This window comes from Streptomyces sp. cmx-18-6 (assembly GCF_046548915.1).
Taxonomy (GTDB): Bacteria; Actinomycetota; Actinomycetes; order Streptomycetales; family Streptomycetaceae; genus Streptomyces.
In genome coordinates this window covers 1,020,072-1,076,627 of record NZ_JAEBEP010000001.1, presented here as the reverse complement: position 1 = coordinate 1,076,627, position 56,556 = coordinate 1,020,072, and the positions used below count along the sequence as shown (strand labels likewise).

Annotated in this window: 51 protein-coding genes, 1 tRNA gene, 1 other RNA gene and 2 pseudogenes (2 of these 55 running past the window's edge); 40 read left to right on the top strand and 15 right to left on the bottom strand. The window is 72.3% G+C overall.

Going from position 1 to position 56,556, the window contains the following annotated elements:
- The 3 genes from ACLJPL_RS04840 to ssrA form a co-directional block, all read left to right on the top strand.
- A protein-coding gene (locus tag ACLJPL_RS04840) for a S41 family peptidase (RefSeq protein WP_411079374.1) crosses the window boundary here: on the top strand, positions 1-851 show its 3' portion. 331 nt of this gene lie to the left of the window's left edge; only the last 851 of its 1,182 coding nucleotides appear in the window; its start codon lies beyond the left edge, outside the window; its stop codon occupies positions 849-851.
- Positions 852-869: 18 nt separating this feature from the next.
- Positions 870-1,358 carry an SsrA-binding protein SmpB gene (smpB, locus tag ACLJPL_RS04835; protein ID WP_411079373.1) on the top strand — a complete coding sequence of 163 codons (489 nt, stop codon included), beginning with the start codon at positions 870-872 and terminating at the stop codon, positions 1,356-1,358.
- Between the two features lie 120 nt (positions 1,359-1,478).
- Positions 1,479-1,866: a transfer-messenger RNA gene (ssrA, locus tag ACLJPL_RS04830) on the top strand.
- Between the two features lie 105 nt (positions 1,867-1,971).
- Here ssrA and ACLJPL_RS04825 read toward each other — a convergent pair.
- On the bottom strand, positions 1,972-2,808 hold the full coding sequence (locus tag ACLJPL_RS04825) for an alpha/beta fold hydrolase (protein ID WP_411079372.1): 837 nt from the start codon (positions 2,806-2,808) through the stop codon (positions 1,972-1,974).
- Between the two features lie 59 nt (positions 2,809-2,867).
- On the opposite strand from ACLJPL_RS04825, the gene ACLJPL_RS04820 reads away from it, so the two are divergent.
- The 5 genes and pseudogenes from ACLJPL_RS04820 to ACLJPL_RS04800 all read left to right on the top strand — a co-directional run bounded on the left by ACLJPL_RS04820 (position 2,868) and on the right by ACLJPL_RS04800 (position 5,298).
- A complete protein-coding gene (locus ACLJPL_RS04820; RefSeq protein ID WP_411079371.1) occupies positions 2,868-3,272 on the top strand; it encodes a MerR family transcriptional regulator in 405 nt (134 codons plus the stop codon).
- An 18-nt stretch (positions 3,273-3,290) separates the two neighbouring features.
- Positions 3,291-3,629, top strand: coding sequence for a dihydrofolate reductase family protein (locus ACLJPL_RS04815; RefSeq protein WP_411079469.1), 339 nt, complete (start codon positions 3,291-3,293; stop codon positions 3,627-3,629).
- Between the two features lie 101 nt (positions 3,630-3,730).
- Positions 3,731-3,961, top strand: a pseudogene (locus ACLJPL_RS04810) (ATP-binding protein); the annotation flags it as partial.
- 130 nt (positions 3,962-4,091) lie between these two features.
- Positions 4,092-4,250 (top strand): hypothetical protein, encoded by a 159-nt coding sequence (locus ACLJPL_RS04805; protein WP_411079370.1) that lies wholly within the window; start codon positions 4,092-4,094, stop codon positions 4,248-4,250.
- Between the two features lie 286 nt (positions 4,251-4,536).
- Positions 4,537-5,298, top strand: a complete 762-nt coding sequence (locus ACLJPL_RS04800) for a DinB family protein (protein WP_411079369.1) — start codon at positions 4,537-4,539, stop codon at positions 5,296-5,298.
- 39 nt (positions 5,299-5,337) lie between these two features.
- On the opposite strand, the gene ACLJPL_RS04795 is transcribed toward ACLJPL_RS04800, so the two are convergent.
- Positions 5,338-5,478, bottom strand: coding sequence for a hypothetical protein (locus tag ACLJPL_RS04795; protein ID WP_411079368.1), 141 nt, complete (start codon positions 5,476-5,478; stop codon positions 5,338-5,340).
- 9 nt (positions 5,479-5,487) lie between these two features.
- Positions 5,488-6,849 carry an MFS transporter gene (locus tag ACLJPL_RS04790; protein WP_411079367.1) on the bottom strand — a complete coding sequence of 454 codons (1,362 nt, stop codon included), beginning with the start codon at positions 6,847-6,849 and terminating at the stop codon, positions 5,488-5,490.
- Positions 6,850-6,973: 124 nt separating this feature from the next.
- Here ACLJPL_RS04790 and ACLJPL_RS04785 point away from each other — a divergent pair, with 124 nt between their 5' ends.
- From ACLJPL_RS04785 to ACLJPL_RS04725, 13 genes are all read left to right on the top strand, one after another.
- Complete coding sequence (locus ACLJPL_RS04785) at positions 6,974-7,945, top strand: LysR family transcriptional regulator (protein WP_411079366.1); 972 nt, start codon at positions 6,974-6,976, stop codon at positions 7,943-7,945.
- A 160-nt stretch (positions 7,946-8,105) separates the two neighbouring features.
- A complete protein-coding gene (locus ACLJPL_RS04780) occupies positions 8,106-8,816 on the top strand; it encodes a hypothetical protein (RefSeq protein ID WP_411079365.1) in 711 nt (236 codons plus the stop codon).
- Between the two features lie 141 nt (positions 8,817-8,957).
- Positions 8,958-11,087, top strand: a complete 2,130-nt coding sequence (locus ACLJPL_RS04775) for a bifunctional polysaccharide deacetylase/glycosyltransferase family 2 protein (protein ID WP_411079468.1) — start codon at positions 8,958-8,960, stop codon at positions 11,085-11,087.
- The gene (locus tag ACLJPL_RS04770) at positions 11,084-12,289 is read left to right on the top strand and encodes an acyltransferase family protein (protein WP_411079364.1); all 1,206 of its coding nucleotides are present in this window, start codon (positions 11,084-11,086) and stop codon (positions 12,287-12,289) included. Before ACLJPL_RS04775 ends, ACLJPL_RS04770 begins: the two co-directional genes overlap by 4 nt.
- 154 nt (positions 12,290-12,443) lie before the next feature.
- Positions 12,444-13,775 carry a nitrate/nitrite transporter gene (locus tag ACLJPL_RS04765; RefSeq protein WP_411079363.1) on the top strand — a complete coding sequence of 444 codons (1,332 nt, stop codon included), beginning with the start codon at positions 12,444-12,446 and terminating at the stop codon, positions 13,773-13,775.
- A gap of 169 nt (positions 13,776-13,944) precedes the next feature.
- Complete coding sequence (locus ACLJPL_RS04760) at positions 13,945-15,087, top strand: uroporphyrinogen-III synthase (RefSeq protein WP_411079362.1); 1,143 nt, start codon at positions 13,945-13,947, stop codon at positions 15,085-15,087.
- A gap of 96 nt (positions 15,088-15,183) precedes the next feature.
- Positions 15,184-15,933 carry a CGNR zinc finger domain-containing protein gene (locus tag ACLJPL_RS04755; RefSeq protein WP_411079361.1) on the top strand — a complete coding sequence of 250 codons (750 nt, stop codon included), beginning with the start codon at positions 15,184-15,186 and terminating at the stop codon, positions 15,931-15,933.
- 66 nt (positions 15,934-15,999) lie between these two features.
- Positions 16,000-16,587, top strand: a complete 588-nt coding sequence (locus tag ACLJPL_RS04750) for a sigma-70 family RNA polymerase sigma factor (protein WP_411079360.1) — start codon at positions 16,000-16,002, stop codon at positions 16,585-16,587.
- Positions 16,584-17,573 carry a zf-HC2 domain-containing protein gene (locus tag ACLJPL_RS04745; protein ID WP_411079359.1) on the top strand — a complete coding sequence of 330 codons (990 nt, stop codon included), beginning with the start codon at positions 16,584-16,586 and terminating at the stop codon, positions 17,571-17,573. The genes ACLJPL_RS04750 and ACLJPL_RS04745 overlap by 4 nt, the downstream gene beginning before the upstream one ends.
- 143 nt (positions 17,574-17,716) lie before the next feature.
- Entirely contained in the window at positions 17,717-20,083 is a 2,367-nt protein-coding gene (locus tag ACLJPL_RS04740) for a HelD family protein (RefSeq protein WP_411079358.1), read from the top strand.
- Between the two features lie 450 nt (positions 20,084-20,533).
- Complete coding sequence (locus tag ACLJPL_RS04735; protein ID WP_411079357.1) at positions 20,534-21,970, top strand: NAD-dependent malic enzyme; 1,437 nt, start codon at positions 20,534-20,536, stop codon at positions 21,968-21,970.
- Positions 21,971-22,358: 388 nt separating this feature from the next.
- The gene (locus ACLJPL_RS04730; protein WP_003968811.1) at positions 22,359-22,640 is read left to right on the top strand and encodes an HU family DNA-binding protein; all 282 of its coding nucleotides are present in this window, start codon (positions 22,359-22,361) and stop codon (positions 22,638-22,640) included.
- Between the two features lie 182 nt (positions 22,641-22,822).
- Positions 22,823-23,383 carry a hypothetical protein gene (locus tag ACLJPL_RS04725; protein ID WP_411079356.1) on the top strand — a complete coding sequence of 187 codons (561 nt, stop codon included), beginning with the start codon at positions 22,823-22,825 and terminating at the stop codon, positions 23,381-23,383.
- A 34-nt stretch (positions 23,384-23,417) separates the two neighbouring features.
- Here the strand turns inward: ACLJPL_RS04725 and ACLJPL_RS04720 are convergent.
- Together ACLJPL_RS04720 and murA are read right to left on the bottom strand one after the other, a co-directional pair.
- Positions 23,418-23,532 (bottom strand): annotated as a pseudogene (locus ACLJPL_RS04720) (DUF2000 domain-containing protein); the annotation flags it as partial.
- Positions 23,533-23,621: 89 nt separating this feature from the next.
- Positions 23,622-24,962 carry a UDP-N-acetylglucosamine 1-carboxyvinyltransferase gene (gene murA, locus ACLJPL_RS04715; RefSeq protein WP_411079355.1) on the bottom strand — a complete coding sequence of 447 codons (1,341 nt, stop codon included), beginning with the start codon at positions 24,960-24,962 and terminating at the stop codon, positions 23,622-23,624.
- Between the two features lie 286 nt (positions 24,963-25,248).
- On the opposite strand from murA, the gene ACLJPL_RS04710 reads away from it, so the two are divergent.
- The 10 genes from ACLJPL_RS04710 (at position 25,249) to ACLJPL_RS04665 (ending at position 37,654) form a co-directional block, all read left to right on the top strand.
- Positions 25,249-25,809, top strand: a complete 561-nt coding sequence (locus tag ACLJPL_RS04710; RefSeq protein WP_411079354.1) for a YqgE/AlgH family protein — start codon at positions 25,249-25,251, stop codon at positions 25,807-25,809.
- Between the two features lie 42 nt (positions 25,810-25,851).
- Positions 25,852-26,154 (top strand): DUF3039 domain-containing protein, encoded by a 303-nt coding sequence (locus ACLJPL_RS04705; protein WP_015608862.1) that lies wholly within the window; start codon positions 25,852-25,854, stop codon positions 26,152-26,154.
- A gap of 343 nt (positions 26,155-26,497) precedes the next feature.
- The gene (locus ACLJPL_RS04700; protein ID WP_411079353.1) at positions 26,498-27,802 is read left to right on the top strand and encodes an extracellular solute-binding protein; all 1,305 of its coding nucleotides are present in this window, start codon (positions 26,498-26,500) and stop codon (positions 27,800-27,802) included.
- Between the two features lie 2 nt (positions 27,803-27,804).
- Complete coding sequence (locus ACLJPL_RS04695; RefSeq protein WP_411079352.1) at positions 27,805-28,791, top strand: carbohydrate ABC transporter permease; 987 nt, start codon at positions 27,805-27,807, stop codon at positions 28,789-28,791.
- Between the two features lie 2 nt (positions 28,792-28,793).
- On the top strand, positions 28,794-29,636 hold the full coding sequence (locus ACLJPL_RS04690) for a carbohydrate ABC transporter permease (protein ID WP_411079467.1): 843 nt from the start codon (positions 28,794-28,796) through the stop codon (positions 29,634-29,636).
- A 5-nt stretch (positions 29,637-29,641) separates the two neighbouring features.
- Positions 29,642-31,315, top strand: a complete 1,674-nt coding sequence (locus ACLJPL_RS04685) for a beta-N-acetylhexosaminidase (protein WP_411079351.1) — start codon at positions 29,642-29,644, stop codon at positions 31,313-31,315.
- Between the two features lie 319 nt (positions 31,316-31,634).
- A complete protein-coding gene (locus ACLJPL_RS04680) occupies positions 31,635-32,531 on the top strand; it encodes an FAD binding domain-containing protein (RefSeq protein WP_411079350.1) in 897 nt (298 codons plus the stop codon).
- Entirely contained in the window at positions 32,528-34,345 is a 1,818-nt protein-coding gene (locus tag ACLJPL_RS04675) for a 2Fe-2S iron-sulfur cluster-binding protein (RefSeq protein ID WP_411079349.1), read from the top strand. Before ACLJPL_RS04680 ends, ACLJPL_RS04675 begins: the two co-directional genes overlap by 4 nt.
- Before the next feature lie 94 nt (positions 34,346-34,439).
- Positions 34,440-36,791, top strand: coding sequence for a xanthine dehydrogenase family protein molybdopterin-binding subunit (locus ACLJPL_RS04670; RefSeq protein WP_411079348.1), 2,352 nt, complete (start codon positions 34,440-34,442; stop codon positions 36,789-36,791).
- A 101-nt stretch (positions 36,792-36,892) separates the two neighbouring features.
- Positions 36,893-37,654: a hypothetical protein gene (locus ACLJPL_RS04665; RefSeq protein ID WP_411079347.1), complete on the top strand. Its 762-nt coding sequence runs from the start codon at positions 36,893-36,895 to the stop codon at positions 37,652-37,654.
- A gap of 85 nt (positions 37,655-37,739) precedes the next feature.
- On the opposite strand, the gene ACLJPL_RS04660 is transcribed toward ACLJPL_RS04665, so the two are convergent.
- Positions 37,740-37,814: transfer RNA gene (locus ACLJPL_RS04660), tRNA-Cys, on the bottom strand.
- A gap of 186 nt (positions 37,815-38,000) precedes the next feature.
- Here ACLJPL_RS04660 and ACLJPL_RS04655 point away from each other — a divergent pair.
- The 6 genes from ACLJPL_RS04655 to ACLJPL_RS04630 all read left to right on the top strand — a co-directional run bounded on the left by ACLJPL_RS04655 (position 38,001) and on the right by ACLJPL_RS04630 (position 44,207).
- A complete protein-coding gene (locus ACLJPL_RS04655) occupies positions 38,001-39,680 on the top strand; it encodes an MFS transporter (protein WP_411079346.1) in 1,680 nt (559 codons plus the stop codon).
- A 39-nt stretch (positions 39,681-39,719) separates the two neighbouring features.
- Positions 39,720-39,920, top strand: a complete 201-nt coding sequence (locus tag ACLJPL_RS04650; protein WP_026290595.1) for a ribbon-helix-helix protein, CopG family — start codon at positions 39,720-39,722, stop codon at positions 39,918-39,920.
- Complete coding sequence (locus ACLJPL_RS04645; protein WP_411079345.1) at positions 39,917-40,306, top strand: type II toxin-antitoxin system death-on-curing family toxin; 390 nt, start codon at positions 39,917-39,919, stop codon at positions 40,304-40,306. The genes ACLJPL_RS04650 and ACLJPL_RS04645 overlap by 4 nt, the downstream gene beginning before the upstream one ends.
- Before the next feature lie 155 nt (positions 40,307-40,461).
- A complete protein-coding gene (locus tag ACLJPL_RS04640) occupies positions 40,462-42,246 on the top strand; it encodes a DEAD/DEAH box helicase (RefSeq protein WP_411079344.1) in 1,785 nt (594 codons plus the stop codon).
- 440 nt (positions 42,247-42,686) lie between these two features.
- Positions 42,687-43,331: an IclR family transcriptional regulator gene (locus tag ACLJPL_RS04635; RefSeq protein WP_411079343.1), complete on the top strand. Its 645-nt coding sequence runs from the start codon at positions 42,687-42,689 to the stop codon at positions 43,329-43,331.
- A gap of 87 nt (positions 43,332-43,418) precedes the next feature.
- Positions 43,419-44,207: a S16 family serine protease gene (locus ACLJPL_RS04630; RefSeq protein ID WP_411079342.1), complete on the top strand. Its 789-nt coding sequence runs from the start codon at positions 43,419-43,421 to the stop codon at positions 44,205-44,207.
- On the opposite strand, the gene ACLJPL_RS04625 is transcribed toward ACLJPL_RS04630, so the two are convergent.
- The 7 genes from ACLJPL_RS04625 to ACLJPL_RS04595 all read right to left on the bottom strand — a co-directional run bounded on the left by ACLJPL_RS04625 (position 44,167) and on the right by ACLJPL_RS04595 (position 50,632).
- Complete coding sequence (locus tag ACLJPL_RS04625) at positions 44,167-45,558, bottom strand: MFS transporter (protein ID WP_411079341.1); 1,392 nt, start codon at positions 45,556-45,558, stop codon at positions 44,167-44,169. The two genes, ACLJPL_RS04630 and ACLJPL_RS04625, sit on opposite strands and share 41 nt — an antisense overlap.
- Positions 45,559-45,568: 10 nt before the next feature.
- Complete coding sequence (locus ACLJPL_RS04620) at positions 45,569-46,183, bottom strand: ArsR/SmtB family transcription factor (RefSeq protein WP_411079340.1); 615 nt, start codon at positions 46,181-46,183, stop codon at positions 45,569-45,571.
- 151 nt (positions 46,184-46,334) lie between these two features.
- Positions 46,335-47,333 (bottom strand): glycine betaine ABC transporter substrate-binding protein, encoded by a 999-nt coding sequence (locus tag ACLJPL_RS04615; protein ID WP_411079339.1) that lies wholly within the window; start codon positions 47,331-47,333, stop codon positions 46,335-46,337.
- Complete coding sequence (locus ACLJPL_RS04610; protein WP_411079338.1) at positions 47,333-48,202, bottom strand: ABC transporter permease; 870 nt, start codon at positions 48,200-48,202, stop codon at positions 47,333-47,335. Before ACLJPL_RS04610 ends, ACLJPL_RS04615 begins: the two co-directional genes overlap by 1 nt.
- Entirely contained in the window at positions 48,199-49,470 is a 1,272-nt protein-coding gene (locus tag ACLJPL_RS04605; protein ID WP_411079337.1) for a betaine/proline/choline family ABC transporter ATP-binding protein, read from the bottom strand. The genes ACLJPL_RS04610 and ACLJPL_RS04605 overlap by 4 nt, the downstream gene beginning before the upstream one ends.
- Positions 49,463-50,110, bottom strand: a complete 648-nt coding sequence (locus tag ACLJPL_RS04600; protein ID WP_411079336.1) for an ABC transporter permease — start codon at positions 50,108-50,110, stop codon at positions 49,463-49,465. Before ACLJPL_RS04600 ends, ACLJPL_RS04605 begins: the two co-directional genes overlap by 8 nt.
- A gap of 48 nt (positions 50,111-50,158) precedes the next feature.
- Positions 50,159-50,632 (bottom strand): Lrp/AsnC family transcriptional regulator, encoded by a 474-nt coding sequence (locus ACLJPL_RS04595; RefSeq protein ID WP_073872916.1) that lies wholly within the window; start codon positions 50,630-50,632, stop codon positions 50,159-50,161.
- Between the two features lie 122 nt (positions 50,633-50,754).
- On the opposite strand from ACLJPL_RS04595, the gene hppD reads away from it, so the two are divergent.
- Entirely contained in the window at positions 50,755-51,900 is a 1,146-nt protein-coding gene (gene hppD / locus ACLJPL_RS04590) for a 4-hydroxyphenylpyruvate dioxygenase (RefSeq protein WP_411079335.1), read from the top strand.
- A 113-nt stretch (positions 51,901-52,013) separates the two neighbouring features.
- Here the strand turns inward: hppD and ACLJPL_RS04585 are convergent, their stop codons facing one another.
- On the bottom strand, positions 52,014-53,753 hold the full coding sequence (locus tag ACLJPL_RS04585; protein WP_411079334.1) for a tetratricopeptide repeat protein: 1,740 nt from the start codon (positions 53,751-53,753) through the stop codon (positions 52,014-52,016).
- Positions 53,754-53,850: 97 nt separating this feature from the next.
- Between ACLJPL_RS04585 and ACLJPL_RS04580 the strand changes: the two genes are divergently transcribed.
- Positions 53,851-55,218, top strand: coding sequence for an FAD-binding oxidoreductase (locus ACLJPL_RS04580; protein ID WP_411079333.1), 1,368 nt, complete (start codon positions 53,851-53,853; stop codon positions 55,216-55,218).
- Positions 55,219-55,240: 22 nt separating this feature from the next.
- Here the strand turns inward: ACLJPL_RS04580 and ACLJPL_RS04575 are convergent, their stop codons facing one another.
- Positions 55,241-55,723, bottom strand: coding sequence for an SsgA family sporulation/cell division regulator (locus ACLJPL_RS04575; RefSeq protein ID WP_411079466.1), 483 nt, complete (start codon positions 55,721-55,723; stop codon positions 55,241-55,243).
- Between the two features lie 249 nt (positions 55,724-55,972).
- On the opposite strand from ACLJPL_RS04575, the gene ACLJPL_RS04570 reads away from it, so the two are divergent.
- On the top strand, positions 55,973-56,556 hold the start of the coding sequence (locus ACLJPL_RS04570) for an RDD family protein (protein WP_411079332.1). 1,045 nt of this gene lie beyond the right edge of the window; only the first 584 of its 1,629 coding nucleotides appear in the window; it begins with the start codon at positions 55,973-55,975; its stop codon lies beyond the right edge, outside the window.

The window sequence follows — 56,556 nt, the reverse complement described above, 5'->3', positions numbered from 1 at the left end:
TGGGCGTCGGCCTGACCGCCCGCCGCACCGCGCGCGGCGGCGTCGCCGTCTCCCGGGTCCAGCCCGGCGGCCCCGCCGACCGGGCCGGCGTCCGCGAGGGCGACCTCCTCCGCACCATCGACGGCCGCCGGGTCGAGACGCGCCCCGTCCCCGAGGTGGTCGCCCTGCTGCGCGGCGACGGTACGGGAGCGGGGGAGGGCTCGCGCGTCGCCCTCGGTCTCGTACGGAAGGGCCGGGCCGCGACGAAGACGCTGGAGCGCGTCCGTCTGACCACCGACCCCGTCACCGTGAGCCGGCTGGGCTCCGGCCCCTCCTCCGCGGTCCTCGTCAAGGTCGCCGCCTTCACCAAGGGGGCGGGCGAGGAGGTACGGGACGCGGTCCGCGCCGCCCCGCCGCACGCCGGGATACTGCTCGACCTGCGCGCCAACTCCGGCGGCCTGGTCGCCGAGGCCGTCACCGCCGCCTCCGCCTTCCTGGACGGCGGCCTGGTCGCCACGTACGACGTACGGGGGGAGCAGCTCGCCCTGCACGCCGACCCGGGCGGCGACACGGAGCGGCCCGTGGTGGTCCTGGTCGACGGCGGCACGATGAGCGCGGCCGAACTGCTGACCGGGGCCCTCCAGGACCGGGGCCGCGCGGTCACGGTCGGCTCGCGCACCTTCGGCAAGGGCTCGGTGCAGATGCCCAGCGAGCTCCCGGGCGGCTCGGTGGCCGAGCTGACCGTGGGCCACTACCGCACCCCGGCCGGCCGCACCATCGACGGCCGGGGCATCACACCCGACCTGGTGGCGCGGGAGAGGGCCCAGCAGCGGGCCGAGACGGTATTGAGTGGCCTCGGGGGTGGGTCGTAGTGCGAAAATGACCGCACTATGGCAAAGGAAAAAGACACCGGGCGCAAGATGATCGCGCAGAACAAGAAGGCGCGGCACGACTACACGATCCTCGACACCTACGAGTGCGGCCTCGTGCTCATGGGCACGGAGGTCAAGTCCCTGCGCATGGGCCGGGCCTCCCTGGTCGACGGGTTCATCCAGATCGACGACCACGAGGCGTGGCTGCACAACATCCACGTACCGGAGTACGTCCAGGGCACCTGGACCAACCACGCGGCCAAGCGCAAGCGCAAGCTGCTCCTGCACCGGGCCGAGATCGACAAGCTGGCCTCGAAGTCCCAGGAGAGCGGCCACACGATCGTGCCGCTCGCCCTGTACTTCAAGGACGGCCGGGTGAAGGTGGAGATCGCGCTCGCGAAGGGCAAGAAGGAGTACGACAAGCGCCAGACGCTCCGCGAGAAGCAGGACACGCGGGAGACGAACCGCGCCATCTCGGCGGCCCGCCGGCGTCAGCGCAGCGCCTGAGAAGCCCCGTCCGGGCCGGCCCGGGCCCGCCCGGGAGGAATACGCTGGCATCGTCCCGCGTTGGTCACGTACGATGGGCCGTGCACCTCACCGAAGGCGCACGTTTTGAAAAATCAACATGGGGATGATCGGTTTCGACAGCGGATGTCGAAGCAGGGGAAGCGAGTCGAGGAAGCGGCAATGATCTCGTAAACCATATGTCGCAAACAATAATCGCCAATTCCAAGCGCGATTCCTCCGCCTTCGCCCTCGCTGCCTAATTAGCAGCTAAGCGAAGACTCTGCGGAGTGTCAGCCCGGGGGTGATCCCGACCCGGATCCTGGCATCAACTAGGGATCTAAACTTCTCGGCCCGGCCACGGGGCCGAGAAGGAAATCAAACAGTGGCTGGGCCTGTCGGAGGCTTGTTCGCGTGACCTCCGGGGCCGAGAAAAGCGCAGCGAACTGCACTCGGAGAAGCCCTGGTTCCGCACCGTTGGACGCGGGTTCGATTCCCGCCATCTCCACCACCCCATGTAAACCTCTGCCCCGCGAGTTCGCTCGCGGGGCAGAGGTTTTTTCGCGCCCGTGCGGCTCGTCGAGCTGTTCACGGCTCGCTCCCCGGCAGGCCGAACCTATCGGGCGCGACTTTCGCGGAGGAAGCGGGTGATGAGGATGGCCCATTGCTCGGGCCGCTCGACGAAGGGAAGGTGCCCGGTGGCGATCTCGGCGTACTCCGCCCCGGGGATCGCCTCGGCGAGTTGCCGGTGGTGGTACGGAGTGACGAGCTGATCGAGCGTGGTGGAGGCGACGAGGGTCGGCACGGTGATCGTGGCGAGGTCTCCCCGGACGTCGACACCGTCGATCAGCAGGTCGAGGTGGTCCGGTGTGCCGGGCGGGACGGTGGCCGAGGTGGTCTTGACGGCGGTGTCGAGGTCGTCCTGGGCGATGGCGTCCAGGACCGGGGCGCTGAGTCCGATCAGGGACACGAAGGCGGCCAGCCGTTCGAGGTCGCCCGCACGGAGCAGGTCGCGCCAGAGCCGGGCCGCCAGCAGGAGCCGCGGATTGGGGTGGGCGAAGCCCGCGGTGAGGACCAGGGCGGTCACCCGCTCGGGGTGGCGGGCGGCGGCCCGGACGGCGACCGCGCTGCCCAGCGAGTACCCGGCGACGGCGAAGGCATCCAGGCCCTCCTCGACGGCGGCGGCGACCAGTTCGTCGGCCAGGCCGTCCAACGTGAGTGGCGCATCGGCGCGCCGGGTGCGGCCGGTGCCGGGGTAGTCGGGGCCGACGACCGTGTGCTGCGCGGCCAACGTATCCATGATGGGGCCGTAGTTGGCGTCGATGCCGCCGCCGGCGCCATGGGCGAGCAGCAGGCCGGGGCCGCTGCCGCGCACGGTGCGGCCGAGGCTTGGGGCGGGCAGAGCAGGGGACATGGTTCTCGGTCGGTGCGTGGGCACTGGGCTGGTGGTCATGACCGGGACGCTAAAGTCTCACATCAATGTGAGAGTCAATGGGGTGAGGTGGAGGTCACATGCGCATCGGGGAGATGGTCCGCCGCACCGGAGTGAGCGAGCGACTGCTGCGCTACTACGAGGAACAGTCCCTGCTGGCTCCGGCGAGGCTGCCGAGCGGCTACCGGGTCTACAGCGACGCGGACGTGGACACGGTCCGGCGCATCCGCGCCCTGCTCTCAGCCGGCCTGCCGACCGCCACCATCGCCCAGGTCCTGCCGTGCGTCCGCTACGACGGTCCGACCCTCGCACCGGTGTGCTCCGACCTGGTGGCGGAACTGCGCCGGGAGCGGGGCCGCATCACCGAAGCGATCAAGGATCTGCAGGCGTCGCAGGAGATGCTCGACACGGTCATCGCCGCAGGCCCGACCGACGCCGACGCCGACGCCGACGCAGCGAGCCGGGGGCCGTTGCCGGGGCGATGAGCCCCTGCGGTGGCCGCGATGAACGCGATGCCCAAGTACGTGGCCTCCCGCACACTCAGGGACCCCGGCTGGGCGAACACAACCGTGCTCAACGCGGATCTCACGGCGGAGATCAGACGCATCAAGGCCGCGTCCGAAGAGGAGACGGTGGTGCTGGGCAGCGGAGGGTTGCTCGGAACCCTGATGGAGGCCGGTCTCGTCGACGAGTACCGGCTGCTGGTCTTCCCTCTGATCCTGGGGAGGGGGAAGCGGCTCTTCACCGACGGCATGGGGCCGCGCGACCTGACGCTCACCGCCACGGAGCCGACACCGTCCGGCGTTTTGATCAACACCTACCGGTGCCGTGCCGAAGGCTGAGGTCTCCGGTCACCTCGCTGACCAGATGAAGATGGCGGCGAGGTGGAGTCCGGCCAGGTAAATAGTGGCCGTCTTGTTTTGACGGGCGCCCGGAAGCCGCCGAGCTTCTGGTGAGCGAACTCGTCACCAACGCCATCCTGCACGCCACGGGCAGCCGCACCTGTCGTGTGTCCTGCGCGCCGTCCGCAAGCGCCGTCACCGTGACGGTCGTTGATCACGGAAGCGGCCTGCCGGTCGTCCGGCACGGTGACTTGGGCGCCACGTCCGGCAGAGGGCTGCTCCTGGTGGAGAGCCCGGCCGACGACTGGGGTGTACGGGCTCTGCCCCAGGGCAAGGCCATCTATGTCGTCCTCGCCGTCCCGCAGCCGCAGGCCGGTGACACCTCGGCCGGCCCTCGCGCTCTGGAGGAGCCCCGTATCGGACACGCCCGAACCGCCTACGGGGACCACCCCGGGGCTCCGCGTGCCGCTGGTCCGGGCGGAGGCGACCGCGTACGTCCTGCTCTTCGGCCCGCACGGAGAGCGTCGCGAGGCGCTCGCCACCGCTCAGCTCATGTCGCTCGTCGTGGACATCGCCGGGGAGCTGGGGTTCGTGCTGTCCGTACCTCCGCGCGACTCGTGACATGCGCCATCCCCGTGCCGCCCCAACCCCCCGTTCCCGTAATCCGCTTACCGTCGAAAGGCTGACCCGCCATGAACCGACCGATGCACGCCGAAGCGCTCGTCCACCTCGGCGGCGCATCCGCCCACGTCGTGCGGGAGTTGGCCGCCTGGATCCGCGAACGCGCCTGAAGAACCGCCGCCGTACGAAGCGCGAGCCGGTAAATCGGTCGCTTCCGGTGGCGTGCGGTGGCTAGGTTCCCCCGGGCGTCCGGGCTTGCCGGGCACCAGCGGTGAGGGAGTCAGGCGTGGAGAACCAGGGTGTGCGGACCGACCGGCTCGGGATGCTGTTGCAGCAGTTCGACCAGGCCCGGGAGATGGCCCAGGTCCGGCTGACCGGGCTCACCGACGAGGAGTACCTCTGGGAGCCCGTGGACGGATGCTGGTCGATCCGGCGTCGGGTGGAGGCCGTGACGGCCCGCGCGTACGGGCCGGGGGAGTGGGTGATCGACAAGGGGGCCCCGGAGATCCCGGCGAGCGAGTACGCGGAGGTCGCCCGGCAGGCCGCCGGCGGCATGTCCGTGGCGAAGATCGCCGAGGACTGGAGCGTGAGCGTCGAGCGGGTCGAGGAGGTCCTCGCCCACACCGGCGAACCGGAGCCCGACGTCGTACCGGTCACCACTATCGCGTGGCGGCTGGGACACCTGCACTCCGGCTTCGCGGGCCAGTGGGAGTGGAGCTTCGGCGAGCGGCGGCAGGAGCCGAGGCTCATGGTCGACTTCACCCCCTCCGCCGATCGGGCGCTGGAGCGGTTCTGGGCGGCGGTCGACCGCTGGCGCGAGAGCGTCGGGGCCGTCACCGAGGAACAGCTCGACACGGTCGGCTTCTCGCAGTACCCCTACGGCTCCGACGCCGACGACCCGTTCATCAGCGTGCTCTTCGGGGCGAACCTCGAACTCATCCACCACATGGCCGAGATCGCGATCCTCCGCGACCTGTGGCGGGCCCGTTTCACTCCCTCGTCCGTCGAGGGCTCCCGCCGCCAGGGCGTGTCCGGTGAGACGCGCTGAGCGCGCTCCCTCTCCGGCTCCGCGGCTGACGCACGGTCGTCAGAGCCGCGGCAGCCGGTCCGCGCGTGTGGGAGTGCGTCGCTCCTCGAGCTTGAGCCACTTCCGATCCGACCACTGTCCCGAGAACGCCTCGCGCGCCGCGTCGTCGAGCACAGGCGTCGGATCGAAGGAGAGGTCCACGGCGCAAGGTTAGCCATGTGCCGGACGCTTGACCGGACACCCCCTGATCGCCTGGCCCGGACCCCCCGCGACGAGCAGCGCGAGGGCGGCGGCGGTCGTCGGGGCCGCGTAGCCCCAGACCGTGCCCGCGTGCTCCACCAGCCAGCCGCCCGTCGCCGCGCCGGCCGCGACCCCGCCCAGCAGCGCGGTGACCGAGAGCGTCATGCCCTCGTTCAACTGGCCCGGCGGTGTGGCGCGTTGGATCAGCGTCATGCCCGTGACCATGGTGGGCGCGGTCGCCGCGCCCGCCAGCAGCAGGCAGAGCGCCAGGACCGGCAGCGAGGCCGTCGAGCTCGCGGCGAGGAGCGGCAGGGCCATCAGGGCCGTCATCCCCGTCAGGCAGAGCAGCAGCCTGCGGTGGACGTTCCGGGCCGGGCGCAGGGAGCCGTAGACCAGGCCCGCCGCGCAGGAGCCCGCCGCCTGGAGCGCCAGGATCGCGCCCCCGGCGTGGGCGATGGAGACGACCTCCAGCGCCCCGAACACCGCCCCGGTGGCGAGGAACACCGCCAGCAGCGCGGGCATGCCGGGCGTGCGGAGCGGGGAGACGGCTGTGCGTGTACGGGGAGTGGGCGGCGGTTCCGTCGCGCGCTGGGCGGCGAAGATCAGGACCCCGGTCAGCAGCAGGGTCGCGCCCACCAGTGTGCCCGCCTCCGGGAACAGCGCCCCGCACAGCGTCGCGGCGAGGACCGGGCCCAGCATGAAGCAGAGCTCGTCGGCGGCCTGCTCGAAGGAGTTCGCGGTGTGCAGGGCCGCAGCGTCGCCCCGGTGCAGGTGCGCCCAGCGGGCCCGGGACATCCCGCCGGTGTTCGGGGTCGTCGCGGTGGCCGCGTACGCGACGAAGAGCGTCCAGGCCGGGGCGTCGTGGTGCACGCAGAGCACCAGCGCGAGGGAGCCGAGCACGGCGAGCACCGTCGCGGGCACCGCGATCCGGGCCTGCCCGAAGCGGTCCACCAGCCGGGCGGTGAAGGGCGCGACCACGGCCGTCGCGACGAGCCCGGTCGCGGTGACGGCTCCGGCGAGGGCGTACGAGCCCCGGGACCCGGCGATCATGATGACCGCGCTGACGCTGAGCATCCCCATCGGGAGCCGGGCGATCAGGTTGCCCGCGGTGAAGGCGCGCGCCCCGGGGGTGGCGAGCAGCCGTAGGTAGGGGTTGGCGGGGGCCCGGCGTCGTACGTCCTCGGGCGCCGCCCGCTCCCGTGCCCGCTCCGGTGCGGCGCGCGGGGCCGCCACCAGGTGGCCCCCGGCGACCGTGAGCAGCGGGGTGGAGGGGGGCGCGGAGGGAGCGGGGCGGGCGGGGCGGATCGGGCGGGCGGCAGGGGGGGTCGGCATGTGACCAGGCTCGCCGCGCTCCTCCTCCCCGGTCCAACACCTTCTCCCCGCCCATTCACGCACCGCTGTTGTCAATGGCCCCGCCCGGTGTGGACCCGTCGTCGGCCCGTTGTAGATTCGCCGCGTGCCCGCCCCCGACACCGACCCCCGGCTCCTGCGCGCCTTCCTCGCCGTCGCCGAGGACCTGCACTTCACCCGGGCCGCCGCCAGGCTCTACGTCGCCCAGCAGGCGCTGAGCCGGGACATCCGCCGGCTGGAGCGCGAGCTGGGGGCGGAGCTGTTCGTCCGCACCACCCGTCAGGTCTCCCTCACTCCGGAGGGCGAGCGCCTCCTCCCGTACGCCCGCCGGGTCCTCGACGCCCACGCCGAACTCGCCGCGGCCTTCGGCGAAGACCCCGCCCGGCCGTTGCTCGTCGACCTGAACAGCGACGGGATGACCGCCTCCCGGGTGCTGGAGCGGGCCCGGGAGCTCGTCCCGGAGTGCGAGCTGATGGCGCGGTTCGAGTCCGGGCTGACCTGGGCCGCCGCCGAGATCCTGGCCGGGCGGCTGGACGTCTCCTTCGGGCGGGCCGCGGGGCTGGCCCCGGAGGTGCGCGCCCGGCTCTCCGTACAGCCGGTGCGGTACGAGCCGATGGCCCTGATGCTGCCCGCCTCTCATCCCCTCGCCGGACGCGGGGCCATCACCCTGTCCGAGCTGTCCGGGACGACCGTCTACGCGGGGGCCGGCAACGAGCGGACGCGTGAGTGGACGGCGCTCGCCGCCCTGCTGTTCGCCGAGTGGGGCATCGAACTGGCCCCGCCCGTCCCGCTCGCCGTGGGCGTGGCCGAATTTCAGCGGGTTACGGCGAAGGGCATGCATCCCATGCTGGCCGTGGTGGACTTCCCGCCGATGCCCGGAACCGTGCTCCGGCCGCTCGTCGATCCGATTCCGCTTTCGCCGCTGGCCCTGGTCTGGCGCAAAGGGATGAATCACCCGGGACTGGACGCACTGCGCACCGCGGCGGCCGAGTTGGCGGCTGCGGAGGGGTGGATGACACCCCCGTGCGACGCCTGGCTCCCGGAGAGTGATCTGTCACTGATGCGCAACCGTTCCTGATCAACTCCGTTCAGGGACACTTGGGCGTCAATCCAGTGCGCTACATTCGTCATCCGGGTGCATGAATGCCGGTTCGCGTTGACGGGGTGGGGCCCGTCCAACAGTAAAGAACCAGTCAAATTCCAGCGCCTGTCCGTTGAGTGGGGGATGGGCTACACCTGTGGAAAATTGGCGCGAAGGCACACGAACCGGGCACACGCATGAGCCCAACGACGCGACGATCCAGCTCGACGGGCTGGGCCGTCAACTCGCCGAACTGCCCGGCGAACCCTCCCCGCCGGACCACTCGGACGGCCCGGTCTTCGTCGACGAGAGCGGCCGCCGCAGCAAGACCTACCGCCGGCTCGGCTGGGTGGTGGCCTCGCTCTGTGCCGCGTACGCCGTGACCCTGGTCTTCGCCGTGCTCGGCGGCAACTCCACCGCCCCCTGGCTGCCCCTCTCCGGGCCCCGGGAGGAGGCGAAGGCGGAGGAGGCCGAAGTCCGGCCCGCCCCCAGCGACGTACTCGAACCGGTCGCCGCCCCCGGTGAGAGCGCCGACCCCTCGGGCTCCGCCCTCCCGGACCCGGAGGCATCCGCCGGAGCCACCCCCTCCGCCGGTGCCGTACTCGTCCCCGCCGGGGCCACCGGCCGCCCCACGGCGTCCGCCTCGCTCGCGCCCTCCGCGAGCACCGGCACCGGCACCGGCACCGGCGCCGGCGGCATCGGGGGCGGCGGCGATGGCGCCACCGAGCCCACCCCGTCGACCTCGGCCGTCAAGCCGCCGCCCAAGCCCAAGCCCACGCAGCCGACCGTCGCGCCCGAGCCGTCCACCGAGCCCGAGCCTCCCGTCGAATCCCCCGAACCGCCGGTGCAAGAAGAAGGCACTTCGTAAATGACACACCCCGCCCCGCGGGGCAGGCACGACCGGTCGAAGCGGACCGCAGGCAGGCACACCGGACCTCAGGCGCCCATCAGGCCCCGCACCGCACGGAAGCAGAACGTGCGCAGGCGGAACCGCCGGCGCAAGCTCCCCATGCGCTATCTCCTGCCCTCCACGCTGCTGGTCGCCCTGCTCGCCATGCTGATGCTGCGCGGTTACGTGCACAGCGAGATCCTCGCCGACCACCGGGTCCAGCCGCCCGCGTCCACCAGCAGGGTGCCGGAGAAGGTCCTCGACGGCGGGCCCGTCATCGACGCCCGCTCCGCCGACGTGAAGACCCTGAGCATCCCCGACCGCCGGCTCGTGCTCACCTTCGACGACGGGCCCGACCCCATCTGGACCCCGAAGGTGCTGGACAAGCTGAAGGAGTACGACGCCCACGGCGTCTTCTTCGTCACCGGCACCATGGCCGCCCGCCACCCGGACCTGGTCCGGCGGATGGTGGAGGAGGGCCACGAGATCGGCCTGCACACCTTCAACCACCCGGACCTCTCCTACCAGTCCCACGACCGCATCGACTGGGAGCTCTCCCAGAACCAGCTGGCGCTGGCGGGCGCGGCCGGGGTGCGCACCTCGCTGTTCCGGCCGCCGTACTCCTCCTTCTCGGCCGCCATGGACGACAAGTCGTGGCCGGTCACCCGGTACATAGGCAGCCGCGGCTACCTCACCGTCGTCAACAACACCGACAGCGAGGACTGGAAGCGCCCCGGCGTCGCCGCCATCGTCGAACGCGCCACCCCCGAGGGCCACAAGGGCGCCATCGTCCTGATGCACGACTCCGGCGGCGACCGCTCGCAGACCGTGGCCGCGCTGGACACCCTGCTGCCGGACCTCCAGGGCAAGGGCTACACCTTCACCCGGCTCACCACCGCGCTCGACGCCCCCAGCGCCCACACCCCGGTCACCGGCTTCGCGCTCTGGAAGGGCAAGGCGTTCGTCTCCGCCGTCAGCGTCTCCGAGCGGGTCACCAGCGTCCTGGTGGTCGGCCTCGCCGCCATCGGCGTCCTGGTCCTGGCCCGGTTCGGCCTGATGCTGCTGCTCTCCTTCCTGCACGCCCGCAAGGTCCGGCGCAGGGACTTCAGCTGGGGCGAAACCCTCACCCGCCCGGTCTCCGTCCTCGTGCCCGCGTACAACGAACGCGAGTGCATCGAGGCGACCGTCCGCTCGCTGGCCGTCAGCGAGCACCCCATCGAGATCATCGTCATCGACGACGGCTCGACGGACGGCACCGCCGACCTCGTGGAGGCGATGCGGCTGCCGGGCGTACGCGTGGTGCGCCAGCGGAACGCGGGCAAGCCGGCCGCCCTCAACAACGGCATCCGGCACGCCCGTTACGACATCGTCGTGATGATGGACGGCGACACCGTGTTCGAACCGGCCACCGTCCGCGAACTGGTGCAGCCCTTCGCCGACCCCCGGGTCGGGGCCGTCGCGGGCAACGCCAAGGTCGGCAACCGCGACTCGCTCATCGGCGCCTGGCAGCACATCGAGTACGTGATGGGCTTCAACCTGGACCGCCGGATGTACGACGTCCTCGGCTGCATGCCCACCATCCCCGGCGCGGTCGGGGCGTTCCGCCGCGAGGCCCTGGAGCGGGTCGGCGGCATGAGCGAGGACACCCTCGCCGAGGACACCGACGTCACGATGGCCCTGCACCGGGACGGCTGGCGCGTGGTCTACGCGGAGAACGCCCGCGCCTGGACCGAGGCCCCGGAGTCCGTGCAGCAGCTCTGGTCGCAGCGCTACCGGTGGTCGTACGGCACCATGCAGGCCATCTGGAAGCACCGCCGCTCGGTCATCGAGCGCGGGCCCTCGGGCCGCTTCGGGCGGGTCGGGCTGCCGTTCGTCTCCCTCTTCATGGTCGTCGCCCCGCTGCTGGCCCCCCTGATCGACGTGTTCCTGCTGTACGGGCTGGTCTTCGGCCCGACCGGCAAGACCGTCGCCGCGTGGTTCGGGGTGCTGGTGGTGCAGGCGGTCTGCGCCGCGTACGCCTTCCGGCTGGACAAGGAGCGGATGGTCCACCTGATCTCGCTGCCGCTCCAGCAGATCCTGTACCGGCAGCTCATGTACGTCGTGCTGCTCCAGTCCTGGATCACCGCCCTCACCGGCGGCCGGCTGCGCTGGCAGAAGCTGCGCCGCACCGGCGTCGTGGAGGCCCCCGGCGGCGTGTCCGCGCCGCGCCGGGCCGCCGATGCCGCACCCGAGAGGAGGCCCGTCGGATGAGCGCCGCCACCGTGCCCGCCGGAACGCCGTCCGGAACGCCCGCGACCGGCCCCTTCGGGGCCCCTGCCGCGGCGGGGAAGCCCGGCCGGGACCGCTATCTCGACCTGCTCCGGGCCGTCGCCCTGGTCCGCGTGGTGATCTACCACATCTTCGGCTGGGCCTGGCTGACCATCCTCTTCCCCTCCATGGGCGTGATGTTCGCCCTGGCCGGTTCGCTGATGGCCCGCTCGCTGACCCGCCCCGCCTGGGGCGTCATCCGCGGCCGCATCCGCCGTCTGCTGCCGCCCATGTGGGCGTTCGCGCTGGCCATCGTGCCGGTGATGTTCGCGCTGGGCTGGCAGCCGGTGAAGGAGGAGGGCCTGTGGTGGTTCGTCAAGCTGGCCTGGTACGTCTTCCCGGTCGGCGCGCCCCCCTACCCCTGGTCCAGCGGTGACCAGGCAGGTCTGCTGGAGGACACCTGGGCCGTGCAGGCGGCGGGCCCGCTCTGGTACATCCGCGCCTACCTCTGGTTCGTCCTCGCCTCGCCCCTGCTGCTGCGGGCCTTCCGCAAGCTGCCCTGGGCGACGCTGCTCGCCCCGCTCGGCCTGACCGCCGTGATCGGCAGCGGCCTGGTGACGATCCCCGGGGAGACCGGCAACGCGCTGAGCGACTTCGCGGTGTTCGGCTCCTGCTGGGTCCTCGGCTTCGCCCACCACGACGGCCTGTTCAAGGAGGTCCCGCGCTACCTCACCGTCTCGCTGGCCTCCATCGTCATGGGCTTCGGGCTCTGGTGGGCCTCGGGCCACCTCACCGCGGACGGCTGGGACCTCAACGACATCCCGCCGGCCCAGGCGGCCTGGTCCCTCGGCTTCTGCGTGATCCTGCTCCAGTACGCCCCGTCCTGGCAGGAACTGCCCGGCAGGCTGGCCCGGTTCGACCGCCTGGTCACGCTGGCCAACAACCGGGCCGTGACGATCTACCTCTGGCACAACCTGGTGATCCTCGGGACGATCCCCGTCATCGACCTGCTCTGGAAGATCCCGTTCGTGGACGCGCACCTGGGATCGGCCCTGGAGGCCACGTACACCCTGCTCATGACCCTGGTCGTCTGGCCGCTGATCGGGCTGGTCATCGTGTGCGTGGGCTGGGTGGAGGACGTCGCCGCCAAACGCCGGCCGAGGCTGTGGCCGAACGGCGCGCCCCAGGGCCGCCGCCCGCGCTGAGCCGCATCTCACCGGGCCGGGAGGGGCCCGGTGAGAGCAAGGTTCCCCAGCGGTCACCTCACGGCACCGCACCGAAACGCGCGCTCCCTAGCGTCGGCGGACAGGACCCCGGCCATGGCGTCGGGCACCCACCCGGACCCTGTGGAGGCGCGTCGTGGCAGGCCGTTGGATCGAAACGTGGGACCCCGAGGACGAGACCTTCTGGCGGGAGCGGGGCGAGCGCGTCGCCCGCCGCAACCTGTGGTTCTCCGTGCTCTGTGAGCACATCGGGTTCTCGATCTGGACCCTGTGGTCGGTGATGGTCCTGTTCATGGGACCGGAGTACGGCGTCGACCCGGCCGGGAAGTTCTTCCTGATCTCCACCGCCACCCTGGTCGGCGCGCTGGTGCGGGTGCCGTACACGTTCGCCGTCGCCCGGTTCGGCGGACGCAACTGGACGATCTTCAGCGCGGTGAGCCTGCTGGCCCCGACGCTGGCCGCGTTCTGGGTGATGCAGCCGGGGACCTCGTACGGCACGTTCGTGGCGGTCGCCGCGCTCACCGGGATCGGCGGCGGCAACTTCGCCTCCTCGATGACCAACATCAACGCCTTCTTCCCGCTCCGCGAGAAAGGGTGGGCGCTCGGCCTCAACGCGGGCGGCGGCAACATCGGCGTCCCCGTCGTCCAACTCGTCGGCCTCCTGGTCATCGGCACGCTGGGCGCGGCCCACCCCCGGCTCGTGCTCGGCGTCTACATCCCGCTGATCGTGGTGGCCGCCGTCTGCGCCGCCCTGTACATGGACAACCTGCGGCCCGTGCGCAACGACACCGGGGCCGCGCTGGAGGCCGCCCGCGACCGGCACACCTGGATCATGGCGGTGCTCTACATCGGCACCTTCGGCTCGTTCATCGGCTACAGCTTCGCCTTCGGCCTGGTGCTCCAGACCCAGTTCGGCCGCACCCCGCTCCAGGCCGCCTCGCTCACCTTCGTCGGCCCGCTGCTGGGCTCCCTGATCCGCCCGCTCGGAGGCCGGCTCGCCGACCGGCACGGCGGCGCGCGGATCACGCTGGCCGCCTTCGCCGCGATGGCCGCCGCCACCGGGGTCGTCATCCACGCCTCCGCCACCGCGTCCCTGCCCGTCTTCCTCGCCGGCTTCACGGCCCTGTTCGTCCTGACCGGGCTCGGCAACGGATCGACGTACAAGATGATCCCCGGCATCTTCCACGCCCAGGCGCTGGAGAAGGGCCTCGACGGCGAAGCGGCGGCCGCCCACGGCCGGCGGCTCTCCGGGGCCGCCATGGGGTTCATCGGGGCGGTCGGCGCGCTCGGCGGCCTCGCGATCAACCTCGCCTTCCGCCAGTCCTTCCAGACCTCCGGCACCGGGACCGCCGCCTTCTGGTCCTTCCTCGCCTTCTACGGGGTGTGCTCCGCGCTCACCTGGGCGGTATACCTTCGCCGCCCCGCGGCCGTGCCCGCGAAGGCGCAGATCGGTTACGCAGAGGTGTGAGGGAGAGGCCCCCCGGGCCACGGGCGACGTAACGGCCGGGAAATACGGGGGAACCGAGCCTGTCACGCGCCGTTGGCAGTCTCGGGCCTCCGCACATCGCGCACCGGGGGACCGCGCACCATCGCGTACCAGCGGGACCATCGGGACCACGGGAGCCGGGGAACACGCCATGCAGGACGACGACACGACGCACGGCCCCCTCGCGGGCTTCACGGTCGGGGTGACCGCCGCCCGCCGCGCCGACGAACTCGCCACCCTCCTCAAGCGGCGCGGCGCGGCCGTCCAGCACGCCCCCGCCCTGCGGATCGTGCCGCTCGCCGACGACAGCGAACTCCTCGCCGCGACCAAGGAGTTGATCGACCACGCCCCCGACGTGGCGGTCGCCACCACCGCGATCGGCTTCCGGGGCTGGGTGGAGGCGGCGGACGGCTGGGGCATCGGCGACGCGCTCCTGGAGCGGCTGCGCGGCGTCGAACTCCTCGCCCGGGGGCCCAAGGTGAAGGGCGCGGTCCGGGCCGCCGGGCTCACCGAGACCTGGTCGCCCGGGTCCGAATCGATGGCCGAGGTCCTCGAACGGCTCCTGGGCGAAGGCGTCGAGGGCCGCCGCATCGCCCTCCAGCTCCACGGCGAACCGCTCCCCGGCTTCATCGAGTCCCTCCAGGCGGCGGGCGCCGAGGTCGTCGGGGTGCCCGTCTACCGCTGGATGCCCCCGCAGGACATCGCCCCGCTCGACCGGATGCTCGACGCCACCGCCGCCCGGGCCCTGGACGCCGTCACCTTCACCAGCGCCCCCGCCGCCGCCTCGTTCCTGGGCCGCGCCGAGACCCGCGGGCTCCTCCCGGAGATCCTGGGCGCACTGCGCGACGACGTCCTGGCCGCCTGCGTCGGACCGGTCACCGCCCTCCCGCTCCAGGCCCGGTCCATCCCCACCGTCCAGCCCGAACGCTTCCGCCTCGGCCCCCTCGTCCAGCTCGTCTGCGCCCAACTCCCCACCACCGCGCGGGTGCTGCCCATCGCCGGTCACCGCGTCGAGATCCGGGGCCACGCCGTGCTCGTGGACGCCGAGCTGCGCGCGGTGCCGCCCGCGGGCATGGCCCTCCTGCACACCCTGGCCCGCCGCCCCGGCTGGGTGGTGGCCCGCGCCGACCTGCTGCGGGCCCTGCCCGGCAGCGGCAGCGACGAGCACGCGGTGGAGACGGCGATGGCCCGGCTGCGCGCCGCGCTGGGCGCGCCCCGGCTGATCCAGACCGTCGTCAAGCGCGGCTACCGGCTGTCGCTGGACCCGGCGGGGGACACTCCGTACGGGCGGTGAGCCGTTCGGCGAGCGGCAGGGGTTACGGGCGGGCCCGGGCGCGGGCACTCTGGGGGTGGCGAATCCGGTCGGCGACCCCGAGGCGGTGGCAGGCGCATGGCGGCGGGCAGGCACGCGTACGTGTGGCGGTTCGACTCCGGCCGGATCTGCCTGGACCTGGTGGCCACCGGGCCCGCGGGCGGGACGCCCCGCGCCCGGGAACAGCTCGACGGCCCCCGGCGGCTCGCCGACTGGCTGACCGCCGCCCGGCTCGTCCCGCCGGGCACGGTGCTGAGCGCGCTGGACGCCGGCTGGCTGACCCGGTTCCGGGAACTGCGGGCGGACGTCGACCGGCTGATGTCGGCTCAACTCGCCTTGTGCGCGAAAGTGGTTGAGGTGACATGCCCCCAACTCGGGCTCCCCGATGACGGAAGTGCCCTGGACCGGGTCAACTCCCTTGCCGCGGCGGCCCCGCCCGGCCCCCGCGCGGTGCGGGGCGAGGGCGGTGCGCTGGTACGGACCCTGAGCGCCGAACCCGACTGCGCGGGGCTCCTCGCCGTCGTGGCGCGGGACGCGGTGGACCTGCTCACCGACCCGGCGGCGCGGGCCGCGCTGCGCCGCTGCGAGGGCGGGGCGTGCCACCGGCTGTACCTGGACACCTCGCGCGGCGGGCGGCGGCGGTGGTGCTCCGGCGAGGTCTGCGGCAACCGCGAACGGGTCGCCCGGCACCGGCGGCGGGCGGCCGGAGCGGGGCCGGGAGCGGCGGCCGGGACGGGGCCCGTGGCCGGGCGCGCGGCGGCCGTCGCCGGACCTGGAGCGGCGGCCGGAGGAGCCCCGACGGAAGAAATTCCGCCCGGCGTTGAATGATCGGGGGCCCGCCCCCGTACCCATGGTCCAAGAGCTCCATTCAGAGGTCTCGACCAGGAGGTTCGGGTGCGCAAGGATGCGGCCGTGGCCGATGACCGTCCGCACAGGGCTCGACATCGCAGTGAGCCGCCCACGCCCCCGGCCGGGATACCCGACGAGGAGCTGATGCGGGCGCTCTACCGCGAACACGCCGGGCCGCTGCTCGCGTACGTGCTCCGGCTCGTGGCGGGCGACCGCCAGCGGGCCGAGGACGTGGTGCAGGAGACGCTCATCCGTGCCTGGAAGAACGCCGGCCGGCTCAACCGGGCCACCGGCTCCGTCCGCCCCTGGCTGGTGACGGTCGCCCGGCGCATCGTCATCGACGGCCACCGCAGCCGGCAGGCCCGGCCGCGCGAGGTCGATCCGTCGCCGCTGGAGGTCATTCCCGCGGAGGACGAGATCGACAAGGCGCTGTGGCTGATGACGCTCTCGGACGCGCTCGACGATTTGACCCCCGCGCACCGGGAAGCATTGGTCGAGACCTACTTCAAAGGACGTACGGTCAATGAGGCGGCCGAAGCGCTCGGCATCCCCAGCGGGACCGTGCGGTCCCGGGTCTTCTACGCACTCCGTTCGATGAAGCTCGCACTGGAAGAGAGGGGGATCACGGCATGAGCGACCAGCAGTGGCAGCCGTTCGGGCCCCGGCCGCCCGGACCCCGTATGCCCACCGGTCCCTCAGACCCCTCGTACCCGAGCGGTCCCGCCCACCCCTCGGGCCCGGGCCGACCCCCGTACGCCTCGGGCCCCTTGCACCCCTCGTACCCCGTGCCTCCCTCGTACCTCGCATCCCCCTCCGGCCCCACCGGGCCCGAGCCGGTGTTCGGCGGGGAGCCCGAAGGGTCCGAGCACGACGCGGCCGCCGCCTACGTGCTGGGCGTCCTGGATGACGCGCAGGCGAGCGCCTTCGAGGCCCATCTCGCGGGCTGCGCCCGGTGCGCCGCGCATCTCGACGAGTTCGCCGGGATGGAGCCCATGCTCGCGATGCTGGCCGAGGCGCCGGCCGACGCGCCCGCGGCCCGTCCCGTACCGCACGTTCCCGAGCGGCCCGCGCCCCGGGTGCTCGGCGGGCTGATGGACGAGGTCGCGCACCGGCGGCACCGGCGCAGCAGGCGCAGCCGGTATCTGATCGCCGCGGCCGCCGCCCTGATCGTCGGCGGCCCGGTCGCCGCCGTCGCGGTCACGGCGGGCGACGGCGGCGGCCGGTCCGTCGCGGTCGGCGACCCGCATCCCACCAGCCCCGCCGAGGACGCCTTCTTCCAGCACATGACGGAGAAGGTGACGGCGACCGACCCGACCACCCGGGTCGGCGCGACGGTCGGCATGGAGGAGAAAGCCTGGGGCACCCACACGGTCCTGGAGCTGAAGAACGTCAAGGGACCGCAGAAGTGCACCCTGATCGCGGTGTCCAAGACCGGCGATGAGGAGGTCGTCACCTCCTGGTCGGTCCCGAAGTGGGGGTACGGCGTCGAGGACTCGACGCACGCCTCCGCGAAGAACCCGCTGTACGTGCACGGGGGCGCGGCGATGGCCCGCGAGGACATCGACCGCTTCGAGGTGCGGACCTTCGACGGGGAGCGGCTGGTGGAGATCGGCGCCTGAGCGGACCCGGCCGCTCGGGCCCGTGGCCCCCGTACGCGTTCCGACGCGCAATCGCAACACTCGCGACGCGGACGGCAGGTGCGCGCGGGCCCCCCTTCGCATAGGGTTGACGGCTGCCCGATGCACGTCAGAAGGGGGCCTCGGTGGCCGCGCAGGATGCCGCTGTCGATTCGCTGCGGGACCGGGAAATCGGTGTCGAACAGGATCATCTGGACCGCGTTTACCACCGTCTCGAAGAGAAGATCGACGAGGCGGAATTTCTCATGCACGACGCCGTCAAACGCGGGCAGGTCGGCACGCCCGGCGCCCTCGCCGAACGGGACGCCCAGGTCTTCCGGGCGGGCGTCCACCTCAACCGGCTGAACAGCGAGTTCGAGGACTTCCTCTTCGGGCGGATCGATCTGCTGCTCGGCAAGGACGGGGAGCGCGGCCCGGACGGCGCGTTCACCTCCGTCGAGCCGGCCGACGACGCCGTACGGGAGGACGCCACCGCCGACATCGCGGAGACGCTGCACATCGGCCGGATCGGGGTCCTGGACTCCGACTACGCGCCGCTGGTGATCGACTGGCGGGCCCCGGCCGCCGCCCCGTTCTACCGCTCGACCCCCAAGGAGCCGGGCCGCGTCGTGCGCCGCCGGGTCATCCGCTCCAAGGGCCGCAAGGTCCTCGGGGTGGAGGACGACCTCATGCGCCCGGAGCTGACGGCGCGTCTGGACGGCGAGAAGCTGCCGGTGATCGGCGACGGGGCCCTGATGGCGGCGCTCGGCCAGGCCCGCAGCCACACCATGCGGGACATCGTGGCTTCCATCCAGGCCGAACAGGACCTGGTGATCCGGGCCCCCGCCGCCTCCGTCACCGAGGTCACCGGCGGCCCCGGCACCGGAAAGACGGCGGTGGCCCTGCACCGGGCCGCGTACCTCCTCTACCAGGACCGGCGGCGGTACGCGGGCGGCATCCTCGTCGTCTCCCCGACCCCGCTCCTGGTCGCGTACACCGAAGGGGTGCTGCCCTCGCTCGGCGAGGAGGGCCAGGTCGCGATCCGCGCGGTCGGCTCGCTGTCCGAGGAGGCGGCGGGCGTCGCGGGGGCCACTGCCTACGACGAACCGGCCGTGGCCCGGATCAAGGGCTCCTCCCGGATGCTCCACGTGCTGCGCAAGGCGGCCCGGGGAGCCCTGGAGACGCCGAGGAGCGGGGAGGGCCAGCTCTCCTTCGGCGAGGAGCCGGCGGACGGCACGACGGCCACGACCCCGACCCGGCTGCGGGTCGTCGCCTTCGGAGCCCGCGTCGAGCTGGAGGCCGACGAGCTCCAGCGCATCCGGAACAACGTCCTCAGCGGCACCGCCCCTGTCAACCTGCTGCGCCCGCGCGCCCGCAAGCTGCTGCTGGACGCCCTGTGGAGCAAGTCCTCGGGGCGCGGCCGGTACACCGACCCGCAGCTGGCGGCGGAGCTGCGCTCGTCCTTCGACGAGGACGTCTCCACCGAGACGCCGTTCCTGGAGTTCCTGAACGCCTGGTGGCCCGAGCTCACCCCGCGCCGGGTGCTGGCCGCGATGGCCGACGACAGACGGCTGGCCCGCTGGTCCCGGCGCATCCTCAACCAGGGCGAGGCGCGCCGCCTGGCCCGTTCCCTGAAGCGGCTGGACGCGGACGGCGGCGGTCCGCTCTCCGTCCACGACGTGGCGCTCCTGGACGAGCTCCAGGCGCTGCTGGGCACGGTGGTGCGGCCGAAGCGCAAGCGCGAGATGGACCCGCTGGACCAGCTCTCCGGCCTGGAGGAGCTGATGCCGCAGCGCGAGGAGACCCAGTGGGAGCGGGCCGAGCGGCTCGCGGCCGAGCGCACGGAGTACGCGCACGTCATCGTCGACGAGGCGCAGGACCTGACGCCCATGCAGTGGCGGATGGTGGGCCGCCGGGGCCGCCACGCGACCTGGACGATCGTGGGCGACCCGGCGCAGTCCTCCTGGTCCGACCCGGACGAGGCGGCGGCCGCGCGGGACGAGGCGCTCGGCTCCCGGCCGCGCCGCCGCTTCACCCTCACCGTGAACTACCGCAACCCGGCCGAGATCGCGGAGCTGGCCGCCAAGGTGCTGGCGCTCGCCATGCCCGGCATGGAGTCCCCGTCCGCGGTGCGCTCGACCGGGGTGGTGCCGCGCTTCGTGCCGGTGGCGGGCACCGACCTGGCCGGCACGGTCCGCGAGGAGGCGCGGCGGCTGCTGGCGGAGGTGGACGGCACGGTCGGCGTGGTCGTGGCGATGAACCGGCGCGCCCAGGCCCGCGAGTGGCTCGCGGAGCTGGGGGAGCGGGTGGTGGCGCTGGGCAGCCTGGAGGCGAAGGGCCTGGAGTACGACGCCACGGTGGTCGTCTCGCCCGCGGAGATCGCGGACGAGTCCCCGGCGGGGCTGCGGGTGCTGTACGTGGCGCTGACCCGGGCCACGCAGCAGCTCACGGTGGTGTCGGGGGAGCGGGACGTGCCGGACGCGGACGGGGTGCCGGACCTGCTGAGGGACTGACCGCGGGCCCCGGAACAGGTGCCGATCGGGTGGTCGGAACAGGTTTTCCGAGTCAACCCGTCGCACGGGAATCACTTCTCCGGGGTCTTTGTTACCGTGGTACTGGCACCGGCTCGATCCAAGCCCCCGGGCCCAACCTTCGTCGCTTCGAGCGACCACTTGCCGCGAGGCGAGCATGGCGGGTCGGTGCCATCCAAGTGAAGAAGACAGACCCGTGTCACCTGATGGTGGCGCGGGTCTGTTTTCGTTCGCGGGGGGCCGTCTTTCGTTCGTGGGGCCCGTTGGGGGTTCCGCCGAACGGGTGACTTCTCGTATGGTGGAAACTACTTTCCGAAAGACGGCACTCATTACCGGCTACCAGCCGGTAGGTGCGACGATCGGAAAGCGTGTCCGGTACGAAGGTTTCCGGCCGCGCGGCAATGAAGCTTAAGGAAAGCGAAGGACTCGGCCATGGCAACGGCGCCCAGCGTCTCGTACTCGATGACGGTCAGGCTGGAGGTGCCCGCGAGCGGCACCGCGGTCTCCCAGCTCACCACGGCCGTCGAGTCCTCCGGGGGTTCGGTCACCGGCCTCGACGTCACCGCGTCCGGCCACGAGAAGCTGCGGATCGACGTCACGATCGCGGCCTCCTCCACCTCGCACGCGGACGAGATCGTCGAGGGTCTGCGCGACATCGACGGCGTCGTGCTGGGCAAGGTCTCCGACCGTACGTTCCTGATGCACCTCGGCGGCAAGATCGAGATGGCGTCCAAGCACCCCATCCGCAACCGCGATGACCTCTCGATGATCTACACCCCCGGCGTCGCCCGGGTCTGCATGGCGATCGCCGAGAACCCCGAGGACGCGCGCCGCCTCACCATCAAGCGCAACTCCGTCGCAGTCGTGACGGACGGCTCCGCGGTGCTCGGCCTCGGCAACATCGGCCCGATGGCCGCGCTGCCCGTCATGGAGGGCAAGGCGGCCCTCTTCAAGCGCTTCGCGGGCATCGACGCCTGGCCGATCTGCCTGGACACCCAGGACACCGACGCCATCGTCGAGATCGTCAAGGCGATCGCCCCCGGCTTCGCGGGCATCAACCTGGAGGACATCTCCGCCCCCCGCTGCTTCGAGATCGAGGCCCGGCTCCGCGAGGCCCTCGACATCCCCGTCTTCCACGACGACCAGCACGGCACCGCCATCGTCGTCCTGGCCTCGCTGACCAACGCCCTGCGCGTGGTGGGCAAAAACATCGGCGACGTACGGGTCGTCATGTCCGGCGCCGGAGCCGCCGGCACGGCCATCCTGAAGCTCCTGATCGCCGCCGGCGTCAAGCACGCCGTCGTCGCCGACATCCACGGAGTGGTGCACAGCGGGCGCGAGGACCTGGTCGCCGCCGCCCCCGACTCCCCGCTCTGCTGGATCGCCGACAACACCAACCCCGAGAACATCACCGGCACCCTCAAGGAGGCCGTCGTCGGCGCGGACGTCTTCATCGGCGTCTCCGCCCCGAACGTGCTGAACGGCGACGACGTCGCGGCGATGGCGGACGGCGCGATCGTGTTCGCGCTCGCGAACCCGGACCCCGAGGTCGACCCGGCGATCGCCCGCGAGACCGCGGCGGTCGTGGCCACCGGCCGCTCCGACTTCCCCAACCAGATCAACAACGTGCTGGTCTTCCCGGGCGTCTTCCGCGGTCTGCTGGACGCCCAGTCCCGCACCGTCAACACGGAGATGATGCTCGCCGCCGCCGGGGCGCTGGCCGACGTGGTCGCCGAGGACGAGGTCAACGCGAACTACATCATCCCCTCGGTCTTCAACGACAAGGTCGCCGGAGCCGTCGCCGGAGCCGTCCGCGCCGCCGCCAAGGCCGCCGCGGGCACCGGGGCGGCCCCCTCCGCCACCGTCTGACCCCACGGGGCCCACGCCCCCGTTTCGCGCCGCCCTCAAGGGGTACGCGCGAAACACCCCGGGCCGCACCCGCCGTGCCGTACGGCGCGTCGCGGGTCGCGGCGCCCCAAACGCCCCTTTAGGGTGGGCGGGCAGTGGGCCCCACGGGCCCGGCATCCGCTGCGGACCGCTAAGGGAAGCCGACGGAACGTCACCACGAGCAGACAGTGGCGCTTTTCGTTGACCCTGAAGGGTTCCGGATTGGCTTTCCCGCCGCAGGTGGGGGCAGGATGCGTAATCGGGCGCGAGGGTCTGACATCAGACCCGGGTCCGGGGACTGTCAGAGGGCCCTGGCAGCATCGGCTTCGATCTCACGCCTCACAGGCAAGAAGAACACGGGAGTAACAACATGAACCGCAGTGAGCTGGTGGCCGCCCTGGCCGACCGCGCCGAGGTGACTCGCAAGGACGCCGACGCCGTGCTGGCCGCGCTCGCCGAGACCGTCGGTGAGATCGTCGCCAAGGGTGACGAGAAGGTCACCATCCCCGGCTTCCTGACCTTCGAGCGCACCCACCGTGCCGCTCGCACCGCTCGCAACCCGCAGACCGGCGACCCGATCAACATCCCCGCCGGCTACAGCGTGAAGGTCTCCGCGGGCTCGAAGCTCAAGGAAGCCGCCAAGGGCAAGTAAGGCCCCAGGGGCTGTCCAGCCCCTCAAGGCGCAAATGAGGGCGGCCACTCCCGACCGGGAGTGGCCGCCCTCGCGCATGCCAGGGGCACATGCGCCCCGCAAGGGGGGCGGGGCGGTCCCGGAACCGTTCCGTCCGCCCGGCCGGCCGATGGCTTCCGCCGGGCATCCCCTACTCTGCCCCCATGGTCTCGGACGCCGTACCAACCACCGAAGCGGACGCGGGCCCGGCGGGCTCCGGCCGGCGACGCACGGCTGTGCGTCTGTCGGTGTCGCTCTACCTGCTGGCAGCCGCGGCGATGCTGGTGACCGCCCTTCTCGGCGCGTACGCGTGGTACGCGGCACTGGCGTGCTGGTTGCTCGGCTGCGTGGCGGTTCCGCTCCGCCACGGCGTGAGCGGGGGCCTGGAGATGGTCCGGGAGGCGTGGCGGCTCCGCACCCGCGGCGTCCTCGTCGAGGGGCGCAGGCTGTACGCCGGAACCTACGAGTACACCGACCTCGACGGGCGGACCCACCGTCTGACGGACGTCTACGAGACCGCGCGGCGGGTGGAGGTCCTCTACGATCCGGCGGATGCCGGGCAGACGGCCCAGGCCGGCCGCCGGACCGCCGGAACGCTGGCCTTCGGCGTCCTCGTATGCCTGCTGTCCCTCGCCATGGCCACGGCGCTGGCGGCCGTCGGGCTGGCGGGGCCGCTCGCAGCGCTGGGCGTCATCCCCGCCGGCGGCCTCTTCGGCCCGTACTGAGCCCGGCGGCGACTCCGCCCCGGCCCGGGGCCCAGGGATGCGTCCGCGCGCCCTTGAGGACCCTGTCCAGGGCGTTGCGGGGCCCGTACACGGCCCAGCAGCCCCACCCGATCGAGCGCGCCGCGCCCCACGGCCCGGGCAGGCGGCCTCTCCGAAGCCGGAAAAGCCGGTGCCCCGGCCCCCTGAGAGGGGACCGGGGCACCGGGCGCGCAGTGCTGTGTGCGGCAGCACTGTGCGGTCAGACGAGTGAACCGCCCGGCAGCTCCACCTTCGCGCCGAGCTTCTCCAGCTTCTCCATGAAGTTCTCGTAACCCCGGTTGATCAGGTCGATGCCGTGCACCCGGGAGGTCCCCTGGGCCGCCAGCGCCGCGATCAGGTACGAGAAACCGCCGCGCAGGTCCGGAATGACCAGATCCGCGCCCTGGAGCTTCGTCGGTCCCGAGACGACCGCCGAGTGCAGGAAGTTGCGCTGGCCGAAACGGCAGTCGGAGCCGCCCAGGCACTCGCGGTACAGCTGGATGTGCGCACCCATCTGGTTGAGCGCGGAGGTGAAGCCGAGCCGCGACTCGTACACCGTCTCGTGGACGATGGACAGCCCCGACGCCTGCGTCAGCGCCACCACCAGCGGCTGCTGCCAGTCGGTCTGGAAGCCGGGGTGCACGTCCGTCTCCAGCGCGATGGCGTTGAGCGCGCCGCCCGGGTGCCAGAAGCGGATGCCCTCGTCGTCGATCTCGAAGGCCCCGCCGACCCGGCGGAAGGTGTTCAGGAAGGTCATCATGGAGCGCTGCTGCGCGCCGCGCACGTAGATGTTGCCCTCGGTCGCCAGCGCCGCCGACGCCCAGGAGGCCGCCTCCAGGCGGTCCGGGATCGCCCGGTGGGTGTATCCGTCGAGCTTGTCGACACCGGTGATCCGGATGGTCCGGTCGGTGTCCATGGAGATGATCGCGCCCATCTTCTGCAGTACGCAGATGAGGTCCTCGATCTCCGGCTCGACGGCCGCGTTGGACAGCTCGGTGACGCCCTCGGCGAGGACGGCGGTGAGGAGCACCTGTTCGGTGGAGCCCACCGAGGGGTACGGCAGCCGGATCTTGGTGCCGCGCAGTCGCTGCGGGGCCTCCAGGTACTGGCCGTCCGCCCGCTTCTCGATGGTCGCGCCGAACTGGCGCAGCACCTCGAAGTGGAAGTCGATCGGCCGGCCGCCGATGTCGCAGCCGCCCAGGCCCGGGATGAAGGCGTGGCCGAGGCGGTGCAGCAGCGGGCCGCAGAACAGGATCGGGATCCGCGACGACCCCGCGTGGGCATCGATGTCAGCGACGTTCGCCGACTCGACGTGCGAGGGGTCGAGGATCAGTTCGCCCGGCTCGTCGCCGGGGCGGACGGTGACGCCGTGCAGCTGGAGGAGCCCCCGGACCACCCGTACGTCACGGATGTCGGGAACATTGCGGAGTCGGCTGGGCCCGCTGCCGAGCAGGGCTGCGACCATTGCCTTCGGCACCAGGTTCTTGGCGCCTCGGACGCGGATCTCGCCCTCCAGCGGGGTGCCGCCGTGGACAAGCAGGACATCGTCTGTGCCGGTCATGTATCTCGCGTTCCGGAGTGGTCGGGCAGGGGGCCAACGAAAAGGGTAATGGCCTCCTACCCCCCTTCCGTAAGGCGAAGGGGGGTGTACGAACGTCATGAATCCGCTGCAACACCCTCCGCGCACCCGATCTTGCGGAGGGTCACCGTCCGGATGGCCCACCGGACCCCGCCGCGCGGTGCGCTCCCCGTGCCTCCGTGCGCCCTGAGCTGCGCTCGCTCCCGTGAGGCGGCCGTCACGGCCACTCGGCCCCCGCGGAGGGCGAAGATGCGGGATCATTTCCGCCATGACGGAGGTGTCCTCGCTCACAGGGCGACTGCTCGTGGCCGCACCCGCCCTCGCGGACCCGAATTTCGACCGCGCGGTGGTGCTCCTCCTCGACCACGACGAGGAGGGCTCCCTCGGCGTGGTCCTCAACCGGCCGACCCCGGTGGGCGTCGCCGACATCCTCGGGTCCTGGGCCGGCCTCACGGGCGAACCGGACGTCGTCTTCCAGGGCGGCCCGGTCTCGCTCGACTCGGCGCTCGGGGTCGCGGTGATCCCCGGCGACCACGGCCCCCTCGGCTGGCGGCGGGTCCACGGGGCGATCGGCCTGGTCGATCTGGAGACCCCGCCGGAGCTGCTCGGCCCGGCCCTGGGATCGCTGCGGATCTTCGCCGGGTACGCGGGCTGGGGCCCGGGTCAACTGGAGGGCGAACTCGGCGAGGGGGCCTGGTACGTGGTCGAGTCCGAGCCCGGAGACGTCTCGTCCCCGCGCCCCGAGCACCTCTGGCGTGCGGTGCTGCGCCGCCAGCGCAGCGAGCTGGCGATGATCGCCACGTACCCGGACGACCCCTCGCTCAACTGAAGGCCCGCACCCTGTCCCGGACGCTCTGTACCCTTGGCGGTTATGAGCACTCTTGAGCCCGATCGCGGGGCAGGTACGGGGACCCTCGTAGAGCCGACGCCGCAGGTGTCGAGGGGCGACGGCGACCACGAGCGCTACGCCCATTACGTCCAGAAGGACAAGATCATGGCGAGCGCCCTGGAGGGCACTCCCGTGGTCGCGCTGTGCGGCAAGGTCTGGGTGCCGGGGCGCGACCCCAAGAAGTACCCGGTCTGTCCCATGTGCAAGGAGATCTACGAGTCCATGGGCGCCGGCGGCGACAAGGACAAGGGCAAGGGCGGCGGCAAGGACAAGGGCAAGAAGTAGGGCCCGCGCCCCACCCGGCCCCCGGGCCCCCTCTCCTGCCGTCCCCCTGGGCCGAAGGCCCCCGGCACGCGCGCATCACCGCGCGTGCCGGGGGCCTTCGCGTTTCCCCGGCGGCGGCCTTCCGCTCGGTCTTCCGCGCGTCCCCTGTCCGGCCCTCCGCGCCCTGGGCGATGCCGGTCACGGAGGGTGGCCGGGTGCGCGCGTTGCACGGGCTGCGTCACCGGGTCACGGAGTGGTGGAGACCACTTGTCGGCACCGGAACCGGGGCTTACTCTCCTGCCAGTTGTGCAGAACGAAACGCACGTTGCACATGATGCAACGATTGACCGGTAGGGGTTCCCGGATGAAGCTTTCTGCCCGAATTGCCGCCCCCGTCGCGGCACTTGTGCTGGCGGGCCTCACCGCCACCGCCTGTGCGCCGCAGACCTCCGACACCAGTGCGAAGGGTGACGAGAAGAGCGGGACTCTCCGTGTCTGGCTCTTCCAGGAGGTCGGCAACAAGCCCAAGGAGAAGGTCGTCGACGAGGCCGTCGCCGCGTTCGAGAAGAGCCATGAGGGCGCGAAGGTCGAGGTCGAGTACATACCCGTCGACACCCGCGCCCAGCGCATCAAGGCCGCGTTCAACGACCCCAAGAGCGCCCCCGACCTCATCGAGTACGGCAACAGCGACACCGCCGGATACGTCAAGGACGGTGGACTCGCGGACGTGACCGGGGAGTTCGGCGACTGGGACGAGGCCCGGGACACCGACCCGATCGCCAAGCAGTCCGTCACCGTGGGCGACAAGGTCTACGGCGCGCCCTTCTTCGTCGGCGTCCGGGCCCTCTACTACCGCACCGACGTCTTCAAGGACCTCGGCATCGAGCCCCCCGCGTCCCAGGCCGAGCTGATCTCCACCGCCAAGAAGATCCACAAGGCGAAGCCGGATCTGTACGGCCTCGCGGTCGGCGGCGCGTACACCTACGGGGCGATGCCCTTCATCTGGTCCCACGGCGGCGAGATCGCGGGCGAGAGCGGCGGTGCGTACAAGTCGGCCATCAACAGCGAGAAGTCCCGCAAGGGCATCGAGGCGTACACCTCCCTCTTCGGCGACGACAACTGTCCGGCCGCCAAGTGCGCCTCCATGGGCGGCAACGCCACCGTGACCGCCTTCGCCTCCGGCAAGGCCGCCATGGCCATCGGCGGCGACTTCAGCCACGCGGCCGTCGAGGCGGGCTCGGTCAAGGGCAAGTACGCGGTCGTCCCGCTGCCCGGCGTCGCCAAGAACTCCATCGCCCCCGCCTTCGCGGGCGGCAACAACATCGGCGTGCTCAAGAGCAGTTCGCACCGCACCCTCGCCGTCGACCTGATGAAGTCGCTCACCGGCAAGCAGACCCAGGCCAAGATGTTCGACGCGATGGGCTTCCTGCCCACCTACACCGACGTCCTGGACAACGCCGCCAAGAAGCAGCCCTTCGTCGCCCCGTTCGTCCAGACCCTCGGCGCGGGCGCCAAGTTCGTCCCCGCGTCGCCCGCCTGGGGCCAGATCGACGCCTCCCTCGTCCTGCCGACGATGCTCCAGGAGATCGTCTCCGGCCGTAAGGACGTGGCGAAGGCATCGGACGACGCCGCGAAGAAGATGGACGCGGCGTTCGCCGACGCGGGCTGACCATGACCACGCACACCACCCCGCTCAAGGCCCCGGCCGCGGGCGCGTCCGCGGCGGGCGCCGGCGCCCCCGCCGGCCGCCCGCCCCGGCGCGGCCGCTCCGTGTCCCCCAGGGGCCACTCCGGCTGGACCCCCTGGCTCTACCTCCTGCCCGCCCTCGTCCTGCTCGCCGGGCTGCTCGTCTACCCGATCTACCAGCTCGGCCTGATCTCGTTCCTGGAGTACACCCAGGCCCAGGTCAGCGGCGGCGAACCCACCACCTTCAAGGGCTTCGACAACTACGCCGCCCTCTTCAACGACAGCCAGTTCTGGCAGGTCCTCCTCGCCACCGTCCTGTTCGCCGCGGCCTGCGTCGTCTCCACCCTGTTCGTCGGCTGCGCGCTGGCCGTCCTGCTCACCCGCATCCGCGCCCTGCCCCGGCTCGCGCTGATGATGGCCGCGCTCGGCGCGTGGGCCACCCCCGCGATCACCGGCTCCACGGTCTGGGTCTTCCTCTTCGACCCCGACTTCGGACCGGTCAACAAGGTGCTGGGGCTCGGCGACTTCTCCTGGACGTACGGCCGCTACAGCGCCTTCGCGCTCGTACTCCTCGAAGTGCTGTGGTGCTCGTTCCCGTTCGTCATGGTCACCGTGTACGCGGGCATCCGGGCCATCCCCACCGAAGTGCTGGAGGCCGCCTCGCTGGACGGCGCGTCCCAGTGGCGGATCTGGCGGACCATCATGGCGCCGATGCTCAAGCCCATCCTGATCGTCGTCACCATCCAGTCGATCATCTGGGACTTCAAGGTCTTCACCCAGATCTACGTCATGACCAACGGCGGCGGCATCGCCGGGCAGAACCTGGTGCTCAACGTGTACGCGTACCAGAAGGCGTTCGCGTCCTCGCAGTACAGCCTCGGCTCCGCGATCGGCGTCGTGATGCTGGTGATCCTGCTGGCCGTCACCCTGGTCTATCTGCGCCTGGTACGCCGCCAGGGGGAGGAACTGTGAGCGTGATCAAGCTGCCCCGGGTCAAGCGGCCCGGCAGGCTGGCCGCCGAGGCCGCCGCCCTGCTGATCGCCGTGGCGGTCGCCTTCCCCCTCTACTGGATGGTGCTCTCCGCCTTCAAACCGGCCGGCGAGATCCAGTCCACCACCCCCCGACCCTGGACGCTCGCCCCCTCGCTCGACTCGTTCCGCCGGGTCTTCGAACAGCAGGACTTCGGCCGCTACTTCCTCAACAGCCTGCTGGTGGCGGGCACGGTCGTCATCGCCTCCGCGCTGATCGCCTTCCTGGCCGCCACCGCCGTGACCCGCTTCCGCTTCAGGTTCCGCACCACCCTGCTGATCATGTTCCTGGTCGCGCAGATGGTGCCGGTGGAGGCGCTGACCATCCCGCTGTTCTTCCTGATGCGGGACTTCGGCCAGCTCAACACGCTCGGCTCGCTGATCCTGCCGCACCTCGCCTTCTCGCTGCCGTTCGCCATCTGGATGCTGCGCGGCTTCGTCAGGGCCGTCCCCGAAGCCCTGGAGGAGGCCGCCTACATCGACGGGGCCAGCCGCACCCGCTTCCTGTGGCAGATCCTCTTCCCGCTGGTCTTCCCGGGGCTCGTGGCGACCAGCGTCTTCTCCTTCATCACCACCTGGAACGACTTCCTGTTCGCGAAGTCCTTCATCATCAGCGACACCTCCCAGTCGACGCTGCCGATGGCGCTGCTGGTCTTCTTCAAGCCGGACGAGAACGACTGGGGCGGGATCATGGCAGCCTCGACGGTGATGACCATTCCCGTCCTCGTCTTCTTCGTACTCGTACAGCGACGCCTGGTCTCCGGACTGGGCGGAGCGGTAAAGGACTGACGTCAATGACATCCAAGGACGCCGACCCGGACACCTCCCGCGGCGAGACGGCCCCCGGCCTGGTCCCCGCGCCCCGCGCCCTGGCCTGGGGGCCGCCGGGAGCGGAGCCGTTCCGGCTGGACGGGGCGACCGTGCTCAGCGCCGCGCCGGGCGCCGAGGGCGTCGCCCGCCGGCTGCGCGCCACGGTCGGCGCGGCCACCGGGCTGCCGCTCCCGGACGGCACGGCCGGCTCCCGCGTGGAGCTGTCGCTCGACGCGGCCCTGGCCCCCGAGGCGTACCGCCTGGTCGTCGAAGCCGAGGCCGTGCGCATCGTCGGGGGCAGCGCCGCCGGCCTGTTCTGGGGGACGCAGACCTTCCGTCAGCTCCTGGGCCCGGACGCCTTCCGGCGCGCGCCCGTCGCACCGGAGCGCACCTGGGACGTCCCGGCGGTCGCCGTCGAGGACGAACCCCGCTTCTCCTGGCGCGGCCTGATGCTCGACGTCTCCCGGCACTTCCTGCCCAAGGACGACGTCCTGCGCTACCTGGACCTCCTCGCCGCCCACAAACTGAACGTCTTCCACTTCCACCTGACCGACGACCAGGGCTGGCGCGTCGAGATCAAGCGCCACCCGCGCCTGACCGAGGCCGGGGCCTGGCGCTCCCGTACGAAATACGGGCACCGGGCGTCCGAACTCTGGGACGAGACCCCGCACGGCGGCTTCTACACCCAGGACGACATCCGCGAGATCGTCGCCTACGCCGCCGAACGGCATATCCGCGTGGTCCCCGAGATCGACATCCCGGGCCACTCGCAGGCCGCCATCAGCGCCTACCCCGAACTGGGCAACACCGACGTCATCGACACCACCACCCTCTCCGTCTGGGACACCTGGGGCATCAACCCGAACGTACTCGCCCCCACTGACGACACCCTGCGCTTCTTCGAGGGCGTCTTCGAAGAACTGCTGGACCTCTTCCCCGCCGCGACCTCGCCGTTCATCCACGTGGGCGGCGACGAGTGCCTCAAGGACCAGTGGAAGGAGTCCCCGGCCGCCCAGGCCCGGATCGCCGAACTCGGCCTGAAGGACGAGGACGAGCTCCAGTCCTGGTTCATCCGGCACTTCGACACCTGGCTCACCGCACGCGGCCGCCGCCTCATCGGCTGGGACGAGATCCTGGAGGGCGGCCTCCCCGAAGGCGCGGCGGTCTCCTCCTGGCGTGGTTACGCGGGCGGCATCGCGGCCGCCGAGGCCGGGCACGACGTGGTGATGTGCCCCGAGCAGCAGGTGTATCTGGACCACCGTCAGGACGGCGGCCCCGACGAGCCGATGCCCATCGGGTACGTCCGCACCCTGGAGGACGTCTACCGCTTCGAACCCGTGCCGCCGGGCCTGTCCGCCGAGGCCGCCCGGCACGTCCTCGGCACCCAGGGCAACGTGTGGACCGAGGTCATGCAGAACCGGGCCCGCGTCGACTACCAGGTCTTCCCGCGCCTCGCCGCCCTCGCGGAGGTCGCCTGGACGCCCCTGCCGGCCCCGGCCGACCGGGACTTCGCCGGTTTCGAGGAGCGCATGACGGACCATTACGCCCGCCTCGACGCCCTCGGCGTCGACTACCGCCGGCCGGGCGGCCCGCAGCCGTGGCAGCGGCGGCCCGGCGTCCTCGGCCGCCCGCTCGAAGGAGCGCCGCCGGTGGTGTGAACCCCCGGAACCCGGTGTGCGGGGGCGGGCGCCCGCCCCCGCACACCGGGAGAGCCCGGCCGGCCGCGGCGCCGACGCAACAGGCCGCGGAACGAACGTAATAAGTCGTACAAGCATCGCTGAAGAGTGCCAATTCACCCTCTCTGCGGAAGAGGTGTGAAATCGGATCTTCCCCCAGGTCAGGGACGGATCCATCCTTCGCGGACCCTCGCGCCGGTCCGATCGGAAGATGTGCCAGAGTTGCCACGTCCGGGCTGTGAGCACGTACCGTACGGCGGAACAGGCGGACCAGCCGGGAGACCGGGAAGGGGCAGCTGGGTTGACCACGCACGCACCGCAGGCGATGCAGTCGGTGACGCTGCCGGCCTCGCTCGACGAGGCCGTGGCGGCGCTGGAAGCCATGCCCGCCGCCGTCCCCGTGGCGGGGGGAACGGACCTGATGGCGGCCGTGAACAAGGGCCTCCTGCGCCCCTCGGGACTGGTCGGCCTCGGCCGGATCAGCGAGCTGCGCGGCTGGCACTACCAGGACGGCCACGCCCTGCTCGGGGCCGGACTCACCCACGCCCGCACGGGGCGGCCCGACTTCGCCGCCCTCATCCCCGCCCTCGCCGCGTCCGCACGCGCCGCGGGCCCGCCCCAGATCCGCAACGCCGGGACCCTCGGCGGCAACATCGCCACCTCCGCGCCCACCGGCGACGCCCTGCCGGTGCTGGCCGCGCTGGAGGCCGACCTCGTCATCGCGGGACCCGGCGGCGCGCGCCGCGAGATCCCCGTGTCGCATCTGCTGGCCGGGCGCGAGCTGCTGGGCCCCGCCGAGCTGATCGGCTTCGTCCGCGTACCGCTGCTGCACGCCCCGCAGGTGTTCCTGAAGGCCACCGGACGCACCGGCCCCGGCCGGGCCACCGCGTCGGTCGCCATCGTGCTGGACCCGGCCCGGCGCGGGGTGCGCTGCGCGGTCGGCGCGATCGCCCCGATGCCGCTGCGCCCGCTGGAGGCGGAGCGCTGGATCGCCTCGCTGATCGACTGGGACGGCGCGCGGGGCCTGGCCCCGGACGCGCTGGCCGCCTTCGGCGAGTACGTCGCCGCCGCCTGCATCCCGGACCACGCACCGCCGGCCGACGGATCGCAGGCCCCGCCGCTGTCCCCGGCCGTTCTCCACCTGCGGCGCACCGTCGCCGCGCTCGCCCGACGCGCACTGGGGAGGGCACTGTCGTGAGCAATGAGGAAACGCCCGACCAGCAGGGGCGGCACGACCAGCAGGGGCACTCCGGCGGCCCCGACCCGCAGTACGGGGCCTGGCAGCCGACGCCGCAGAGCGGTGAGTACGACGCGGACGCCACCGCGTTCGTCCAGCTCCCGCCCGAGGACCTGGCGGGCGACCCGCTGGCCGCCCCCGGCCAGGGCTACGTACCCCCGATGATCCTGCCGCTGACCCCGGCGGCCGGTCTGGACCCGGCGGCGACGGGCAGCTGGGTGGTGCAGACGCAGAGCCAGCAGGCGCGGGCCGAGCGGCGCGAGGAGGAGGCGGCCCCGGGCGCGGTGCACTGGCCGGACCCGAACCAGCAGGGCGGGTACGCCCAGCCGTATCAGGACGCCTCGTACGCCCAGCCGTACCAGGACGTTCCGGCCACCTCGCCGTACGAGGACCACACACGGACCACGCACACCACGGCCCAGTGGAACTTCGCCGAGGCCATCGGCGGCGACACGGCGACCCCCGAAGCCGCGGACCCCGCGCAGCACGCGGACCCCGCGCAGGGCCCGGCCGACCTCTCGCAGGGGTCGCAGGCGTGGTACGCGGACGACACGCGCCCGGCGACGCTGCCGGGCGGGGCCCCCGCGCCCTGGGCCACGCAGCCGCGGCCCGAGGAGTCCCCGGCGCACGTGCTTCCCGGGCCGGACGAGGAGCACGCGGCGGACGTCTCGGCGCACCCGGAGGCGTATCCCGAAGCGCACCCGGAGGCGTATCCCGGGGCCCGCCCCGAAGCGCACCCGGAGGCGTATCCCGGGGCCCGTCCCGAAGCGCACCCCCAGGCCCACCCCGTCGCCGACGAGCCCGAGGCCGCCCACCCGGCCCCCGGAGACGGACCGGAAGCGGCGGAGCAGCCCCGGCCGGAACCGGAAGCGGAAGCCCCGGCCGACCCGGAGCAGGACCCGGCCCACGCCTCCGCGACGGAGCACGCGGCCGAGCCCCGGCACGAGGACACCCCGGAAACGGCCCCCGGAGCCGCCCCGGAACCGCCCCTCGCCTCCGGACCCGCGCCCGAATCCGCCCCCGGCTCCGAGACCGGCCCCGCCCCCGAAGCGGAACCCGAACCGGACCCGGCCCACGACCCCGCTCACGATCCCGCGCACGACCCGGCAGCCGCCCCCGCCGACGTACCCAGCGAACACCCCTCCGCCTCCTACCTCCTGCACGTCAACGGCGTGGACCGCCCGGTCTCCGACGCCTGGATCGGGGAGTCCCTGCTCTACGTGCTCCGCGAGCGCCTCGGCCTCGCCGGGGCCAAGGACGGCTGCTCGCAGGGCGAGTGCGGGGCGTGCAACGTCCAGGTCGACGGCCGTCTGGTCGCCTCCTGCCTGGTGCCCGCAGCCACCGCCGCCGGCAGCGAGGTCCGTACGGTCGAGGGGCTGGCCGTCGACGGCGAACCCTCCGACGTCCAGCGCGCCCTGTCCGCCTGCGGGGCCGTCCAGTGCGGCTTCTGCATCCCCGGCATGGCGATGACCGTCCACGACCTGCTGGAGGGCAACCACGCCCCCAGCGAGCTGGAGACCCGCCAGGCCCTCTGCGGCAACCTCTGCCGCTGCTCCGGCTACCGGGGCGTCCTCGACGCGGTCGCGGACGTCGTGGCGGCCCGCGAGGCGAGCGCGGAGGCGGCGACCGCCACCCAGGCCGCCACCCAGGCGGCGTCCCAGGCCGCCTCCCGGGCGACCGCCGCCCAGGACGAGCCGCGCATCCCGCACCAGGCCGAGCCCGGAGCCGGCGGCGTACAGCGGCAGCCCCACCCGCACGAGGGAGGCGCGCAGTGATCCACGCGCGCAGACCGTCACCAGGACAGCACCACGCGACACCACAGGTCACCCCCCGCCGCCGGCGCGGCCGGGCGAGAGACAAGGAGGCGGCGTGAGCGGCGACGCAGCCACCGCGGCCAACGCGACCAGCACCAGCCTGCCCAGGATCGACGCCTCCGCCGGCCCCGGCGACGGCCCCGACCGGGAACCGCCCCTGATGGGCCTGGGCGCTTCGCTGCCGCCCGCCGACACCCGCGCGAAGACCGAGGGCACCTTCCCGTACGCCGCCGACCTCTGGGCCGAGGGGCTGCTCTGGGCCTCCGTCCTCCGCTCGCCGCACCCGCACGCCCGCATCCTGTCCATCGACACCTCGGCCGCCGTCGCGATGCCCGGGGTGCGCGCGGTCGTCACCCACGAGGACGTGCCGGGCGACAGCAACTACGGGCGGCGCGTGGTGGACCGCCCCGTCTTCGCCTCCGACCTGGTCCGCCACCACGGCGAGCCGATCGCCGCCGTCGCCGCCGACCACCCGGACACCGCACGGCTGGCCGCTGCCGCCATCGCGGTGGAGTACGAGGTGCTGGAGCCGGTCACGGACCCGGAGAAGGCGTTCGCGGCGGAGCCCCTGCACCCGGACGGCAACCTGATCCGGCACATCCCCCTGCGGTACGGCGACGACGGCGTGAGCGGCGAGGTCGTCGTCGAGGGCCTCTACCGCATCGGCCGTCAGGACCCCGCCCCCATCGGCGCGGAGGCCGGCCTCGCCGTGCCCCGCCCGGACGGCGGCGTCGAGATCTACACCGCCTCCACCGACCCGCACACCGACCGCGACCTGGCCGCCGCCTGCTTCGGCCTGGAGCCGGACCGGGTCAAGGTCGTCGTGACCGGCGTCCCCGGCGCGACCGGCGACCGCGAGGACCCCGGCTTCCAGATCCCGCTGGGCCTGCTCGCCCTGCGCACCGGCTGCCCGGTGAAGCTGGCCGCCACCCGCGAGGAGTCCTTCCTCGGCCACGCCCACCGCCACCCGACCCTGCTGCGCTACCGCCACCACGCGGACGCGGAGGGCCGGCTGGTCAAGGTGGAGGCCCAGATCCTGCTGGACGCGGGCGCGTACGCGGACGCCTCGTCCGAGTCGCTGGCCGCCGCCGTGGCGTTCGCGTGCGGCCCGTACGTCGTGCCGCACGCCTTCATCGAGGGCTGGGCGGTCCGGACGAACAACCCGCCCTCCGGTCACGTACGCGGCGAGGGCGCGATGCAGGTGTGCGCGGCGTACGAGGGCCAGATGGACAAGCTGGCCGCCAAGCTCGGCATCGACCCGGCCGAACTCCGCCTCCGCAACGTCCTGTCCACCGGCGACATCCTGCCCACCGGCCAGACGGTGACCTGCCCGGCCCCGGTGGCCGAACTGCTCCGCGCCGTACGGGACTTCCCGCTGCCCGCCCTCCCCAAGGACAGCCCCGAGGACGACTGGCTGCTGCCCGGCGGCCCCGAGGGCGCTGGCGAGCCCGGGGCGGTGCGCCGGGGCGTGGGCTACGGCGTCGGCATGGTCCACATGCTCGGCGCGGAGGGCGCGGACGAGGTCTCCACGGCCACGGTCCGGGTCCACGACGGCGTCGCCACCGTCATCTGCGCGGCGGTCGAGACCGGCCAGGGCTTCACCACGCTGGCCCGCCAGGTCGTCCAGGAGATCCTGGGCATCGACGAGGTCCACGTGGCCGCCGTCGACACCGACCAGCCCCCGGCCGGCCCGGCGACGCACGGCCGGCACACCTGGGTCTCCGGCGGGGCGGTGGAGCGGGCGGCGAAGATGGTCCGCACCCAGCTCCTCCAGCCGCTGGCCCACAAGTTCGGCATGTCCACCGAGCTGCTCCAGATCGCGGACGGCAAGATCACCTCGTACGACGGCGTGCTGTCCACCACCGTCATGGAGGCGATGGACGGCAAGGAGCTCTGGGCCACCGCCCAGTGCCGCCCCCACCCCACCGAGCCGCTGGACGACTCCGGCCAGGGCGACGCGTTCGTCGGCCTCGCGTTCTGCGCGGTACGGGCGGTCGTCGACGTCGACATCGAGCTCGGCTCGATCCGCGTGGTCGAGATGGCGGTGGCCCAGGACGTCGGCCGCGTCCTCAACCCGGCGCAGCTCGCGACCCGTATCGAGGCGGGCATCACCCAGGGCATCGGCGCGGCCCTCACCGAGAACCTGCGCACCGCCCGCGGCCTGATCCGCCACCCCGACCTGACCGGCTACGCGCTCCCCACCTCGCTGGACGCGCCGGACATCCGCATCGTCAAGCTCGTCGAGGAGCGCGACGTGGTGGCCCCCTTCGGCGCGAAGCCCGCCTCCGCCGTCCCCGTCGTGACGGCCCCGGCCGCCGTCGCCTCGGCGGTCCGCTCGGCCACCGGCCGCCCGGTGAACCGCCTGCCGGTGCGGCCGCAGGCGGCGGTGGTGACCCCCAAGAACTGACGGAACCAACCGACCTCCTGGGACCACCGGCCGGCCGGGCGGTGGTCGCGTATCGTCGGCGCGAAAGTGCGGACGAGTTGCCGACCGGGGGGGGGCCGGGCGTGATTTCTGAGCTGGAGCTGACAGAGGAGTTCGGACCGGGCCACGGCCCGGAGGAGGCGGGCGGATTCGACCGCCCGCGCGCCGTGGGGCGACGGCGCGGGCGGGGCCTGCTGTGGGGCGTGACCGGGGCGCTGGCGGCCTCCGCCGTGTGGGTGACGGCCGTCTTCGCGTACGGGGTGGGCGTCGACCCGAAGCCGGACGCACACGGCTACCGGGTGGGGGAGAAGTCCTGCGCCGGCATGAAACTGAAGGCGCTGACCGGGTCCCTGGGCAAGCTGGAGACCGCTCCGACTCCCGAGCCGGGACGAATCAAGCATCCCGCCCTCGACCGCTTCGGTTGCACCGCCACCTTCCCCGCCACCGAGATCCCCGGGAAGAGGGCGAGGAACGAGTCGATCCAGGTCGTCGTGTCGGTGACGGCCGAGCTGCACAAGGAGACCGATCCGCGCCCCGAGTTCGAGGCGCTCAGCACGGCGAAGTACATCGAAGGCGTCGAGGTGGCGGAGGTGGAATCGGTCCCTCACCTCGGGGACCGGGCCTATCTGTGGGTCATGGACGGGGGCGTCGCGTATCTGCGGGTGGTGGAGGGCGGCGCGGTCGTCAGCCTCGCGCTCTCCTTCACGGTGGCCTACGACGACTACGACGCGGACGGCGACGATCCGGGCCCGGAGGAGAGGACGGAGGCCCCCGATCCGGTGTCGTACCGGGCGGACATGATCAGTGGCATGCGCGATGTGATGGAGGGCCTGAAGGCGGACTGAGGGCCGCCGGGCGAGCCCGCCCCCTCGCGGGGGCGGGCACACGAGAATGCCCGCCCCTGGCGCCAGGGGCGGGCATTCTCGCCGTTGGAGGCCGTGACCGGAATCGAACCGGTGTAACTCGAGTTGCAGTCGAGCCCCTGAGCCTCTCGGGCACACGGCCATGCGTTCACTGTTGTGTCCCCGACGTTAGGGGGCGCGGGCAGCGGGCCACAAGGGAGGCGGCCGGTACGCAATACGACTGCCATACGCCGTTCACGCCGGGGGCTTTCGGCCTACGACCAAGGGACGAGCCCGGACGGGCACGGGGACAGGGTTCAAACCGCCCCATGCCCCTTACCCTGGGGCAATGACCGCCCCCGAACAGCGTGACGGCGCCGATGCCGCGCGCCCCGCGCCGACCGATCCGCCGCACGACCTCCACCAGGGCGGCCTGCCGCACGGTCCCCACCGCGGCGGCTCGCCCCGCCACCCCCACCGCGGCGGTCTTCCGGGCGGTCCCACCGACCCGGCCACCGGGCTGCCCGCCGACCTCCCCACCGACCTGAAGACCGGCATACCCGGCGACGTACGGCCCGGCATGCCGGACGCGCTGCCCGGCGATCTGACCGGGGCGGTCACGGAGGCGGCGGCCGAGGGCGTGCTCGGGCGCACCTACCGGGCGCTCAGCATCGGCGTCGTCTCCGTGGTGTTCCTCATCGCGTTCGAGGCGACGGCGGTCGGCACCGCGATGCCCGTCGCCGCCCGCGAGCTGCACGGCATCCCGCTGTACGCGTTCGCCTTCTCCGCGTACTTCACCACCAGCCTCTTCGCCATGGTCCTCTCCGGCCAGTGGGCCGACCGGCGCGGACCGCTCCAGCCGCTCGCCGCCGGCATCACCGCCTTCGGGGTGGGGCTGCTGCTCTCCGGGGCGGCCGGTTCCATGTGGGTCTTCATCGCGGGCCGGGCGGTCCAGGGGCTCGGCGGCGGGCTGGTGATCGTCGCCCTGTACGTGGTCATCGGGCGGGCCTACCCCGAACGCATCCGGCCCGCCATCATGGCCGCCTTCGCCGCGAGCTGGGTGATCCCGTCCGTGGTCGGGCCGCTGGCCGCCGGCACGGTCACCGAGCACCTCGGCTGGCGCTGGGTCTTCATCGGCATCCCCGCCCTCATCGTGGTCCCGCTGGCGCTGGCCCTGCCCGCGATCCGCCGGATGGCCTCGGGCCCGGCGGACCCGGACGCGCCGCCGCAGCCGTACGACCGCCGCCGCATCCGCCTCGCGCTGGGGATCTCGGCGGGGGCCGGGCTGCTCCAGTACGCGGGCCAGGAGCTGGACTGGCTCGCCGTGCTGCCCGCCGCCGTCGGGGTGGCGCTGCTGGTGCCCGCCGTACGGGGCCTGCTGCCCACCGGGACCGTACGGGCGGCGCGCGGGCTGCCCTCGGTGATCCTGCTGCGCGGGGTGGCGGCCGGTTCGTTCATCGCCGCCGAGTCCTTCGTACCGCTGATGCTGGTGACCCAGCGCGGCCTGACCCCGACGATGGCGGGGCTGTCCCTGGCGGTGGGCGGGGCGACCTGGGCGCTCGGCTCGTTCGTCCAGTCCCGGCCGCGCCTGGAACCGTACCGGGAGCGGCTGATGGTGAGCGGGATGGTGCTGGTGGCGGCCTCGATCGCGGTGGCCCCCACCGTGCTGGTCCCGGCGGTGCCGGTCTGGATCGTCGCCGTGGCCTGGGCGTTCGGCTGCTTCGGGATGGGCATGGTGATCGCCTCCACCAGCGTGCTGCTGCTGAAGCTGTCGGCCCCCCAGGAGGCGGGCTCCAACTCCGCCGCCCTCCAGATCTCGGACGGCCTCTCCAACGTGCTGCTGCTGTCCCTGGGCGGCGCGGCCTTCGCGGCCCTGGGCGGCGAGGCCCTGGGCGCGGCGGCGCACGGCACGGTGGGCGGCGCGGCCGAGGGCTCGCACCCGGCGGCGTTCGCGGCGGTGTTCGTGCCGATGGCGGTGGTGGCTGTGGTGGGGGCCTGGGTGGCTACGCGGGTGCGGGAGAAGAGCTAGCGGTATCACTCTGACCCCACCTGATGGTACCGTTCTGGTATGGCTATGAACCTGCGTCTCCGTGACGACCAGACAGAGGCCCTCAAGCAGCGCGCCGAGCAGGAGGGCACCAGCATGCACGCCATACTGCTCCAGGCGGTGGACGACTACCTCGCCAGAACGGCGCAGCAGGCCATCGTCCGCAAGACGGCGAAGGAGCAGGCGGCCAAGTGGAGCGAGCTGATGGAGCGGCTGAAGTGAGCTGTGTCTATCTGAGCTCCGAGGACGTGCTCGTGATCGCCGAGCACGCCTGCGACGACATGCAGATCGTCATCCGGGACGCCGGTCTCCTGGAGTCGGCGGTCCACCGCCCCTCGGCCGCCATGTTCGGCGAGGAGGCATATCCCGACCTGATCGACAAGGCGGCGGCACTCCTCCAGTCCCTGGCGGTCAACCATCCCCTGTTCGACGGCAACAAGCGGACGGCCTGGCTCTCCTGCGTCACGTTCCTGGCCATGAACGGCGTCGACCTGCGCCCGGACATCGACGCGGCGGAACGGCTGGTCATCGACGTCGCCACGGGGGAGACGGACGAGATCAAGGTGATCTCCCAGGGACTGCGGGCCCTGGTCGTCGACGCGATGTGAGCACGGTCTCGTCGGCGTCGGCGCGACTCGTTCGTACGGGTTCTCCACCGGGCCCCCGGTAGGGTGGCCCGGTTGTCGTATCGCGGGCCGGGTCCTTCGGGCCGGGTGCGGTAGCGGCAGCGACCCACGTACCCGAGCGCCCCGAACCGGAGACCGTGACTACTACCACCGCCTCCCACCACCTCTCACCCGCCTTTCCCGGCCGCGCCCCCTGGGGCACCGCCGGCAAGCTGCGAGCCTGGCAGCAGGGGGCCATGGAGAGGTACGTCCAGGAGCAGCCGCGCGACTTCCTCGCCGTCGCCACGCCCGGCGCGGGCAAGACCACGTTCGCGCTGACCCTCGCGTCGTGGCTGCTGCACCACCACGTCGTCCAGCAGATCACCGTGGTCGCCCCGACCGAGCACCTCAAGAAGCAGTGGGCGGAGGCCGCCGCCCGGATAGGGATCAAGCTCGACCCGGAGTACAGCGCCGGTCCGCTGAGCAAGGAGTACCACGGCGTCGCCGTCACCTACGCGGGTGTCGGCGTCCGCCCGATGCTGCACCGCAACCGCTGCGAGCAGCGCAAGACCCTGGTCATCCTCGACGAGATCCACCACGCCGGCGACTCCAAGTCCTGGGGCGAGGCGTGCCAGGAGGCGTTCGACCCGGCGACCCGGCGGCTCGCGCTGACCGGCACGCCGTTCCGGTCGGACACCAACCCGATCCCCTTCGTCGCGTACGAGGAGGGCAACGACGGCATCCGCCGCTCCTCCGCCGACTACACCTACGGTTACGGGAACGCGCTCGCGGACGGCGTCGTGCGCCCGGTCATCTTCCTCAGCTACAGCGGCAACATGCGCTGGCGCACCAAGGCCGGGGACGAGATCGCGGCCCGGCTCGGCGAGCCGATGACCAAGGACGCCATCGGGCAGGCGTGGCGCACCGCGCTCGCCCCCACCGGCGAGTGGATCCCCAATGTGCTGGCCGCCGCCGACAAGCGGCTCACCGAGGTCCGCAAGGGCATCCCCGACGCGGGCGGGCTCGTCATCGCGACGGACCAGGAATCGGCGCGCGCGTACGCCAAGATCCTGAAGAAGGTCACCGGCGAGACGCCGACCGTCGTCCTCTCCGACGAGAAGGCGGCCTCGAAGAAGATCGACAAGTTCAGCGCGGACGAGTCGCGCTGGATGGTCGCGGTGCGGATGGTGTCCGAGGGCGTCGACGTGCCGCGCCTGGCGGTCGGCGTGTACGCGACCACCATCTCGACGCCCCTCTTCTTCGCCCAGGCGGTCGGCCGCTTCGTGCGCTCCCGCAGGCGCGGTGAGACGGCCTCCGTCTTCGTGCCGACGATCCCCATGCTCCTCGACTTCGCCAACGAGATGGAGGTCGAGCGGGACCACGTCCTCGACAAGCCGAAGAAGGGCGGCGACGAGGAGAACCCGTTCTCCGAGGAGGACAAGCTCCTCGCCGACGCCGAGAAGCTGGAGGACGAGGAGACCGAGGACCAACTCCCCTTCGAGGCGCTGGAGTCCGACGCGGTCTTCGACCGGGTGCTGTACGACGGGGCCGAGTTCGGCATGCAGGCGCACCCCGGCAGCGAGGAGGAGCAGGACTACCTGGGCATCCCGGGCCTCCTGGAGCCGGACCAGGTGCAGCTCCTCCTCCAGAAGCGGCAGAGCCGGCAGATCGCGCACAGCCGCCAGAAGCCGGCCGAGGAGGCCGACCTGCTGGAGAAGCCCGCCGAGGCGCGGCCCGTCGTCACCCACAAGCAGTTGCTGAGCCTGCGCAAGCAGCTCAACACGATGGTCTCCGCCTACACCCACCAGAGCGGCAAGCCCCACGGCGTGCTCCACAACGAGCTGCGCCGGGTCTGCGGCGGCCCCCCGACCGCCGAGGCCACCGCCCACCAGATCCAGCAGCGGATCGCCAAGGTCCAGGAGTGGGCGACCCGGATGTCGTGACGGGCGCGCCCCTCGTCCCTCCGGTCCTCTCTGTGCGGCTCGTTCCGGTCCATCCGGGGCGGGCCGCACAGAAATTTGTGCGGGCGTGAATTCACGGCGGGTTAACGGCAGTTCACATGAGGTACACGAACCGTCGCCATCACGTCTGCCGACCTGGACGCGCGTAGATGTCCGCGTTCCGGACGCCACCGCGCTGACCGGCGGTTATGCCGGACGGCCGGGGGCGCGCCCGGACGCGCGCCCGGATTCTGGACGAGGGCTTCCGCTGAGCGGACCGGATCGCTACTGTCCCCGCCATATGAACGCCCCGTGGCAGAGCCGCCGCGGAGCGCAGCCGGTGTCTTGGCCAGACCGGCGGCCTCTCCGTGCGTCGCCGCTGGGACCGGTGCCGCAACCCCGGAAGAAGGCCGTCGTCGCTCACCCGAAGAGGAGAGGGCGTCGTGACCGCGGAGACTTCCCAGACGCTCGACCGAGGACTGCGCGTCCTCAAACTGCTCGCCGATACCGACCACGGTCTGACCGTCACCGAGTTGTCCAACAAACTCGGCGTCAACCGGACCGTCGTCTACCGGCTGCTCGCCACCCTGGAACAGCACGCCCTGGTCCGCCGTGATCTGGGCGGCCGCGCCCGGGTCGGACTGGGCGTGCTGCGGCTGGGCCGCCAGGTGCACCCGCTCGTCCGGGAGGCCGCGCTGCCCGCGCTGCGCTCCCTGGCCGAGGACATAGGAGCCACCGCCCACCTCACGCTCGTCGACGGCAGCGACGCCCTCGCGGTCGCCGTCGTCGAGCCCACCTGGACCGACTACCACGTGGCCTACCGGGCGGGCTTCCGGCACGCGCTGGACCGGGGGGCCGCCGGCCGGGCGATCCTCTCCGCCCGCCAGCAGACGACGGCCGGGCACCCCGGCTACACCCTCACCCACGGCGAGCTGGAGGCCGGGGCCAGCGGGGCCGCCGCGCCGCTGGTCGGGGTCTCGGGCGTGGAGGGGAGCGTCGGCGTGGTCATGCTCGCCGACGCCGTACCGGAGCGGGTCGGCCCCCGGGTGCTCGACGCCGCCCGGGAAGTGGCGGACGCGCTGCGGTAGGGCCCGGCGGCAGAGGGAGGGGCGGGGCGGAAGCGGGGGCGTACGCCTGGCGCGTTTCCGCTTGTGCGCGGCGGTTAGATTGGACGGGTGCTCACTCGTCTCTCGCGCCCCCGCGCGCTCGCCCTCTGCGCGCTGCCCGTCCTCGCCCTGTTCGGTACGGCGGCCCTCGCGCCGCTCCCGTACACCCTGGCGCAGCCCGGGGTGACCGCCGACGTGCTCGGCAAGGACCGCGGCAGGCCGGTGCTCACCATCACCGGCGCGGACACCCGGCCCACCCAGGGGCAGCTGCGGATGACGACCATCGTCGCCACCGGGCCCAAGGCGGACGTCCGGGTGGGCGACCTGCTGGACGGCTGGTTCCGTACGGACCGGGCGGTCATGCCCCGGGACTCCGTCTACCCGACCGGCGGCTCCGAGAAGGAGATCGAGCAGCACCACCTGAACGACATGAAGGACTCCCAGAACGTCGCCGTCGACGCGGCCCTCAACCACCTGGACCGCAAGCAGGGCGCGATGCGGGTGAGCGTGGACCTCGGCGACATCGGCGGGCCCAGCGCCGGGCTCTTCCTCGCCCTCGGCATCATCGACAAGCTCGACGGCGACGGCAGGGGCGGCGATCTCACCGGGGGCCGCACCATCGCCGGTACGGGGACGATCACCGCGGACGGCAAGGTCGGCGCGGTCGGCGGGGTCGCCATGAAGACCCAGGCCGCCCACCGGGACGGGGCCACCGTCTTCCTCGTCCCGAAGGCCGAGTGCCCGCAGGCGGAGGCCGAACGCCCGGACGGTCTGCGCCTGATCCCCGTCACGACGCTGGGCGGCGCGGTGGACGCGCTCACGGCGCTGGAACACGGCGGGAAGGCGCCGAGCTGCTGACCTCCGCCGGTGTGGACGGCTTCCCGTCCACGGAGTCCTCCCGGCCCGCCGCCTCCTCCGGCCCCTTCCCCGAACTCTCCGCCGCCGCCTCCATCGGCCCCTTCCCCGAACCATTTGCCGCCGCCTCCTCCGGCCGCTCCATCGTCCGCCACGACGGGAACACCAGCGGGCTCAGCGTCGCCAGGAAGTACACCCCGCCCATCGCCAGCAGCGCCCCCCTCGCGCCCACGCCCTCCACCAGCAGCCCGGCCGCCAGCCCGCCCAGCGGCATCGCGAACTCGCACCCGGCGGTCAGCGCCCCCGCGACCCGGCTCCGCAGCCGGTCCGGCACGCGCTCGTAGATCACCGTCGTCAGGATCGGGTTGAGCATCCCGCCCGCGACCCCGCCCAGCAGCATGGTCACCGCGAGCGGCAGCGTCGTCCCGGTCATCGCCGCGACCAGGTAGCGCGGTGCGCCGCACAGCATCACGGACACCGTGAACACCGTCCGCCGCGAGAAGCGGTGCCCCACCGCCCCGTACAGCAGCGCCCCCGTCAGACCGCCCGCCCCGTACAGCGCGGTGAGCAGCCCGATGTCCCGCGCCCCGGCCAACTCGGCCTCGGCGTGCACCGGGAGCAGGACCGCGTTCCAGCCCTGGTCGGTGCCGTTCATGAACATCACCATGACCACGACGGCCAGCAGCAGCCGGTTGCCCAGCAAGTGGGCGTATCCCTCGCGGAGTTCGGCTCCGTAGGTGCGCAGGGAGACGGGGGCCTCGGCCTTGCGCGGTTCGGCCGCGCCCACCCCCCGTACCCCGATGGCGATCAGCAGCGCGGAGAGCCCGAACGTCGCGGCGTCCAGCAGCAGTACGGTCTCCGAGCCGGCGAAGGCGATCAGGACCCCGGCCAGCGCCGCGCCGGCCATCCGGGCCCCGCGCGAGACGGCGTCGAACAGGCTGGCGGCGCGGGGGAGCGTGGTGCCCGCGCGCTCCGCGAGGTCGGGGATGAGCACGTAACGGGCGGTGTTGCCCGGGGTGTGGGCGAAGCCGTTCAGCGCCATCAGCGCGCAGAGCATCCAGAATTCGAGGGCGTCCGCGCGGTGCAGCAGCGGGATCGCGGCGATGGCGAGACCGCAGACCGCGTCGGAGGCGACGGCGACCCGGCGGCGGCCGAGCCGGTCGATGAAGGGCCCGCCGATCAGTGCGGCGAACACGACCGGCAGCGTGGCGCAGAAGGCGACGACACCGGCTCGCCCCGCGCTGCCGGTGGTCTCCAGGACGAACCAGGGCACCCCGATCAACGTCAGTGAAGTCCCGGCCGTGGATATGGAGTTGGCCGCGAGCGTGGCGGCCAGCGGGGTGCGGTGACGCATCGTCGGCACCTCACTCGGAGGGGCGCGGGAAGGCGTGCAGCTGGGTCTGCACGACTGCCGAGCCCTCGGTGTCGTCCGGGACGCGGCCCCGGTAACTCTCCACGACGGCATGGAGCTTCTCGGTCAGCTCCCGCGCGAGCTCCGGGGTGAGGCGGATCGTGAAGTCGCTCATGTCCCAGCTCTGCCGCCACTCCGGCGGCCATTCGCTCAGCGTGCCGAGCCAGGTGTTCAGGTGCTGGGTGTGGGCCGTGGCTACCTCGTGCAGGACGACCCCGATGGCCCCGCGCACCTCCGGGTCGGCGTGCACCAGGAAGTCCGAGGTCTCGAAGGTCGAGCCGTCGTGCACCGACCGCCACCAGCGCTCCCGGCCCTTGCCCAGCTCCGGGGCGTCCTCGACCAGTCCGGCTTCCGCCAGTTGGCGCAGGTGGTAGCTGGTCGCGCCGCTGGACTCGGCCAGCCGCTCGCCCAGCCGGGAGGCGGTGGCGGGGCCGAACTCCCGCAGGGCGTTGAGCAGTCGGATGCGCAGCGGGTGCGCCAGTGCGCGCAGGGTGCGGACGTCGGCGTTGTGGGTCTTCCGGTCGCGGGCGGGGCGGTGGGCGCGCCCGGCGGGGTCGTCGTCGGTCATGCCTCGACCGTAGAGTTGCAAAGAGAGCTTTGCAAGGGATTTTTTGCAACTGGGGCGGCGGCAACCGGAGCGGCAACCGGAGCGGCGGCAACCGGAGCGGCGGGAACCAGGTTCACGGCAACCGGGCTCACGGCCGACGAAGGCGCCCCGCTCACTCCTCCTTGATGAACCCCTCCGCCACCAGCCACTCCTTCGCCACCTCGTGCGGGTCCTCGCCCTCCACGTCCACCCGGGCGTTCAGCGTCTGCGCGACCTCGGTCGTCAGCTTCTTGGCGAGCGGGTCCAACAGCCCCGCGATCTGCGGGTACTTCTCGAAGGTGGCCAGGTGGATCACCGGGGACGCGTTGTAGTTGGGGAAGAAGCTCTTGTCGTCCTCCAGCACGTCCAGGTCCATCGCCTTGATCCGGCCGTCCGTGGTGAACACCTCGCCCAGCAGGCAGGAGCTGGACTCGGAGACCTGGGTGTAGATGATCCCGGCGTCCATCTTCTGGATGTTGGCGGCCGGGATCCTCATCCCGTACCGCTTCTCCATGCCGGGCAGCCCGTCGTCCCGCGAGGCGAACTCGTTCTCCACGCAGATCGTCACCGCGCCCGGGTCCTTCTTCGCCAGGGCGGCCACGTCCGAGAGGGTCTTCAGCCGGTAGCGGGCGTTGTTCTTCTTGCTGATGGCCAGCGCGTACGTGTTGTCGAGCGGGGCCGGCGGCAGCCAGACGACCCCGTTGCCCTTGTCCTCGTCGCGTACCGCCTCGTACTGCTTCTTCGGGTCGACGATCGGGTCCGCGTGGCCGAGGAAGGTGATCCAGCCGGTGCCGGTGTAGTCCCACTGGGCGTCGGCGTCGCCGTTGATGATGGCCTCGCGGGCGCTGATCGAGCCCGGCAGGTTCGTCCGGTCCAGGACCTCGGCCCCGGCCGCCTTGAAGACCAGGCCGGTCATCTGGCCCAGGATGATGTTCTCGCTGAAGTTCTTCGACGTCACGGTCAGCGTCGCGCCCTTGAGCGGTTCGCCCTGCCCGACCGAGCCGGGCGACACGTCGTCCACCATCGGGGAGCCGCTCTTCAGCCCGCAGCCGCTCAGCACCAGCACGAGGGACAGGGCGATGCCGCCGCCCGTGAGAGCCCGCCGCCCCAAACCGTACGCACTACCGCCCATCACCGCTCCTCCAACCCGCGCGGCGTCAACGTCAGTTCGGCCAGCGAGGCCAGCCAGTCCACCAGCAGCGCCAGCACCACCGTCAGCACCGACCCGATGATCAGCACCGGCATCCGCTGCGTCTGGATCCCCGAGGTGATCAGGTCGCCGAGGCCGCCGCCGCCGCCGAACGTGGCCAGCGTCGCCGTGCCGACGTTCAGGACCAGCGCCGTACGCACGCCCGCCAGGATCAGCGGCACCGCGAGCGGCAGCTCCACCTTCGTCAGGACGCCCCGCCCGGACATCCCCATCCCGCGCGCCGCCTCGATCATGTTCGGCTCGATCGCCCGGAGACCGGCCACCGTGTTGGAGAGCACCGGCAGCACCGCGTAGATCACGATCCCGATGATCGCGGTGCGGGGCCCGATGCCCAGCCAGATCACCAGCAGGGCCAGCAGACCGATCGCCGGGGTCGCCTGCCCGATGTTGGCCAGCGCCGTGAACGCGGGGGCGGCCTTGTGCAGCCGCCGCCGGGTCAGGGCGATGCCGAGCGGGATGGCGATGATCAGGACCCAGAACGTGGAGATCGCGGTCAGCTGCACGTGCTGCCACAGCCGCAGTTGCACGTTGCCGCCGGACAGCGAGTTCTCCGCGATGGAGTCCAGATGGATGTTGGTGATCCACACGTAGGTGACGACCAGGATGGCCGCCAGCACCGCCGGCAGGACCACCAGCTTCCGCCAGGTGATCCGGCGCGCCGGGGCGGCCGGGGCGGGGGAGGGGTCGCTCTCCTCGTCGTGGAACGCGTGGCCCTTGACGTCGTGCTCGCCGGGCGGCCGGGTGGGCGCGGCCGGGCCCTTGCCGGGACCGGCCGGGTGGCTGGGGCTCATACTCCGCCGCCACCCCCCTCCAGCTCCTGTTCCGTCTGGTGGAAGCGCTGCTCCTCCAGCTCGTGGCTGTGCTCCATCGCGGTCAGCCGGTCGGCCTCCAGCAGCTCCTGCACGCTGTCCATCAGCGTCTTCATGTCGACGACCCCGATGAACTCGCCGCGCCGCCCGGTCACCGCGACCCGCCCCCCGCTGTCGGTCAGCACCGCCTCCAGCGCGTCGTGCAGCGTGGCGTCCCGGGTCACCGTGTCGTGCACCAGCTGCCCGGCCCGCGCCAGCGAACCGCGCGCCCGCATCAGGTCGCCGCGCCGCAGCCACTTGTACGGGCGGTTGCGGCGGTCCAGCATCAGCAGCTCGTTGTGCGGGCCGTTGCGCAGCTTGTTGAAGATCGTCTGGAGCGGGTCCTCGACCGTCACCGTGGGGAAGTCCGCGATGCCCACATCCCGTACGCGGGTCAGGTTCAGCCGCTTCAGGGCCGCGCCCGCGCCGACGAACCCGGAGACGAAGTCGTCCGTGGGGTTGGTGAGGATCGCCTCGGGGGTGTCGAACTGCGCGATGTGCGACCGCTCCCGCAGCACCGCGATCCGGTCGCCCAGCTTGATCGCCTCGTCGAAGTCGTGGGTGACGAACACGATCGTCTTGTGCAGCTCGTGCTGGAGCCGGATCAGCTCGTCCTGGAGGTGGTCGCGGGTGATCGGGTCGACCGCCCCGAACGGCTCGTCCATCAGCAGCACCGGCGGATCGGCGGCCAGCGCCCGCGCCACGCCCACCCGCTGCTGCTGCCCGCCGGAGAGCTGGCGCGGATAGCGGCCGTGGAACTCGCGCGGGTCCAGGCCCACCAGGTCGAGCATCTCCTCCACCCGGTCCTTCACCCGGGACGTGGACCAGCCGACCATCTTCGGGACCAGCGCGATGTTGTCGGCCACCGTCATGTGCGGGAAGAGGCCGGAGGACTGGATGGCGTACCCGATCTTGCGGCGCAGCTTCACCGGGTCGATGTCGGTGACGTCCTCGTCGCCGATCCTGATCCGGCCCGAGGTGGGCTCGATCAGCCGGTTGATCATCTTCAGCGTCGTGGACTTCCCGCAGCCGGAAGGACCCACGAAGATCACGGTCTCGCCGGCCCTGATCTCCATCGACACGTTCTCGACGGCCGGATTCGGGTTGCCCGGATACTTCTTGGTGAGGTTCTCCAGCTGGATGGTGGCCCCGGAGGTGGCCGCGGTGCCGCCCTCCGTGACGGCGCCAGCCTCGGTCTCGGTCTCAGGCACGGATCCCCCTCGGGATGGTCAGCCGCCCCAGCAGGACGTACGCGGCGTCGAAGAGCAGGGCGAGCACGACGATGCCGAGCGTGCCCGCGAGGACCTGGTTGATGGCGTTGGCGCTGCCCAGCGAGGCGATGCCCCGGAAGATCTCGTTGCCGAGGCCGGGCCCGGAGGCGTACGCGGCGATGGCGGCGATCCCCATCAGCATCTGGGTGGAGACCCGGATGCCGGTCAGGATCGGCGGCCAGGCGAGCGGCAGCTCCACCCGGCACAGCCGCGCCGCCCGCGACATCCCGATGCCCGTCGCCGCGTCGACCAGCGCCGGATCGACGCCCCGCAGCCCCACGATGGAGTTCCGGACGATGGGCAGCAGCCCGTACAGCGTCAGGGTGATCACGGTCGGCGCGACGCCGAGCCCGACCAGCGGGATCAGCAGACCGATCGCGGCGAGCGAGGGGATCGTGAGGATCGTCGAGGTGGAGGTGACGGCGAGCGAGCCGCCCCAGCCGCTGCGGTAGCTCACGACCCCGATCACCACCCCCAGCAGGGTGGCGATGACCATGCACTGGAAGACCGCGCTGACGTGCTGGAACGCGTCCGTCAGGAGCTGCTGGTGGCGGGTGTTCAGATACTCCCAGAAGCTCACACGGCACTCCCTCGGCTCAGCGGTCCGTGACCGGGCCGGGCCCTCGGCTCAGTCGGTGTCCTGGGCCGCCTGTTCCACCAGGGGGATGATCCGCAGCGGAACCGGGTTCTCCATGACGATCGCCGTGGAGGCCCGGACAATGCCATCAAATCCGACAACCCGGTCGATCACCCGCTGGAGATCGGCGTTCGAGCGGGCGACGAGCCGGCACAGCATGTCGCCGGTGCCGGTCGTGGTGTGCAGCTCCAGCACTTCCGGTACGCCGCCCAAATGGGCCCGTACGTCGGCTCCTTGGCCCTGCTTGATCTCCAGCGTCGCGAACGCGGTGACGGGATAGCCGAGCGCCGCCGGATCGACGTCCGGGCCGAACCCCCGGATGACGCCATTCGACTGAAGGCGGTCCAGCCGCGCCTGCACGGTCCCCCGCGCCACCCCGAGCCGCCGGGACGCTTCGAGGACGCCGATGCGCGGCTCACGCGCGAGCAGCACGATGAGCCGGCCGTCCAGATGATCGATCGCCATAACGCCGCCTTTGGTGGTCACCCTGTACAGATAGTCCGGCCATCATGGCAATCGGCTGAACATCTTGACCAGCGAATGCGCGAACTATTGCGCACCTTGCGATGCGGGGAGACTCTTCGAACATGACTGAGACTCTGCACACCAGCCCTGACACCGCCGCGCAGGCCGACCGCTTCCCGGTCAAGGGAATGGACGCGGTCGTCTTCGCCGTGGGCAACGCCAAGCAGGCCGCGCACTACTACTCGACCGCCTTCGGCATGAAACTCGTGGCCTACTCCGGACCGGAGAACGGCAGCCGCGAGACCGCGAGTTACGTCCTCACCAACGGCGCGGCCCGCTTCGTCTTCACCTCCGTGATCAAGGTGTCCACCGAGTGGGGCACGTTCCTCTCCGACCACGTCGCCGAGCACGGCGACGGCGTCGTCGACCTCGCCATCGAGGTCCCGGACGCCCGCGCCGCCTACGCGTACGCCGTCGAGCACGGCGCACGCGGCATCACCGAGCCGCACGAGGTCAAGGACGAGCACGGCACCGTCGTCCTCGCCGCCATCGCCACGTACGGCAAGACCCGCCACACCCTGGTGGAGCGCTCCGGCTACGACGGCCCCTACCTCCCCGGGTTCGCCGCCGCCAAGCCGATCGTCGAGCCGCCGGCCAAGCGCACCTTCCAGGCCATCGACCACTGCGTCGGCAACGTCGAGCTGGGCCGGATGAACGAGTGGGTCGGCTTCTACAACGAGGTCATGGGCTTCACCAACATGAAGGAGTTCGTGGGCGACGACATCGCCACCGAGTACTCCGCCCTGATGTCGAAGGTCGTCGCGGACGGCACGCTGAAGGTCAAGTTCCCGATCAACGAGCCGGCGATCGCGAAGAAGAAGTCGCAGATCGACGAGTACCTGGAGTTCTACGGCGGCGCGGGCGTCCAGCACATCGCGCTCGCCACCAACGACATCGTCTCCACGGTCCGCTCGATGCGCGCGGCCGGTGTGCAGTTCCTGGACACCCCCGACTCGTACTACGACACCCTCGGCGAGTGGGCCGGTGAGACCCGGGTGCCGGTCGAGACCCTGCGCGAGCTGAAGATCCTGGTCGACCGCGACGAGGACGGCTACCTGCTCCAGATCTTCACCAAGCCGGTCCAGGACCGCCCGACCGTCTTCTTCGAGATGATCGAGCGCCACGGCTCCATGGGCTTCGGCAAGGGCAACTTCAAGGCCCTGTTCGAGGCGATCGAGCGCGAGCAGGAGAAGCGCGGCAACCTCTGATCCCTCCCCGGCGGCCCTGAATCTCCCCGGCGCCCCCGAACCTCCCGCATACGCCACCGCGGCCCGGGGCAGCACCCCGGACCGCGGTGGCGTATGCCGTTTCCAGCCGTCCGTCACGGAGCCTTCGACGCGTCGGCCTCGACCGCCGCCGGGCTGCTCGGGGCCGCCCGCGACGGGGCAGGGGCCGTCTTCGAGGGGGCCGGCGCCGGAGCCTGCGGCTCGGGGGACTCCCGCTGCGGCTCCGGCCTCGCCTCCCGCTTCGGCTCAGGGGCCGCAGGCGGCGGAGGCCGCATGTCCCGCGGCCCCCCGGACGGCGGCTCGCCCAGCGCCTCCAGCGCCTGGCGGGCCTTCGGCGCGTCCAGCGGCGAGAAGGCCGGGTTGGTGCGCACCGCCTCCCCCAGATGGCGGCGGGCCGAACCGTACTGCGCGAGCTCCCGTTCGATCACGCCCAGGTGGTACGCGTACGAGGCGTTCCGCACACCCGTGTCCAGGGCCCGCTGCGCGTACTCCAGCCCCTCCTTCGACTCGCCCGCCCGGTGCAGCGCCCAGCCCAGCGCGTCCGCCACCGCCGCGCCGCGGTGCTGCTTGCGCCACTGCGCGCGCATCAGCTCCACCGCCACCGCCGGGTCGCCGTGGTCGCTCTCGTACCGGGCCCGGATCAAGGACTCGTCGACCCCGGCCGCCTTCGACCGCTCCAGCAGCTCGGCCAGCTTCGCGTACTGGGTCCGCGCGTCGCCGTCGAGGCCCAACGACTCGTACAGCTCGCCCAGTTCGAGGACGTAGGCCGGGCGCGGGAGCTTGGCGACGGCGCTCTGGTACGCGGTCAGCGCCTCGTCCGTGCGGTCCAGCGCGGCCAGCGCCCGGGCCCTGCCCGCCAGCGAGGCGTGGTGGCCGGAGTCCGTGCGCAGCGCCGCGTCGTACTGGGCCGCCGCCTCCTCCGGCTCGCCCCGCTCCCAGGCGAGCTCGCCGAGACGGTGCAGCGCCTCGGTCTTCTCGGCGGGGGTCGTCGCCCGGTCGGCGGCCTCGCGGGCGGTGGCGAGGGCGTCCTCGCGCCAGCCCTGGTCGCGGTAGAGGTCGGCGGTGCGGGCCAGGGCGGGGAAGCCCTTGCGCAGCTCGGCGAACTTCTCCGTCGCGGCGGTCGCCGCCTTCTGGTCGCCGAGACCGGTGTACGCCTCGATGAGGACCGGGTACACGCTCCAGGTCTTCGGCTGCTGCTTCCTGACCGTCTCGCCCCACCGCTTCGCCGCGAGGAAGTCGTGCCGCGCGTTGGCCAGCGCCGCCATCCCCACCCACGCCTCCCCGTTGCCGCGCTCACCCGGCTGGGCGTCCAGCGACCGCTTGAGCGCCTCCTCGGCGCGCCCGTAGTACGCCGCGTCCGCCGAGCGCCGCCCCCACTCCACGTACGCCGAACCGAGCTGTGCCAGCGACGGTGCGTCGGCCGGGTGGGACTCCACCCACTTCTGCCGGTCCCCGATCAGCGCGGTCAGGTCCGAGAGGGAGGCGGGGGACCCCGCGGTCGCCGCCGCCTCGGCCCGCTCCACCGGCCCCGGCTCCTTCGCCGCGTCGTCCTTCCGGTCCGGAACGGCCACCAGCGCCCCGGCCAGCAGCACGCCCGCCGCCACCGCCCCGAACGCGGCCCGGCGCAGCGTGGTCCGCAGGGTGGGAGGAGGCGGCGGTACGGCGGTGGCGCCTTCGGCGGGCAGCACGTAGGGGTCGGGATCGGGCGTCGCGCGGCGGTCGGGCGTCGCGTGGGGGTCGGGCGTGGCGTGGCGGTCGGGCGTCGCGCCGGGGTCGTGCGGGGACGGCTCGGGCGGCCGGCGGGACTCGGGATCCTGCTGGGGCATGACATCCATGGCCATCACTGTGCGTCAGTCATACGAGCACACCGCGTCTTGGGATCGCCGCCGTCCACGGGTTCACACCATTGGCCCCGGGTGTCACGCTTGGATCATGAGCGATCTTCTCGAACGCCTGCGCACGGGCCTTCCCGCCGAGGCCCTGATCACCGACCCGGACGTCACCGCGACCTACGCCCACGACATGGCGAGCTTCTGCGAGGCGGGCGCCCCGGCCGTCGTCGTGCTCCCGCGCACGGTCGAGCAGGTCCAGCACGTCATGCGCACCGCCACCGCGCTGCGCGTCCCGGTCGTCCCGCAGGGCGCCCGTACCGGCCTGTCCGGCGCGGCCAACGCCTCGGACGGCTGCGTCGTGCTGTCCCTGGTGAAGATGGACCGGATCCTGGAGATCAGCCCGGTCGACCGGATCGCCGTCGTCGAACCGGGCGTCGTCAACGCGGTGCTGTCACGCGCGGTGAACGAACACGGCCTGTGCTACCCGCCCGATCCCTCCAGTTGGGAGACGTGCACCATCGGCGGCAACATCGGCACCGCGTCCGGCGGCCTGTGCTGCGTGAAGTACGGGGTCACCGCCGAATACGTCCTCGGCCTGGACGTGGTCCTCGCGGACGGGCGGCTGCTGACCACCGGCCGCCGCACGGCGAAGGGCGTCGCGGGCTACGACCTCACCCGCCTCTTCGTCGGCTCCGAGGGCAGCCTCGGCATCGTCGTCAAGGCCGTCCTCGCGCTCAAGCCGCAGCCGCCGCGGCAACTCGTCCTCGCCGCCGAGTTCCCCTCGGCCACCGCCGCCTGTGACGCTGTGTGCCGGATCATGGAGGGCGGTCACACGCCGTCACTCCTCGAACTGATGGACCGGACGACCGTGCGTGCCGTGAACCAACTGGCCTCCATGGGACTGCCCGAGACCACCGAGGCGCTCCTCCTCTGCGCCTTCGACACCCCGGACCCGACCGCCGACCTCGCCGCGGTCGGAGCGCTCTGCACCGCCGCCGGGGCCACCGAAGTGGTCCCCGCCGACAACCCCGCCGAGTCCGAACTCCTCCTCCAGGCACGCCGCATGTCGCTCACCGCGCTGGAGACCGTCAAGCCGGCCACGATGATCGACGACGTCTGCGTACCGCGCTCGCAGCTCGGCGCGATGCTCGCGGGCACGGCCGCCATCGCCGAGGAGTACGACCTCACCATCGGCGTCTGCGCCCACGCGGGCGACGGCAACACCCACCCCGTCGTCTGCTTCGACCACACCGACCCCGACGAGTCCCGCCGGGCCCGCGAGTCCTTCGACGCGATCATGGCGCTCGGCCTGGAACTGGGCGGAACCATCACCGGCGAACACGGCGTCGGCGTCCTCAAGAAGGAGTGGCTGGCCCGCGAACTGGGCGAGACCGGCGTTGAGTTGCAGCGCTCCATCAAGGCCGCCTTCGACCCGCTCGGCCTCCTCAACCCGGGCAAGCTCTTCTGACCCCCGCTTCTTACGGGGGCCCTCACGCCTCACCGTCCTGGGACGGCGACTCGTCCGCCGACCACGGGTCGCTCAGCCACAGGTCGTCCGCCGGCAGCGGGGCCAGCAGCTTCGCCAGCGCCTCGTCGATCCCGAGCCGCTCGCTCTCCGTGCCCGGCGGCACCACCCGCAGCGTCCGCTCCACCCACGCGGCCACGGCGGTTGACGGCACCTCCAGAAGGGCGTTGCCGTCCGGCGAGGTGAGGGCCACGCAGATCACGCTGCGGCTGTCGACCTTCGTCGGCCAGATCCGTACGTCCCCGTGCCCGCACGGCCGGAACACCCCCTCCACCAGCAGCTCCCGGGCGAACGTCCAGTGCACGGGCGACTCGGAGCCGATGTGGAAGGCGATGTGCACGGCGAACGGGTCGTCCGTGCGATACGTCAGCCGGGCGGGTACCGGGATGGACCGCTCGGGGGACAGCACGAGCTTCAGCTCCAGCTCACGTTCCACGATGTTCATCATGAGAATGCACGACCTTCCGGTGCTCATGGGCCGGTCCCCGTGACCGTCCCGCACAAGGAGAGAGCGCCCTCCCCGCCACCTATTACGCGACTTCTCAAAAAAACTTCGATCCGCTTCGAAAGTGGTCCCAAACAGGCGGACCGGCCCGGGGACGCACGGCGGTCTGGTAGATGTGGACCCTTGTATGGAGGCCGTCCGCCCTCCCGGCGCCGCACGGCCTGAGGCTTCGAAGAGATACGGGACCCGCTGATGAGCGCGCCAACTCCGGCACCCGGTGACGACAGCCCCCGTGAGGGCTACTACCCCGATCCCTCCATCCCCGGTTACGTCCGGTACTGGAACGGCGCGTCCTGGGTCCCCGGTACGAGCCGTCCCGCACCCCAGCAGGCCGCTCCCGCTCCTCCCGCTCCTCCCGCTCCCGCTCCTGCTCCCGACTCCGCCGCTGCCGCCGCCCCGCAGGCCGGTGCGCAGGCCGCGCCGGTGGAGGAGACGGGGCCGATCTTCTTCGACGAGGAGGAGGACCGGGACGGCCTCACGGCGGGGCCGGCCGGTTCCGAGGACTCCGCCGGCTCCGTCTGGCAGGCGGACACCGCGCGCCAGAGCGGCTTCGGCGGGGAGCGGGACCGCCGGATCTCCTGGGGCGGCCCGACGCCGGAAGCCGCCGACCCGAGGGTGTCCCTCGCGCAGGACCCGACCGGCGGCGCGCTGCCGGGGATGCGGGAGGCCGGCGACGGCGGAGGCCGGGGGACGGCATCGGCGTCGGAGGAGGCGGGGGCGCGCCCGCCGACCGAGGGCACGGTCACGATCCGCGCGGTGGGACCGCAGCCGAACGC

What these genes read in the sequence shown, in the direction of transcription:
- hppD (WP_411079335.1), top strand. Translation starts at nt 50,755, where the DNA reads ATGACTGAGACTCTGCACACCAGCCCTGACACCGCCGCGCAGGCCGAC.
- ACLJPL_RS04775 (WP_411079468.1), top strand. Translation starts at nt 8,958, where the DNA reads ATGCGCTATCTCCTGCCCTCCACGCTGCTGGTCGCCCTGCTCGCCATG.
- ACLJPL_RS04655 (WP_411079346.1), top strand. Translation starts at nt 38,001, where the DNA reads ATGACCGCCCCCGAACAGCGTGACGGCGCCGATGCCGCGCGCCCCGCG.
- ACLJPL_RS04615 (WP_411079339.1), bottom strand. Translation starts at nt 47,333, where the DNA reads ATGGGCGGTAGTGCGTACGGTTTGGGGCGGCGGGCTCTCACGGGCGGC.
- ACLJPL_RS04575 (WP_411079466.1), bottom strand. Translation starts at nt 55,723, where the DNA reads ATGATGAACATCGTGGAACGTGAGCTGGAGCTGAAGCTCGTGCTGTCC.
- ACLJPL_RS04745 (WP_411079359.1), top strand. Translation starts at nt 16,584, where the DNA reads ATGAGCGACCAGCAGTGGCAGCCGTTCGGGCCCCGGCCGCCCGGACCC.
- ACLJPL_RS04610 (WP_411079338.1), bottom strand. Translation starts at nt 48,202, where the DNA reads ATGAGCCCCAGCCACCCGGCCGGTCCCGGCAAGGGCCCGGCCGCGCCC.
- ACLJPL_RS04725 (WP_411079356.1), top strand. Translation starts at nt 22,823, where the DNA reads ATGGTCTCGGACGCCGTACCAACCACCGAAGCGGACGCGGGCCCGGCG.
- ACLJPL_RS04760 (WP_411079362.1), top strand. Translation starts at nt 13,945, where the DNA reads ATGCAGGACGACGACACGACGCACGGCCCCCTCGCGGGCTTCACGGTC.
- murA (WP_411079355.1), bottom strand. Translation starts at nt 24,962, where the DNA reads ATGACCGGCACAGACGATGTCCTGCTTGTCCACGGCGGCACCCCGCTG.
- ACLJPL_RS04685 (WP_411079351.1), top strand. Translation starts at nt 29,642, where the DNA reads ATGACATCCAAGGACGCCGACCCGGACACCTCCCGCGGCGAGACGGCC.
- ACLJPL_RS04735 (WP_411079357.1), top strand. Translation starts at nt 20,534, where the DNA reads ATGGCAACGGCGCCCAGCGTCTCGTACTCGATGACGGTCAGGCTGGAG.
- smpB (WP_411079373.1), top strand. Translation starts at nt 870, where the DNA reads ATGGCAAAGGAAAAAGACACCGGGCGCAAGATGATCGCGCAGAACAAG.
- ACLJPL_RS04755 (WP_411079361.1), top strand. Translation starts at nt 15,184, where the DNA reads ATGGCGGCGGGCAGGCACGCGTACGTGTGGCGGTTCGACTCCGGCCGG.
- ACLJPL_RS04820 (WP_411079371.1), top strand. Translation starts at nt 2,868, where the DNA reads ATGCGCATCGGGGAGATGGTCCGCCGCACCGGAGTGAGCGAGCGACTG.
- ACLJPL_RS04730 (WP_003968811.1), top strand. Translation starts at nt 22,359, where the DNA reads ATGAACCGCAGTGAGCTGGTGGCCGCCCTGGCCGACCGCGCCGAGGTG.
- ACLJPL_RS04825 (WP_411079372.1), bottom strand. Translation starts at nt 2,808, where the DNA reads ATGACCACCAGCCCAGTGCCCACGCACCGACCGAGAACCATGTCCCCT.
- ACLJPL_RS04705 (WP_015608862.1), top strand. Translation starts at nt 25,852, where the DNA reads ATGAGCACTCTTGAGCCCGATCGCGGGGCAGGTACGGGGACCCTCGTA.
- ACLJPL_RS04700 (WP_411079353.1), top strand. Translation starts at nt 26,498, where the DNA reads ATGAAGCTTTCTGCCCGAATTGCCGCCCCCGTCGCGGCACTTGTGCTG.
- ACLJPL_RS04790 (WP_411079367.1), bottom strand. Translation starts at nt 6,849, where the DNA reads ATGCCGACCCCCCCTGCCGCCCGCCCGATCCGCCCCGCCCGCCCCGCT.
- ACLJPL_RS04710 (WP_411079354.1), top strand. Translation starts at nt 25,249, where the DNA reads ATGACGGAGGTGTCCTCGCTCACAGGGCGACTGCTCGTGGCCGCACCC.
- ACLJPL_RS04620 (WP_411079340.1), bottom strand. Translation starts at nt 46,183, where the DNA reads ATGACCGACGACGACCCCGCCGGGCGCGCCCACCGCCCCGCCCGCGAC.
- ACLJPL_RS04650 (WP_026290595.1), top strand. Translation starts at nt 39,720, where the DNA reads ATGGCTATGAACCTGCGTCTCCGTGACGACCAGACAGAGGCCCTCAAG.
- ACLJPL_RS04625 (WP_411079341.1), bottom strand. Translation starts at nt 45,558, where the DNA reads ATGCGTCACCGCACCCCGCTGGCCGCCACGCTCGCGGCCAACTCCATA.
- ACLJPL_RS04815 (WP_411079469.1), top strand. Translation starts at nt 3,291, where the DNA reads ATGAACGCGATGCCCAAGTACGTGGCCTCCCGCACACTCAGGGACCCC.
- ACLJPL_RS04770 (WP_411079364.1), top strand. Translation starts at nt 11,084, where the DNA reads ATGAGCGCCGCCACCGTGCCCGCCGGAACGCCGTCCGGAACGCCCGCG.
- ACLJPL_RS04580 (WP_411079333.1), top strand. Translation starts at nt 53,851, where the DNA reads ATGAGCGATCTTCTCGAACGCCTGCGCACGGGCCTTCCCGCCGAGGCC.
- ACLJPL_RS04585 (WP_411079334.1), bottom strand. Translation starts at nt 53,753, where the DNA reads ATGGATGTCATGCCCCAGCAGGATCCCGAGTCCCGCCGGCCGCCCGAG.
- ACLJPL_RS04695 (WP_411079352.1), top strand. Translation starts at nt 27,805, where the DNA reads ATGACCACGCACACCACCCCGCTCAAGGCCCCGGCCGCGGGCGCGTCC.
- ACLJPL_RS04595 (WP_073872916.1), bottom strand. Translation starts at nt 50,632, where the DNA reads ATGGCGATCGATCATCTGGACGGCCGGCTCATCGTGCTGCTCGCGCGT.